Genomic DNA, 57,671 nt, shown 5'->3' with positions numbered 1-57,671 from the left:
CCCGATGATTGAAGATATACCCTTCATGTCGTTTAGGTGCTTGTACAGAGTGCTTAGCTCACCCTTTTCTCTTAGTTCGTTAAACAGATTCATTCCATCTATACGATCAGACTGCGATGTTTGGCTAATGCCGTTGTCGTTGAAGTAGAGTGGGTAAACCTTCTCTAGGATTGCCAAGCCATCAATATCGTGAACGCCACGGATGTAGCCTTCTTTGTAAGATTTTGAGATATACTCAGAAACAAGCTTTGGGAAAGAGGTCGAAATACTCATCGACTTATTCTTTATGTGTAGCTTGATTTCGTCATGCGAGAAACCAGATGTAGAGTTCGAGATTTCCCCTAAAATCTGGAATGCAAGATATTCTGCTCTGTAAGTCGACGAGTTCTCAGAAGGTACGTCATAATCGAAGTACTCAACAAGGTTGTTAAGTTTTGGGTCTTCAATCGGGTGATTAAAGTCTGTTGAAGAAATTGTGGCGTGCGGTTTGCCATCTTTTTCAATGATGTTAAGGGCGAGCTCTTTTTTGTTTACAGAGAATCGGTGTTTACCAAGGACTACTACCTTGCCATTATCCTCAAATAAATCTTGGCTATCTCGGATGTCTCGGGAAGACTCTTCTTTGATAGAGTTTAACTCATTCAGAATGCCAGAACTTATTACCGCATCACCAAGGTTTTCTATTTGAGCTGCATATTCACGCACCTTATTGACCATTGGGTCAGAACTTAGGAGGCTGTGAAGTTCAGTAATTGAGCTTAAGCGAGAGCAACGTTGACGAATGTTGTTCAATGATACAGAAGCAGACTTCTGGATGTTTGAAATACGTCGTTGGATTTCAGAAACTAACTGTGTCTTGCGACCCTCAATGTTCGAGTAAGTGTCGTTCCGCTTTGAAGTAATCTTTTCGATGTAATCATCAAAGTCGGAGAAGCGACCTTCAAGTTTCTCAAATTGTGAAGTTAGTTTTGCTAGTTCGTTGTCACATTCACTAGGGGTGTTAACGCGGCTCATCGCAACTTCGATCATCTGATCTAGCTGTTTTAGTTGCGCGGCGAATTCTTTTTCAGCTTCGCTACGTGCAAAGTCTTCAAGTTTAGAAGAGGCTACCGAACGTAGTGTGTTTAAGCTTGTAAAGCATTGGCTTAGTTGCTCGATGATGAAAGTGATTTTTGTCGTATCTTCAACTGTTATTTCAGATACTTCATCATTAAGAGATGTTAGTCCGCCTGTGAGCTCTTCAATCTTTTCTTTTTGCGGGTTAATTTCAGCAGATTTGTTTGCTGATAGGATAGCCTTCTCAATAGAATTAATTGATGAGTGGAATTGTTCGAAAGATGACTCTTTTTGAAGTAGTGATACTAGTCCGTCTACGACAATTGATTTTTGTTCATCTGTTTTCTGAATAAGCGCATCAATAAGCGTCGCGTCGACGAATCGTGCATCCTTAGATACTGTTAGTTCACCAAGTAATGCTTTAGCTTCCTGAAGTAATGAAATGTAGCGATGCGTGTCTGAACCGCGAAGAACGTTTACGTCATGGACAAGATTTTCGCACTTGCCTCGTAACTCTTCTTGCCTTAAATGTGCCTGTTGAGCTAACTGAGAGGTTTTATTGAACTCCTCAAGTACTGTTTCGCTCGTTTCTTTTATCAGGATTAAGTCGGTTTTTAGAGAGAATAGTTCCTCACTATCAAACCAGAAGTGCGCATCGATTGCGTTAATTGAACTCTTGATGATGCCTTCGTATAGAGATGCACTTATATCATCATCACGAACCAGCTTAAGAATAGACATTACATCAGAAATGCCTCGTACCAAACTTGCATTACCAATGTTTTTGATAGTGCTTTCTTCAGTCGATGAATTCTGAGACTCAGCATAGTAAGTCTGGGTCATGAAAGGGGTAGACCAGATTTGTAGCTTGTGGAGTTTCTCGGCCTGATTGTTCTGACTTGATCGGAACATGAATAACTCACCGTTCTCCTTCAATGCATAACCGCAAGCGTGCATAGGGGAGGCAACAGATTTGTTGATCATGTTGTAGTGGTAAATGGTGTATTGACCATTCGCAATGTCAGAGTAAAAGTAAAGAGTGTCTTCGCCATTTGGCGAGCTCATCATCTTGTGGAATTCGAGGTTGTGCGACTCTGTGTTGAATGTTTTTACTTCCCCTGAGGATAGGGCGTAACCATTAGAGAATATAACACCATGGTTCTCTGGGAGGCTTTGCACACCATTCTTGATACCGTCAGCACGCACCAGTTTTTCTGTGATTGTGTTGAATACGTAAAATCGCTCTTCACTTTCGTCAAGAACTTTTACTTTCAAGAACGTGAGGTTACCTTCACTAAAGAAGTGAACAATAATGTCTTGGGTACGCTGGAACGTGTTTTCTAATGGTTCAGTTAATAGTGTACGACCAGCTTTTGAGTTGTCATCTACTTTGAGTTTAAGTGCACCTTGTTTAACCCCTAAAAAGATTGAGTCTTTGACAGAGTATAAGGGCTGGGTAGATCCAACAATGTTTGAATCTGTTAAGCGAGACCAGTTAACTTCAGAGTGATTCGATTTAGGACGACCACCAAGGTTGCCAAGATACTTGGGACTAGATGGGTTCGTTAAGTTGAAGCGGAAGTGTTGATAATCACTGCCTCTTTCACTTGTAGAAAATACAATAAATAGCTCTTCACCTTTTCGGTACAGTTGTTTTAATTCAACTGACTTATTGTATTTAAGTAGGCGACTTAAGTCGGTAAAGAACTGTTTGTCGTAGACAAAAGTGTTTTTTAAATCAACAAGTTCCGGTTCAGAGTTATCTTCGTGCAGTTGATAAACAGAAAGTAGGTCTTCGACCTCTAAATGAGACTTAATTCCTAACTTAGTAGAAAAGCCAAACAACAACTGGTTACCAACTCGCGCCATGTCGACAGGAATACAGTTGTTCTCAGTCAATAAGTTGATATTGCCAGATAGTTCTAACTCACCACCACCAAACTCTGTACTTCTTAAAGAGTTAACCTTGTCTGTTTTTGTTTGAAGCTCTTCGGCAGCTTTAATTAAACGTCTGCGGATAATATCAAAACTACCGCCGTCTTTGATGGCTTTTGAAATATCGAAGGTCATAGTTCACCTTTTAGTGTTGAAGTAAAAAAGGCTGCCGACAAACTCAGCAGCCTTTTGAGCGTATGGGTTGCTCTATTAAGCTTCAGAGTTAGCGTTAAACTCTTCAGGCTTTGTGCCTTGACTTAACGTGTTACTAAGAGCAACAGCTTCAGACAAGTTTTGTGCGCCGCCTTTCTGGATAAGGCTTAGATTTAGGAGATCACCAAGACTGGTGTTACCTAGAATTTGCTGAATGTCATCAATTGGGTTTGCATCACCAGTTTTGTATTTCTGGATTTGACTGCCAAAGACTGGGTGTTGCTCAGCAACGAGAGCATCAGATTTAGCATTGAAAAATGCTTGAGCGAAGTCATTGTTGTTACCAAGAAGAGTAACGTTCGCACCACTGTAAGCTTTTGCCATTCCTTCAGCAGACGCAACGCCAACTTCAGCTTGCTTGTCGATGCGGTGCAGTTCAATTTCTTTATCAATCTGCATTTGAGCAAGACCAACTTCGTGCTTACGAGTGTCTTCATCCACATTCATAGCTTCACGGATTGCTTTTTGAGAGTTAGCTTCAGCCGCACCCTTAGCTTTGATTACTTCAGCTTCAGCAAGTCCCTGTGCTTTTGAGGATTCAGCTTTTGCACTAAGTACTTTCGCTTCAGCTATGCCTTTTGAAGATTCATTAGCGATGTTTGCTTCTGCTGTGCGTTCAAGAGATTTTGCTTTTTGTTCTTCAACCTCAAAGTCTGCTTGTGCGCAAATACGACGACGCTCTGCATCCTGAGACTCAACTTTTAAAGCCGTTTCACTTCTGATTGTGTCTTTTTTAGCTTCGGCCATTGCAACTGCTTCAGCGTCACCAACAACTTCGGTTTGGTTTCGAGCAACTTTACGCTCAGTTCTAAGGTCTAGAGTTTCCTCTTCTTGAACAGCGGTTTGGCGCTCTACTTCAACACGCTTGGCGCGCACTTCAGAAACGTTTAGGTTAGCAGTCTCTCTTTCCATTTCTGTGGTGGAACTGCGTTGAACAAGTTCGCGTTTTGCATCTTCGCGTGCGAGGTTGCTTTCTTTCTCAGATGCAACCTTTGCAAGTGTAACTTTACGCTCAACATCGACCTTAGCACCTTCGATTGCTGCTTCTTTGTTCTGCTGAGCTTGAGCAATATCCTGCTCCGACTGAATGCTCTTCTGAGCGATGCTGTTAGTCGCTTCAATCTCAGCTTCTTTAGCAAGCTTATGCTCATTCTGGGTAGTAATTGCTTTCTCGCGCTCGATGGCTTCGGCTTTTTGGTGCATATCAAGCTCTAATTGCTTACGAGCGTTTTCACCACTTACTTCATGTTGCTTTGCATCTGTGCGAGCTTGTTGTTCGATCTCTTGAGTTCTTACAAACTTTTCGCTTGTGATCTCTTTGATTTTCTCAATACCCTTTGCGTCGTACACATTATCAGGGTCGTGTGAGTCAATGTGAGAGTGCTGGATTTCGTTGATAGCAACCTTCTCTAGATCAAGACCGTGAAGTTGGTTATTTAGTGCAGCCTTAACGTCGTCACTAAAGGTATTTCGGTCTGTCATAAGCGTTTCGTAATCATGCTTGATCACGACGTTCTTAAGAGTTTCGTTAAGGATAGGAGAAAGGAATTTAGACAACGCCGCATCGTCATTGATTACAGGGCTTGTAAGGCGATTTGTAATTGAGCAAATTGTCTCTTGGTCGTATTTTGGAAATTTAACGTAGAACGTTGCAATAATGTTTACACGTACACCATCTTTACAAGACAAACCTTGTTTATGGTCACCTTCCAGCCAGCCTTTTGCCTGACCTTCACGGCGTACTTCTATAGTACGGTCTGTTACTCGAACGTGCTCAGGGGTGTCGATAAGTGGAATGATGAATGTACCATTTGATGTTGCGCGAGTTTTCTTTGCACCATTAATGACTAACATCCAACCTTGTCCTTTTACCTTTTTATAGCAAGAAGCTAAAAAGGCAAGAATGGCGATTACTGCGCCACCTAAGACAAGAAACCACGTAGGAATACCTAACATAAATTTACTCTCTTTTGATTGAAGAATAATGCCACGTAAAATGGTCATCTCACATAAAGTCATAGACTTGTTTAGTTATAATGCCACAAAAGAAAATAATATGAAGCTGATTTTATGTTAAATGCTACAAAAATTAAAAAAAGCGCCAGTAGACGCTTTTTGTTATTTAGGCAGGTTTTACGAAATACAACTCATCGTTGCTTGAGGAATCTTCGGGATTAACTTTGCTGATAACGACAAAGTTATCGCCAATGTTAAGAGTGTCATTGTCATCTATCGTTCTGGCTGAAAAAGAGATCGCCCCCTCTCTAACTTGAACAATCCCTGTACCTACTGAACTGCTAATGCTCGAAGTGGCGTAACCTTGGCACCCAATTATAGGGCTCGAAGTGGCGGAGTCATTTGCTTTAAAAATCTTGTCAACACCAAGAGCTTTAAAAACCCCACCAGCAATGAACAGGGATGCTAATAGTATAGGTAGGTGCAAAATGTAGATAATGACGTCGGCAAACTGAGTCACGTAAGGCAAAAGCAAGTAATCATAAATGATGCAGACTAGTGAGTATGCGATCGCAAATGATGCCAGTAGACCAATAGTCAGAGGGACTCTAGAAACTCCTGTCGAGAGGAGAATGTGTGAAAACCCTCCTGCGGATAAATCACTTTCTACGTCAAAGTCAAAATCAAGAAAACCTAAAATAAAGCCTGCAAAGATTAGAATTATCAAAAGCAATGTAGGTACACCGAAGAAGGCGTAGGGTAGTTCGAATAGTTGTGCGAGCATAAAATACTTCTCTTTTAGTTTGTTTAATTACGTTAGATTTATTCTGAGCAGCATTCAACACAATGACATGAACCTTGGTGAGTAAGATGATGCCAGAGCATTTTAGATGTAAATTCCTTAGTTGCTTGTTCGTCACCTGATATTTCTGAAAGGTGAAACTCAATCAGATCGTTTGTTGAATGCTTCGTCTTCTTGCCTTTAAGGGATGTGATAGCAGAACTTTTGTTTAGGAAAACAATTCTTCCTTTTGATGTTTCCAAACCTAAAAGGTGTCTTGCAGGTTGTAAGACTGAGCCGCAGCTACATGGTTTGATGTGGTTTGTTCTCATTTCGGAAGTGGCAATGAATTCGATGCTAGAACATTTTTTGCAAAGATACAGAACTCGACCCTCTTCATCATACTTAAGATCTTCTGTGTCAATGTTGTATTTTGCTTGGGCAAGCTCCCTTACTTCTGGAGATGTAATTGCTAGGTTACGCTTTAGCAGGGTTACTGTTTTTTTATGTTTAAAGTCTTCTTGTTCGAAAAGCTCAGATAAAGGAGACTCAAAAAGTTCTTTCTTTACTGAATTAAGGTACTTTAAAAGATGAAGTGCTGGGTTGTTGATTGAAAGAACATCGTTGAGCTTTCTTCGTCCAGCAAGCTTGTCCATTGAGGCTATTTCTTCAAGTGATGCATTTACTTTAGCTTGGGCATCAGAGATTGATTGACCAAGTATTAGTTCTAGTTCGAACGGCAAGAATTTGCTTGTGTTTGATAACACATAGATAAGATCGCCAATGTAAATGTTATCTCGATACTTTCTTGTGCCAAGGCACGTTTTTTTGCACGCAAGTAGGCTTAGCTTACCATTACTAGCCATGGCGGTTGAGATTCGGTTTTCGCGATTCTTAAATTCTTTGGTTGCAACGTAATCCTGAGCTTTCAGATCTTTGGGTGCTGGTTTGTTTGAGCTCATTACAAGTTTAATTTTCTTAGCCATCACAACTCTCAATAAAAAATCTTAGTGTTTTCCTATAATACCACAAATGAGATCTCTGTGAAGATTGCTAGTAGAGGTACATCGAGATTTCATTCAGAAACTTACTTCTCTCGATAAATTTGAGTTTACACTCTGAATTAACAAGACCTGATACTACGCACCAGTAAAGACTTTTATGATCGTGAAGTGTTTTTGATATGTTGAATAGGCAAGTATCTGATGCTCTCTCTACTATGGCTTTTTGAAATGAAAGGTGGCTATCTTGGATCTGACCACAATGGATCAGCCTTAGAGTTGCTTGGATTATTACTTGGTCATTTTCAATCTCCTGAAAGATTGGGTTAATGATTTCGTAGCAATCAACGAAAGTGAAAAGCGTTAAGGCACGCTCAATTTGCTCTCGGCTTTTTGCGTCCTTAACGTTAGATAAATCTCGTTGTTTGGCTAATGCTTTGTAGCTGATAGAGGCGCTTGATATGTATTCTGAGATGATATCAACTAAAGCAGGATCGTCGATTGTTACTGAGCTTAAGTCGCAAAAGATGGATTCTAAAAACCCATCTTTGTAATAGTCTTGAGCTGCATTGTTTATTGTTAGTGATAAATCAAAATCAATTTTGCTTGAAGGTATCATTCTTTACGGCCTTCCAGAACAATCCCTACCGCCAAGGTAGTTACAGTAGTTGATTGAGATTTTCTTGCTATTTGCTCCATTGATACCAGAACAAATCTGCACAAACTTCTGCGGCTTACCTTCAGAGACCTTGTATAGTCCGTCAGGGTGTCCGATGGAGTGAACAGGAGGTTTGGCTAGGTTTGCTACGAAAGAATGGCACATAGCCGCTTTGTGCGGCAATCCCGTTATAAGAGAAAACTCGTTAACATCTGTTCTTGCGCTAATGTCGGATTTCCAGCTTGTGATAAGTTCTTTTCCAAAGAATTGCTTGAGTTGGAGTTCAATAAAGCTGTCTGAAAAGTCATTAAATCCTGCATTAAGTGCGCTATCAACAAATTTCTGATCGTCAGGGTCTTTTGTCGGATCACCAGCTTTACTGCGGTAATTCTCAGCTGGATCGAAAGATTTGATAGTGTCAAAAAACAATACTATTTGATCTGCTTGTGTACGACCCTCAATCACTTCTGTTTTGTGTTGATGACTTTGCATGACAAAAACAGATCCTATGCCAAGTAAGCCAACGGTAAGCATTAACTCAACAAAGGTGAAACCTTGTTTTTTGGAATTTTTTAACCCGAGAAGCATATTTAATATTTATTCAAATATTAAAAGATTGGGAGTGTTAAGACAAACATACGTTTGGAATGGGAAGTGGTGCGTCGAGCGGGACTTGAACCCGCATACCCTAAGGCGAGAGATTTTAAATCTCTTGCGTATACCAATTCCGCCATCGACGCAAAAAAAATTGGATTTTATGAACGTCAAACAAAATACTTTGAATTTGACTGTTTTACTAAGAAGAATATAATTCTGTATACTTATAAATTTGCAGTATACAGAATGGCATCCCCTACAGGATTCGAACCTGTGACCACATGCTTAGAAGGCACGTGCTCTATCCAGCTGAGCTAAGGGGACGCTACATTCAATATTTTTTAAGAAAAGATGATTACACTATTAAATTAGTATAATGCAGAGCTTTCTGCAATCCCGAAGGACAGGTGTATATTATTCAATGTAGCATTATCGGTCAAGCGATTTTTCAAAAAAAATCACAATCAAAGACTCTTAGTTCAGTTTCTGAGCAAATTCCAGCAATCAAGCCATAGCTATCAACGAGCGTTAAAATAATTCGCCCGTCCTTGTCATATATATAATGCCACTTTGAGATTTTTTGTGGGAAAGTTGTTGCCAGTTTCGAGATTGAGGCGGCATCTTTGTCGCTCAGGTTTTCCTTTGCATACGCCTGTAGGGGTATGAACATACATAACGCTAAGATAAAGGCCAGTTTCTTCATTTCATAATCTCCAGAGCCCCTTTAATTGCGTGGTAAACAAAATATAGAAATGCACATACCAATAGGGTTGGAAGTGCCGATTGATACAGATCGGGATTGGTTAGGGCGTTCTTTATGTTTGTTGGCATTCCGTTAAATAGAAACTCTGCGAACTCACCAAAGTACATGTACGCATTCTTTGCTTTGCTGGTCAAAAACTCAAAAATGATCGCCACCGAGATTGCTGAAATAGTTGATGCTTTTGTTCTTGCTAAAGGGTGTCCAACACTGTCCGTGAAAAGAAAATAAAGTGAAACTACTGTTGCTAACGCTAGAGCGGGTAACAGAGTGATTGTTTTCGAAAAGTCACTAGAGTCCGTTGAAAGTTGGAACAGGATTGGTGCCATTGCAAATGAGTTAATGGCGACAAATGATGTATAAAGTAATTTTGCTTTGGACATAATTAGTATTCCCTTGTTTGATAAAAAATTTGATGTCATTTCCTCATGTGGTACTATGACTGCAAATCAAATGTAGTACACAAAAATATCAAAGGAAAATCGATGGTTTATAAAGGCTCAATTTCTTCCCTCGAAACCAAAAGAGGCTTTGGGTTCATTGATCATCAAGGTGAGCGTCTTTTCTTTCATAAAAGCGAACTTACAAACGTTTCATTTGAAGAACTTGCAGAGGGCGTTGTGTTGACATACACCCTAGGCTCGAATGAAAAAGGTTCTCTTGCCGAAAGTATTGAACTTTATGATCCTAAACAAACCTCAGCCAAAGCACACACTTTGTCTAAATTGGTATCTTCATTCAGTCCAAAAGATCTGATCTGCACTATCGACAGCCAAGCTGTTCGCCAAAAATTTGCATCAACTCCAAAGCAACTAAAAGGTTACATTGGAACTGGTCTTGAGGTAACTGGGACTAAAATGGTTCATTTATCTAAGCGCTTTAAGTCAAGCGGCATGGGCAGAACTGAGAGTTAACATTCTTTGAGGTGGAAGTTGTCCACTTTAGTGTAATCTAAAATTTGCTCATACATTAATGCGAGCTTACTTAGGTAATGCTCGCTATTTAGTTGGCTTACACTTCGCTTTGCTAACTCTAAGTTCCATCTGTTTACTTCGAATGTACAAAATAGCGGTGCAACCAAAACCACTTCTTCTGTTGTCACTGATTCTGTAAATCTAATCCAATCTTCTTTACATATTTGCTGATTAGCGCCCACATCAATTATGGCTTTTATATAGGCAATGCATCTCTCACGAAGTCCATTCCCAATAGTTATTTTTTGTATGGCTTGGCCGTTCTCAGAAAACACATTGTATTGACGTTCATTAATCAACTTTTAAGTTCCTCTTAATTTCCTGAACTCTTATTCGGGATGTATTCTTGACTGATATTAAATGATTGCTTCAAAACTGTGCAATCGAGTGTGCATTGTATTTCTGGAAACTATTGACACTTTGCGTGACAAAGAGGCCAAACCGATTGACATACCGACCGAATATGGTACTGTTGCTTAAAATGTTATACCTGTTACTGAGGTTACTGAAGTATGGATCAATTACTTCTTGATACTATAAATAAGTTGCGTGAGACGTTGGATAGTTACGATGGTTCTTACGGTGAAAATGCAAGTGAAGCTGACCGCGCCTTTAACAAGCAGTTGGCAAACCGTTTTCTTACGGTAACCCGACACACTCAGGGTCAACAAATTGTTCCTTGCATCCTTATTCGAATTCCAATGCCTGATGAGAACACAGGTGTTGTAACAAGACCTGTCGTCTCGAAAGAAGACGGAAAGAAGAAGGTTAAGACACCACCAAGCCGTTCTAAAGTTTGTTCCTACCGTGGGAGCCTATCACCTGTGGAGATGCGAGCGTTTGTTCGAAATGCACGTTTAGATCGCGATGAGATGTTTAAGAATGCGTACAAGGTTTCTGAATTCTCATTTGAAAATCTTCGTAGCTTTGGGTTCCGTATTGGTAGCCAAACAGATAAAACTACTGAAGAACAACAAAATACGGAGGCATGATGGATTTAAAGGAATTAGCGTCCCAGTATCACGGCAAATACGACCCTAGCGTAGCTAACTTATACCTGACTTTTCGACGCCCTAAGAGCGACGGCGGTAAAGTACAACACACAGTTACAGCTCGTGTGCCTAAAAAGTCTGAGCCTACTAAGTTTAAGACTCGTACGCAGTCTGCATATAACCTAGAAACTGAGGAAGAATTAAAGCGCTTTCTTGACAGTGTTCGCGAAGGGCGTGATGCCGTATTTGCTTCAGAGCACGAGGTTGGGTTTTCAGTAGAGAGCACAAGTAGCCTTAAGGTTAAGGATTATCCACGAAACAGTACAACAGGTGTTGGTGGGATGGTTGCGTCCCGTAATGACTACCAGTTTAAAGTTAGTTACACCGTAAATGGAGAGACTCAGTATAAGTCATTTCCGTTGGTAAATTATGGCTCTGAAGATGCTGCATACATAGAGGCTGCTAAATTCTCTTCGCGATCGAAAGGCGAGAAGGTGAAAACAAACGAACAGTACCTGTCTCAGAAGCGAGGGGTTATTTTTCCAGACTTTGCATCAGAAGACTGGGAGCTTAAAAATGTCCGACTAAAAGAGATTAAGCAGAATGCTGTTGTTACAAAAAGCGGCATTGAAGTTTCAGCAGAAATGAGATTGCTAGGCTTTTATGCTAACTATTTTACTGAGCTAAAAAGTGGTGGTCGTAAGGGACAGCGCCGGAAGTCTTTTAATGCACTCTTGCTTGGTGAGAAAGAGGCGTTCCTTCGTGCATGTCGAGCAAAAGATGAGATCGATGGTAAAGAAATTCTGACTGATGAAGAGTACTTGAAAATGAAAGAAGGTTTTATCTTTGAAGGTTTAACCCCGCCATAATCACAGCTTTTATTAACAAGCCCGAACACTGAATAGTTCGGGCTTTTTTTTACGTGCAGACAAGCTTCGGTTTTAAAGACTGTGTTGTTCTTTCGCGTGTAGCTCTTTTGCCACCGTGTGTGTGTAGCTCTTTAAGTGTGTAGAAGGTTTCTCCGTTACGGACAAATTTCACCTGAACCTCCATTAGTCGCTCGGTGATGCCCTGTACACATTTAATTGTTCTGTCTGATATACATGAGACCTCAAGACTATCAAAGCTCTCCATGTGTCCATTTTCATTAACTACACACTCCATGGAACCCGATTTTACAATAAACAAGTTGTTGTACTTTCTCAGTGGTTTTATCTCATCGTACTGCGACAACAAACCTTGTATTGGTGAAAAATACTCGTCCAGAAATACACACTTACCTGTGTCTGTTTTAAGAAAATATCGTTTGCAAGTTAGACTGTTATTAAGAGGGTGAATGTTGATATCGTCCTCTTTAATGGTTGTCATGTTTCTCGGTAAGGAATCGTTTTGCAGTCCTTTAAGTAATGCATGAAACCAAAATTTTACCGTCATAAGTAGTAGTGTTTTTGTCAGACAAGACAAAGATGAGAGTCTTCCTTGTAAAGCTTTTAACACATTAACCTCCACGATTTAGGTTGGTGAAAAGTCGGAAAATTCAATTGCTAGTTTTGCTATTGTGCCACACGTTATTGTGCAGGCTTGACATAAAATTCAATATTGTAGGTTAAATAAATTCAACTTTACGTGTCTTCCTTGTTTTTGCTACCTGTACGGAGTAGAAAGAAGATAATTATATTTATTTAAATAAAATCACGTCATGGGATCGCAAAAGAAGACTATTAGAAAAAGACGTACAGAAAGAAAGCACATCAATACAAGGGCTGTATTTTTGTTAGCTCTTATGGGCGTGTGTGTTTCCGGTATTGGCTATCGAGTTTATGATTTGCAATTTACTCAAAAAGCAAAGCAATCTGAGGTAGTTAAGGGGAATGCAATTAAAGAGTTGTACATATCTCCAGAGCGCGGGGATATCGTAGACAGAAACGGTGTGATCATTGCTGATTCAAGACCTTTTTACGACCTTGTCGTTATTCCAGAAAGAATTTCGGGCTATAGAAGTGACCGCAGTGAAGCTATACGCTCATTTATTGATTCACTAGGCCATTTTGTTGATTTTGGAGATAGTAGATCTTCTGTCATTAGGGATTTGTTAAAAGCGGCTCCATATCAAAATGTCATTGTAAAAAGAGATCTTAATGATGATGACCTGAATGTGGTTTTATCTAATATCGGGTTTATAGATGGGATTTCAATCAAGTCTAAAAAGGTGCGCCATTATCCTTTTGGAGACGCATTTCTTTCACCACTTGGTTATGTAAGTAGAGTTGATGCAAATGATTTAAAAAGAGCTAGTGAAGATGGCTACAAATTGCTTGCACATGACTACACGGGGAAGATGGGGCTTGAGCGAATCTATAATAAATCTCTTTATGGCAATACTGGTGTTGAAAGAGTTGCGCTTAACGCAAGAGGAAGGGTTGTAGAAAGGCAGATCGCTTCACAACCGAAAAAAGGAGAGACTCTCCACTTATCCTTGGATGCACACCTGCAATTAAAGGCTCGCGAACTTATGGAAGGTAAGCGAGGTGCTATCTTGATGAGTGACATCAATACAGGTGAATTGTTAGTTTCACTTAGTATGCCATCTGTAGATCCAAATAAGTTTGTTAAAGGCATATCAAGCGTTGAGGCAAAAAGTATCTTTTCAGAGTCCGCAGGTCGACCTCTCTACAACAGAACCATTAGGGGGCAGTATCCACCTGCTAGTACTGCTAAACCCTTTATGGCACTAGCTGGGCTGGAAGGGGGCTTCATAAATCCTGATGACAGAGTATGGAGTGGACCCTATTTCGAGCTCGGAGGGCACCGCTTCAGAGACTGGAAAAGACAAGGTCATGGTTGGGTTAGGCTCAATGATGCAATGGAAGTTTCTAGTGACGTCTATTTCTACAGGCTTGCTGATAAGATGGGGATAAACTATATCCATGACTATCTGTATGAGTTTGGTTTCGGACATAAAACAGGAATTGAGCTTGAACGAGAGGGAGAGGGGTTGTTACCTAACTCAGACTGGAAGCGTAGAGTTAAAAAGCTTCCGTGGTACGGAGGAGAAACAATAACTGTTGGGATTGGGCAAGGTTATTTTATGAGCACCCCAATACAAATGCAATCAGCCTTTGTAACTCTTCTTAATGGTGGTAAAAGACTTAAGCCTCTACTTATAAAATCAGATTCGCCAGTTGTGCAATCCGAGCTATCCATAGATGAAAACCACCGTCGAGCTGTAATGGAATCGATGGAAAAAGTTGTTTATGGAAAGCGTGGTACAGCTCGAAGACAGGGGCGTGATAAAAAAAATGTGATTAAGTTCGCGGGGAAAACTGGTACGGGTCAGGTAATCAGTTCTGGAGGTACTCTTGAGTATGAAAATGAAGATTTGCCTCTCCATCAAAGAGACCATGCTTGGTTCTCAGGCTACGTGCCTATGGATGACCCTAAAGTCGCTATTACTGTGTTTATAGAGCACGGGAAATCAGGGAGCGGCTATGCAGCTCCAATTGCAAAAGAATTACTAAACGAATACGCAAAGAGGTATTTAGGTGCAGGCTAAAATTAAGCGTAATCCATCATTTATAGATTTTAGTGTCAAAGAGGGATGGAAGGTCGATTCATGGCTTCTAACAGCCTGTTTGCTAATTATGGCATTTAGTATTTTTGTAGTGTTTAGTGCCTCAAATGAAAGCAGCACGATGATTTCCTCTCATATTGTGCGTAATGTGATAGCTGTAGGTGTCTTCATTATCGTAAGTAGGATACAGGTTACATACTTTAAGCAGTTATCTATGAAGTTCTATGTCGTGGTACTTATTCTGTTAATGCTAGTACCTCTCGTCGGTGACCTGAGGATGGGAGCTAGGAGGTGGTTAGACTTAGGGTTCGTGAGCTTTCAACCATCTGAATTGGCTAAGTTGGCAGTACCAATGGCGTGTGCAGTTATCGTTTCAAGGTTTGGGCTGTTTAACAATACGAAGAATATACTTATGGGGCTTGTTATTGTCCTTGCTCCGGCTGCACTTATTGTTAGGCAACCAGACTTGGGAACAGCAATAATGGTGGCAGGTTCGGGATTGGCTGTTATGCTTTTTTCGGGCTTATCTTTAAGGCTAATATTTGGTGCTGGTGGATGTTTGATAGCGACTGCGCCATACTTGTGGACTCATTTAAAGCCTTATCAACAGGAGAGGGTGCTTTCAGCGTTCAATCCGGAGAGAGATCCTCTGGGGGCTGGGTATCATGTAATTCAAAGTAAGGCTGCCATTGGTTCAGGTGGATCTGATGGTGTTGGGTGGCTCAATGGTGTTCAAACTCATTTAGGCTTTATTCCTGAGCAACACACGGACTTTATCTTTGCTGTGATTGGTGAAGAACTTGGTTTTTCTGGGTTTATTTTAATGATGAGCTTGTATGCGATTCTATTTGGACGACTAGCATTCTTGATGTTCAAGACGGATGATCTGTACGCAAAAAGCTTTACCGCTAGTGTAATATCAATATTGTTTGCCTATCTTTTTGTAAATATTGGTATGGTGACAGGTTTGTTACCTGTAGTTGGTGTACCATTGCCCCTTATTAGTTATGGCGGAACTTCCACAGTATCAATAATGTGTGGGGTAGGGATTGTTTCAGCATTTTCAGCCCAGAAAATGAAGAAAGTGTCATAACAAAAAAAGGTCGACTTCACAAAGTCGGCCTTTTTCAATCAGCTCGTAATTTTCTCGACATGTTCAATAACAACGCGAAGAAGGTTAGCGGTATCTATTGCATCATTCAGAGCGCGGTGTGCAACTCCATTCCTTTCAATTCCGCAGTTCACTAGCATTTTTTCAAGACTTCGATGCTTCCGACCAACTTTTCCGGATACCGATGATAAATGCTTTATGTTTAGTACCGTGTGGTTTAACTGTGTCTGAATGCCGTGTAGATTGCAGTCTTTCTTGAGTTGGTTGTAATCACCGGAGCCAAACTGAACAAACAAGCATGAGTGTGTATACACACTTAAGAACTTAATAAAGCTAGCAAATGCATCTTTAAAATCAGGAGCGCGTTTAACGTCGGATTGTTTTATACCAGTAATACGAGTACATAAGCTTGATAGCTCACGGTTTATGGTCGGTTTTATAAGAGTTTGGAATTGATTAACTTCATTAAGTTCACGATCAAGGATAACCGCGCCAATTTCTATAATTTCACGCCTAAATTCCTTGCTATCCATAAATGGTACGGTCATCTCAAGGTCAAATACAACGTAGTATTCGTGAGAATTAATAGATTCAAGTTTGCGCTTCAGAAACACACGATCAACTCGCTTGTTGGTTGTTGGTGTGGTTTTTGAGCATTCTATTAGTACTTTTATTGTCGAGGCTAGCTCATTTAGCGAATCGTGACTTATACCTGTGAGAGTTTCTTGGTGTGAAGATTTTAAGTTCTGCAAAAATTTACACACTTTTTGTTTCACAACAGCATCTTCAATTTGGTCGGTGTGGCTCTCAAGTAAGCGCAATAGAGGCTCTACTTGTCTTCGTTTCGCTAATGGCTTTCCATTTAGATTATGGCGCTCGATAGTGTCCAACCAACCTATCATTTTGTTTTTGTTCATAAGCTTCCTAATACGACAAAAGCCAGCATCAAGCTGGCTTTCTAGTTAAGTTATGTTCTTAGAACTCTTCTTCGTTAGTTGTTGGTTCTTCTTTTTCTGAAGACTCTTCAGCTTTAGGCATTGCTAGCTCTAGAATCTTGCTGCGAAGAGTTTGCATTGTCTCAGGGTTTTCAGTCAGGTGTTTACTTGCATTCTTCTTACCTTGACCGATTTTGTTGCCTTCGTAGCTGTACCAAGCGCCTGCTTTTTCAATTAGCTTGTGTTTAACGGCTAGATCGATAATTTCACCAGCTGTATTGAAACCTTCGCCGTACATGATTTGTGTATTAGCTTCTTTAAACGGTGCAGCAATCTTGTTCTTGACAACTTTGATACGGGTTTCGTTACCTACAACCTCATCACCTTCCTTCACCGCACCAGTGCGGCGAATATCCAAACGTACTGAAGCGTAGAATTTTAGGGCGTTTCCGCCTGTTGTCGTCTCGGGATTCCCAAACATCACGCCAATTTTCATGCGAATTTGGTTGATGAAGATACACAAGCAGTTTGACTGCTTAAGGTTACCTGTTAGCTTACGCATTGCTTGGCTAAGCATACGCGCTTGGAGACCCATGTGCGAATCGCCCATCTCGCCTTCAATTTCAGCCTTTGGAGTAAGAGCAGCAACGGAGTCAACCACCATTACGTCAATCGCACCAGAACGCGCTAAAGCGTCACAGATTTCAAGAGCTTGCTCACCAGTATCAGGCTGAGAAACTAGAAGTGCGTCGATATCCACACCAAGTTTTTTAGCATAGACTGGGTCAAGTGCGTGTTCAGCGTCGACAAACGCACATGTTTTACCTTCTTTTTGAGCTGATGCGATCAGTTCAAGTGTAAGTGTTGTTTTGCCCGAAGACTCAGGGCCATAGATTTCCACGATACGACCCATTGGAAGGCCGCCTGCACCTAATGCGATGTCAAGTGACAATGAACCTGTAGAGATCGTGTCTACGTCCATTGCGCGGTTGTCACCTAGACGCATGATAGAGCCTTTACCAAATTGTTTTTCGATTTGACCAAGCGCAGCGGCTAGTGCTTTTTGTTTGTTGTCATCCATAGTAGATTCCTAAAAGTTTTTAATTCTGTTTCTTCAAAAGATGCGCTCATATTACCATGATTGAGTTTCGTGTCAATCATGTTTTTAAAAAATATTGAATTTTAATTCTTGCGCATACCTATAATGCTACAACTATTTTGTTTTTAAGTGTGTAAAAATAAATTCTATACTAAGAAGAAAGTTGAGCAGAACACACTCCATTTCCCCAGAGCACTTGCGGTACTTACGTGATGATTTCGGTCTTCGCGGTTTTCTGCGTGACTATCCGCAAAGTAAGTCCTTATCGTTCCTGCGATGGCTAAACTCTGAGCTTAAGAAGGCAGATAGTCAAAAACTTGATGCAGTTGTAGTTGAGTTCCCTTCTGTTCATCTCGATATTGCAGCGCATGGTTTATCAATCGTTGCTTTTCGAATTGTTACACAGACAATAGGTAGAGATAATGCTGATGATATCAAACAGATCATTGAGCATCTAAAAAACGCGCAATACAGCTTAAACAATGAGTCCGAGAAAGGGGCAGAGCTCGCTGAGTTCTTCAAACAAACCACAGATGAATTTCGGAAGTTACTTTCATCCAATATCCGTGATATTTACAATGAAGTCCTTGAATATGGGAATAATAAGGCGAAATGGCCTATACCCATTCAGCCAATCCGACCATCGATGGATTTTCATTTTCAAAAAGGTAGTGGCGTAAGTTGGGCTAAAGGGGATAAGCAAATAAGATTTAGTCTTGATCCGTTTGTAAGAGGATTTGAGTCGGGAGAATTTTTCTACAGGGAATACAAGAGTTTCTGCAAGGATAGATATATAGGTGAGTTCTCCACAAAGAATTGGAAGCTACCTATATACGCAATTATCTGCCATGAGGTCGCTCATGCGTTTCAGTTTAGATTAGAGAGAGAAGCCATTATTAAAGGTCGTTCAGATGTTGCGGCAGACATGGCTAAGGCTCATGGTCAAGGCTGGAGGGATGTGTACAGGATACTTCGCGATAAGTTCGTTAATGGGGTTTTGTACGAAGGTGAAGAGTCAGAGAAAGATGAAGAGAATGGCTCATTTGGTATGGGCGGTAGAGGTGGTTCTGGCGGCATTTCCCTAAAAGAGAAAAAGCCGCCACAAGTCTCAGGAAACTAGATTTTCTCTTTGGACTTTAGTTCTTCAATAAGCCTAAACAAGTTGTTTGGGCTCTTTATTTCAGCCATGTGAAGCAAGTATTTGCCTCCTAGGTAGATTGATGGGGTACTTTGCAACTCTAAAGCATCTGCCAAAGCGACGGTGTGCTCTGCGTACTCTTTAGACTTCTGCTTCATTTCTTCAGTGATCTCATTTTCACTAACGCCTAACACATTTATTGGATTCATGACCTCGGCTTTCTTTTGCTCCAAGGTTTTTGCATGGTCAAGCATCAGATTGTAAACCGCGATTTTAGCAGCCTTTCTATCGTTGCCAGTATGCAGCGCTTTGATTAAGTAATCTATTTCTGCTAATGGTAAACCTTCGAATCCAAGCTGGAGTTGAGTGATATTCAAGGAGTATTTTTTGTCTATAGCATTAACAAGTGGTTCAAAGCCAAAACAAGCTGGACAGGTGTAGGAGAATATTTCAAAAGATTCACCTTCATTTATACCAAGTTGGTCTAGATACGGCTTGATTTTGTTAGTGTCAATTACCGAATAATGAATTCCTTCTTTAAATTCGGTGATGGTTGTGACTTTGTCAAAAGGGTTGTCCGTGCTGCGGTTTATGACCTCGTTAGCGATGATTGCGATGATTGCGATTGCTACGGCTACAGCACCAATAATTGCTTTTTTTAGCATTGTATGGCTCTTTATTTCCTGAAAATGTACATACAAAAATAATGCCACAGACTATCTAGTTTGTGGCATTGTTGCTTTTAAAGATCGGTAAAGCGGTGTATCACCTGATTGCTACTACCTCTCCACTTTAAGGAGGGATCGTATTTATCTCTTTCGAACTTACCGTCAATTAGAACGTCGACTTTGCTGACAATCTGTCTTCTCTTTTCATCAAGTTCTTCAAGCTTGTAGCCAGTCCACATCCAAATATCTTTATCTGGGCATTCCTCCTTCACCCTAGTTACTAGTCGCGAAATTGCATCGAGATTTCCCTCAAAGAGTGGATCGCCACCTGAAAGGGACAGTCCTCGTCTCTTGATTCTAGTATCTTTGAGATCAGAAATGATTTGTTCAGTCATCTCCTCATCGAACAGGAATCCGGCCTTTGGGTTTAAGGAACTTTTGTTGTAGCAGTGAGTGCAATGATGGCTGCACCCAGCGACAAAGAGAGTACTTCTAGTACCCTCTCCGTTAACAACATCTGTTTGGATGTATTTTAAGTAGTTCATTAGCTATCAAAGTGTTTAACGCGGCGAATTACTTCTTCTTGTTTCCCAGAGTTAAACGGTCTTGCATCTGGTGACCCCAAATACCCGCAAACCCTTCTGGTTACCGATACCTTTTGGGGGTCATGGTTTCCACACTTAGGGCACGTGAACCCTTTCGATGTGCACTCAAACTCACCTGAGTAATTACACTCATAACACTCGTCGATAGGTGTGTTAGTGCCGTAGTATGGCACTCGTTCATAGCTGTAGTCCCAAACATTCTCAAGTGCTTCAATGTTGCGTTGCATATTAGGGAATTCACCGTAACAGATGAAGCCACCACTTGCTAAGAAAGGATAAGGCATTTCGAAGTCAATCTTGTCGTAAGGATTAACTTTTTTCTCAACATCTAAATGAAAGCTATTTGTGTAATACCCTTTGTCTGTAACACCGTCGATTAGCCCAAACTCTTTTGTATCGAGTGAGCAGAAACGAGTACAAAGATTTTCTGAAGGAGTGCTGTAAAGACTGTAAGCCCATCCAGTTTCTTTCTTCCATTCTGCTACGGCATCACTTAAGCGTTTCACAATAGCAATCCCTTTTTCTTGGAGCTCTTTGCTATCGTAAATGTGTTGATCACCATACAGTGCATTGATTGTCTCATGAATACCAATGTACCCCATGGAAATGGATGCGCGGCCATCTTTAAAGATCTCGATTACATCATCATTCGGGTCTAATCGAACCCCAAGGGCACCTTCACAATAAAGAATAGGCGCGACTCTTGCTTTGACACCTCTTAGGCGTTCAATGCGAGTGTCTAGAGCTACACGTACAAGTTTGATTCGTTGGTCAAGAATTTCGAAGAATTTAGCTTCATCACCGTCTGCTTCTAACGCAATGCGAGGTAAGTTTAAGCTTACTACGCCAAGGTTGTTTCGTCCTTCATGCACTTCATTGCCGTTTTCATCTTGGTACTTGTTTAAGAAGCTACGGCATCCCATCGGCGGCTTAAAAGAGCCTGTTACTTCAACGACTTTGTCATAGTTTAGAATGTCAGGGTACATTCTTTTTGAAGCACACTCTAAGCCTAATTGCTTAAGATCGTAGTTCGGGTCGCCCTTCTTGTGGTTAACTCCATCTTTGATAGTAAAAACCAGTTTTGGAAAGATTGCGGTTTTAGCATTTTTCCCCAGTCCTGCTATGCGATTGTTGAAGATAGCTTGTTGAATCAATCGAGCTTCCCATGAAGTTCCTAAACCAAAATTGATTGTCAGGAATGGGGTTTGACCATTGGCGCTGAACATTGTGTTCACTTCATACTCAAGGGACTGGAATGCATCGTGCACTTCTTTTTCTGTGCGTGCGATTGCGAAACCTTCTGCATCAGAAATGCTCCATTCACGAGCAACTTCCAAGTGTTTCTTATAGCTCTCTGTTACGTAAGGAGCAAGAGTTTCGTCAAGTCTCTGTAGCGTAGTTCCTCCATAAGTATGGCTAGCTACTTGCGCAACAATTTGCGCTGTTACAGCAGTTGCTGTTTGAATAGATTTAGGGGTCTCAATTTCAGCATTCCCCATGCGGAAGCCATTCTCTAACATGTTTGTCAGATCAACGATCATGCAATTAAACATTGGGAAGAATGGTGCATAATCAAGGTCATGATAATGAATCTGACCAATTTCATGTGCATTCACAACGTTACGAGGCAACATGTGGTTTTTAGCGTAGTGTTTAGAAACTATGCCAGCTAAGAGATCTCTTTGCGTCGGGATAACCTTGCCGTCTTTATTTGCGTTTTCGTTGAGCAGTTCGGCATTGCTTTGGTCTACTAACCCTGCAATTTCAGTACTTAGGGCGCTTGCTTTTTCACGCTGAACGTCACGATTATGGCGGTACTCAATGTACGCTCGTGCGATATCCGGATGGTGCTTCATTAAGTACGCTTCAACTTCAAACTGAATTTCGTCGATATGAATTTCTTCGGCTTTATTATCTAGTGAAGCGCTAATTGCTTGAGCGGCGTTAGATGCTAGTTCAACGTCCTCTTTTCCTAAGACTTCTTCTGTAGCCTTAGATACAGCAATCACAATTCTTGATTCGTCGTAATGGGATTTACCTCCATCACGTTTGATTACGATTGGGTGCATTTTTTGTTTCCTTTGTTTGTTTTGTAATAATACCACAAATGTCAGGGCTATTAAAAAAGAGAAATAGTAGTAATTCTGTTAAAATAATGTTCTACCCTTTTGTTATCAGTGGCTTATATTTGTTTTTTGTTCCAGTTCGAATTCAATGTTTCTAATTGCTAACATTTAATTGAATATATAAATAAACAATAAATGCTAGAAATTAAGGATCAAGAAGTGTTTGACCTAATTGCTAAAGAGCAAATTAGGCAAGAGAGGCATATCGAGTTGATTGCCTCTGAAAACTATGCATCAAATGCCGTTATGGAAGCTCAAGGCTCTTGCTTAACGAACAAGTATGCAGAGGGGTATTCCGGTAAGCGGTATTACGGGGGCTGTGAACATGTTGATGGTATCGAGATGTTGGCTATTGAAAGGCTTAAGCAACTCTTTGGTGTTGAGTATGCAAACGTACAGCCTCATAGTGGTAGTCAAGCAAATCAAGCGGTGTATCAAGCGCTCTTAGAAACTGGGGATACTATCTTAGGTATGGACTTGAAGGCTGGTGGTCACCTTACACATGGAGCTAAAGTGTCTAGTTCAGGGCAGAATTATAGAGCTGTTTCTTATGGGTTAACAAAGGATGGAGATATCGATTACGAACAAGTTTCTGTCCTTGCTAAAGAATACCGCCCCAAACTAATCATTGCGGGGTTTAGTGCTTTTTCAGGTCTAGTTCGTTGGGATAAATTTAGAGAAATCGCAGACTCTTGCGGTGCAATGTTAATGGTTGACATGGCTCATGTTGCAGGTCTTGTTGCAACTGGCGTATACCCTTCTCCAGTGGGGGTAGCAGACGTTGTTACATCAACAACACATAAAACGCTAGGTGGGCCACGAGGAGGGATTATCCTAACCAATCGCGAGGATATCTCAAAGGCTATTGATAGAGCAGTCTTTCCAGCTTGTCAGGGTGGGCCATTAATGCATGTTATAGCCGCAAAGGCAGTTTGCTTCAAAGAAGCAATGTCAGAAGAATTCAGATTATACCAAGCAGAAGTTGTTAAAAATGCACAGGTGATAGCGGAGGTATTTAGAGAAGAAGGGCTCTGTATGGTTGGAGGGGGAACATCAAACCATCTTATTTTGCTAAACTGTAAGCCATATATGACAGGAAAGAGTTTTGAGGATTTGTTGTCGAGTGTTGGGATTACTCTTAATAAGAATAGTGTTCCAAACGATGATGAATCACCATTTGTTACGAGTGGTGTGAGACTTGGTACTCCTGCCATTACAAGAAGAGGATTTACAGAAAGCGATTGCCGAGAGTTAGCGTTAATAATCGCGAAGTTGCTTAAAGGCGAGGTTTCTATCGAGGATGCGTCTGAAGTGGCTGAACGCTTGTGTGATAAACACCCTGTATATAGACAAAAATAATAATGGAGAAAGTAATGGAAAAAACATTAGGCTTGATAAAGCCATGTGCGGTGTCAAAGGGGCTCGATTCTGAAATTTTTGAGAAAATCAAAGAGTCAGGGCTTAGGGTAGTATCTACAAAACGCCTTAAAATGACAGACGAAATTGCGACGGAGTTTTATGCTGAGCATAGAGAAAAAGGTTTTTTTGGTGTACTTAAAGACTTTATGACATCTGGAGAGATCGTAGCATTTATTATCGAAGGTGAGGATGTAGTTCTTCGTTACCGTAAGTTGATGGGAGCTACCAACCCTGCTGATGCAGAAGATGGCACATTAAGAAAAATGTACGCTGAGTCGCTAGATCATAATGCAGTACACGGATCAGATTCGACGACCTCAGCACAAAGAGAGATATCAATCATCTTTGGGTAAGGTCGCCTTGTTTAAACTGAGGCTAAGCCTCAGTTTACTGTATGGGAAACGCTCTCAAGGTGTGCTTTGTTAGAGTGGAGATAGTGAGCAGCTTCCGTAGTCAGGAAGCAATCTATTACACTTCCTCCGCTAGAAACTGCGTTACCTAAGCCTACATTCTTTTCTAACAATTTAATCACAAAATCCAACTCTTTTGATTCATTTACTTCTAATTCGTCTATTGAATCAGTTACAAATATACCCGAGTCTTCAACAACATTTACTTCCATATTGTTGCTGTCACTAATACTAACTAGCAGCTCTGATAGTCCGTTACCACTGCACGATTTACAATTCAAAATTATAGCTGTCATCGATGTTTTCTAATAGTTAATGGCTGATACTTAATTAGTGCAGGAAACTATACAGATTGATGATTTACATTGAAAGTCAACATAATTGGGAAAATACCCCAACTTCGGATTACAGAAGATCAATGACTTAGCACTCATTTTCGTAGGATATGTCTATTTCTGTTGAAATATTTGTCATAAAACCTTTAGAGCACTATCTATATCTGCCTAAGAATTTGGGAAAATCGCGCCCAAATTATACTCTTATTATAAAAATGAATATTTCAGATGAGCTTTCATCCGCTCTTGCTTTAAGAAATGAAGCGGTGCGTTATTTGGGTCAGGCTGCAAGCCTTGTTGAGAGTCACGATGAACTTTCAGCAGAGATAGCTGTTGTTAACGAAATGGGTTTGATGATTTCGGGATTTAACGACTTTGAGGTGGATGATTTTAATGGGATATCCAGAGATGCGATCGACTTGTTCAACTGCATCATCAATTACGTAAAGTTCCTAAAACATAAAATCCAACAATGAGCGACTTTCTAAACAATCTACAAAACTCAGCAAGAGACAAAACTCTAGCGAACATGAGAGCGGCACTAGAGGCTACTCAAAAAAAGATGAATGAACAGCAAAAAAACAAGTTCAATAATGGACTTTTGAAATCAGTAACGAATGCTGCAAAAGTCGCATTAGCTGGTGGCAGTGTTGCTGCTTTTTCACTTGCAGCTATGCATGGTTTGGATTCTGTTTTGGCTGCCGCAGAGCACACAATGACAACTGGTCAGTATGCCGCCGAGGCTGCTAGTGCAACTAGAGCTGCTTTAAAGTCGGCACTTGGTGGGACTTTAGTGGGTGCGTCATTGGTAGCGGCTGCATACAATCTTCACAACATGTCAAAGAAAAATATGGAGTCATCTAACAACTTGTCCTCTAACGGCCTTTTTGTTCAGTTGCAAAACGCACTTCAAAGCACTGGTGCAGGAAAAGTTCTCGATGCGCCAGAAACTTATAGTCCAGAAACTCTAAATGACGCTGTTCTGTCTTGCATTGAGCACCTTTCTCATAACTCAGATGTCTTAGAGTTTGCGAATGAGTGGGGAAATAGCTTAATAACAAAACAAGAAAATAATAATAAGATGAGGTTCGCGTGAGCATAATTAACAAAATCGATGAAAAGACAAATTTTGTAGGTAAAAACCGTTTTGAAGTCCTGCTGTTCTCCCTTGGTGGTGATCAGCGTTTTGGGATTAACGTGTTTAAAGTAAGAGAGGTGCTTGAGCTTCAAGTTCTTAACGAGATGCCGGGTGCTGTCGCCGTTGTTAAAGGTTTAGCAAACATACGTGGTGAATCATTGCCAGTTATAGATCTGCGCCCTGCAATTGGTTTAAAGCCTGTTGAATACGATAAAGGGTTGTTAATTGTTACGGAATACAACGAGCAATCTCAAGCTTTCTTAGTTAACGACGTAGACCGTATTGTTAACATCAACTGGGAGAATATCAGCGAGCCACCATCACAAGTGGGTGGGACTAGCTACATCACTTCTATTACAAGTATCGAGGATGAAATTATTGGTATTCTCGATGTTGAAAGAGTGATGAGCGAGATAAATCCATCAGAAGAGAAGCACCTTCCTCAAGACATGGTAAATGTGGCGAAGAACAACAATGATGGAAAGAAAATCTTATTCTGCGATGACTCTGCTGTTGCGAGGAAGCAAGTAGAGAAAGCTCTAAAAGAACTTGGTTATGAGTTTGTATCCTTCAAAAATGGTCAAGAGACATATGAGCACATTTTGAGCCTCCAAAATGAGGGCAAGAAAGTTACGGATGTTTATTCTCTACTAATATCCGATATTGAAATGCCTCAAATGGATGGCTATACATTGACGGCTAACTTAAAGAGCACACCAGAGTTTGCTAACCTACCAATCATTCTGCATACATCTATGAGTGGCGTGTTCAATGAAGCGATGGTGAAAAGAGTTGGGGCGGATAGGTTCATGGCTAAGTTTAAGCCAGAGATCTTAGCTTCAGCAATCATTGAACTTTCTATTTAAGATGAATGAGGAAGCAAAGTACTACTCAATCGTAACGGATGTCTTAAGGTCTGCTGTTTTAGATTCAAAGACAGCCTTAGATATACAGTACAAGGCTCATTCCTTATCAGAATCGCTTGTGCTAGTTGATTATAGGGTAAGTGGTAAAGGTGGGGTTGCTGTTCGTGTTTATGTGTTAGATAGTGGGGTTTACGTTCCATTCATCCCTGACTCTGATTACCTAACTCACTATAGGTCTATTCTAGGGCGAGTTGAATCTTGTGTTAATAATGACCCTGACCGCGACAAGAGCTTATCACAGGCGTTTTTGAGGAATAGATTGATTAGGGCTTTGACTTCACTTACTGATAGCAAAACTCACATCAATAAATCAAACCTAGAGTTTGAGTTAAACAGAATTGATGGTAGAGAAAAGATACTTCCGAAGTTCATAAAAGCATCAAGTGTGAGAGATGTTAGCTTTGAGATCACAGAGTTTGCAAGGACAATTAAGTCAAAGATTGCAGATCTGAATATTGAAGAGTTTTTCCCATGTGAAGAACAACGAAAGTCTCTTCGTGAGGTGATTATGAAGTCTAAGGCTGAAGTAATTGAACAAGCGATATATCGTGATGTTGGTTTTAAGGTTAAAGAAGGCGACCCTCGCCTGCCTACCAAGATAGAAGAAATTAAAAAATAGTTAAATAGGGCTGCACATCGCAGCCCTATTCTTTTAAAGGTATGGCTTAAGCCAGACGTGTTCGCATTGTGATAAAGTTTCAACTTTTTCCCTGATAAGAGATAAGTATCTTTTTGCCTGTCCGTGGTTTATATCCCAACCACTGTTATAACTCATAACCATTTGACGCCAATTACGCCCTTGTGCTTTCCAATATTTTAATTCCTTAATCGCGTACTCGCTGCTGAGAACCGGATCTTTGATGATTTCTGTTGCAATGTAGGCGCGGTTAAAATCATTGTCCTTTAGACCTGATCGTTTGATGGCAGACTCGATATTTATATGGTGGATGCCAACTGAGCCCTCTTTTAAAGCTACTAGGTATTTGCCGAGGTGGCTTTCTTGCCACGCAATTGCAGCAAGTGTCATTCCTAGGTCGTATGGTAGGGCGTGATGATAACTTATGTTTAAGAAGTTTTTTTGTTCAGTCGAGAAGGACTTAATCTCAGCGCAGTTTTGAGAAGCATTAGCTTGAAGGGTAACTAAGGAGCAGATTGAGGCGAGTAACAGTTTCGTCTTCATTTTATTTTTAACGAAAATATATGCAAGATTTTAAAAAATATAAAGCCCAGTTCTTTAAGATCTTATTGAAAGTATTTAAGCTAAAAGAAAAATGCCCCTCTTTAAAGGTTTACCTGAAGTTTTAATTCAGGAGCTGCCAAACTCGATTATTGGTAGGCTAAATAAAAATGAGGATCTTGAGGATTCAGACAAGAACGTCGCGAGGATGTATCTAGATTCAACATTTACTCATCCTGAAATGGTGGCTTCCAGTCAAGATGAGTTAGAGTCAGTTGTATCGTTTTACCTCTATGTTGGGGCGAGGATATCAAACTACACTGTAAGAGATTTTCGTAAGAGAAGCGGTGATCTTGAAATTATGGAGCGACTCAATGCATACAGCAACCTGATTGACAGGCCAATTATAACTTTGCTTATGAGTTCGGAAGGTCAGTCTGGTTTTAGATCGTTTAGAATAATGAACGCAGATAAAGGGTTCGTTTCATGGTCATTTTACGCCGAAAATCTCTATAAGCTTGGTAGGCATATGGAAAGGTGGGTTAAGTCCTCAGCGCCACATCTGAATGAGGATTTGTCATATGATGTGTACATAGACAAATTTCATGTCGCAAAGATGGAGAAAGGTGAGTTTATTTCTTTACCAGAACTAGCGGTGGAAGAATACATTACAAGCATCTTTGGAAGGCCATTAAAGCTTGCTATAGACTTTGAGCTAAAAGAAAGCGACTTTGGGGACTTGGATGCTTTCCAGATGAAGGCTGAATTGAGGCAGAGGAGTCACATTCGTTCGAGTAGCATAATTGCGGCACCAAGAGACTATAATCTGGCTGTAGAGTGCGTACAGATGCAAATTGATAAAACAGTCAAGCAGTTTCTAAACAAACACAAGAACGAAACTAAAACAACTTCAGATGTGTCAGTAGATGTTTTTATAGGCAGAAATAAAATTGGCGTGCGAGAGATATGTAGTAATGACGTAGGTTTTAACCAGTCATCAAAAGAGATCATATTAAGAGCATTGGGTAGAGACCCTGCAAATGAGAAAAGAGGGTTTATTAACTGGTTGGTCAATTTAATTCGATAAGAGCCGACTCGTCGGCTCATTTGATCACATTATAATGAATCGGTAAATGTTCGAGAGATAACGTCTCTTTGCTGTTCTGGAGTCAATGAGTTGAAGCGCACTGCATAACCAGATACTCGAATTGTTAACTGAGGGTATTTTTCTGGATGTGCCATGGCTTCTTCAAGAGTCTCGCGGTTAAGAACGTTCACGTTAAGGTGTTGGCCGCCCTCTATCACTGGGCTAGTTTCAATTGCGATGTCTTTCGATTGATAATCGCCTAGCTGAGCAAGATCGATTATCTGACCTTGTTCGTAGCCCTCTTGAGCGGCGATGCATTTAGCTTCATCTTTGTTTTCATCAACAAGCCAGATGCTGTTGAGAAGTTCTGGGTTTGTTGATTTGGTAATTTGTATGCCTTTTATCATAAATTTAAATTTTTATTTAAAATTGTTTTTATAAACTTAAAATATTTTTTAGGCAGAAAAAAGTTTCAATTAATGTAGCATTATGGTTGTAATGTACATGCAAAATTCCTAATCTCGAAGAGACAATAACAACAAGAATTTTATAGCGAGTATAACAATAACTAGAACACTCGTGCTTTACTTTGGGCTGATTAGTATCAGCCCTTTTTCTTTTCTATCGCTTGATGTCCCAATAACCATCATGAAACGCAGCAACCCAAATATTATGTTGGATAGAATTGTAATCATATGGGCAAGAGATAAAAACACCATTCAAGCGTTCACTTTGTCCTGCAACTCTACCTTCGTCTAAAACAATCGGTGCCACTACTTTTCTTACAAATGAGTTTATCGATCTTAAGATTTCATCTTTTGGGTTAGTATCACGGTTGATTTCTAATACATGCTTCGATGCGGAAGCTTGTGATAGGTTAGGGGATCTAGAAAAGTACTGGGCGACTCGTATATGCTCAGTTCGGAACCTCAGAGCTCGTTTAAGATTTCCGTTAAAGTAATCCTCGACCTGCAAAACTTTGATTGAATGACTTTCTCTCATAATCTCATAAGGTCTTTTGTGAATAAAAAAAAGGTCAGCATTAGCTGACCTTTTGTTCTGATCAAATCAGATGACTTAGAACTCGTACTTAACACCAACAGTGTGCATGTACTCGTTGTTTTCGCCTTTAGCATCTTTTTCGATGTGAGCGAAGCCAGCTGTAGCTGTTACGTTGTCAGTGATTGAGTAATCTACTGCGAAACGTGCTAGGTTCTGATCTTCAGCTTTAGCGCCTTCAGCAGTGAACTCTGCATTTGCGTAGCCTGCGATAACAGTGATGTCAGCAGTAACGTCGTAAGCAGCTGTGAAGCCGATAGACTCTACTTTGTCTTTGTTGAACTCAGCGTTCTCGAAAGTTAGACCTGCACTCAGACCATCAACGCCCATAGCTGCGAAGTCGTAACCAGCGCCGATTTTCCATGCTTCTGATTCGTCTGCTTCGTTTAGGTCAGCTTTTTCGTAACCAGCAGAGAATGTAGCTGATTTAATGCTGTATTTAGCCGCAAGAGCGTAAGAATCGCCGAATTTAGCTTCGTTAGATTCTGGCTTAGCGATGTCTAGTGCAACATCAAGACCTGTAACAGGTGTAGCTGCAAAGCTAACTGTTTCGTTTACATCAACTGCGTCGAATACTTCGAAGTCGCTAGTAAAGTGACCATCGAACTTGTCGAAATCGCGTGTAACGTTATCGTATGAGCTTTCAGCTTTACCTACAGTTAGGTTACCGAACTCAGTGCCAAGAGTGATGTTTGCGCGAGATAGGTATGCCTTCTCGTCCGCTTCATCAAATTCTGTGCGAAGATCGTATGCAACTGATACTTTGCCAGTTGTAGCAACTTCACCACGAATACCAAATTCAGTATTACGCAGAGCGTTGATTTCGTCCGTTCGATCTGTGTTTTGTGCATTGTGTGAGTCGTAGCTTACACCAACTGTACCGTATAGTTCAGCTGAAGCGATTTCAGTAGTTGCAGCGTTAGCAGCACCTGAAACGGCAAGAGTACTCACTAGAGTAGCTAAAATAGCCTTTTTCATTTTCATTCCTCCGAAAAAATTTATTGATTATTACATCTTTCATTAGATTATTGAGAAGTAGACCTAAAAATCAAGAGCAATAATGCCACAAATATAAAATTGTTTGTGTTTTTTTAAAAAAAACAGGTCAATTCGCAATGAATTGACCTTAAAAATACCGAGATTTTTAAAAGATTAAGAACACTGTTCAAAATGTGTTCTGTTAATCACTAATTAATTTAGTGTTCCTTTCTTAGGAGGCAACAACTCTGGTGTTTCCTGTGAGAGACTATGATTGAGAGCTGCTTTTTCTTTCAATCTTTGTTGCTTTTGGCAAGTATGTTTCTTTTTACTAGAGAACTTGTCACTTGTCTTATCGTGACGCAACTGCTCTGTTGTCTTTTTGGCATTTTTGCAGTTGGTAGTATCGCGTAAAGTATTACTCATGTGCGCTCCTTTTATTTAAAACGTACAATATTTTGAAATTAGTACCCAAGCGTTCAAAGTCTCAAAATTAGTTTTAATGCAACTAAAGTATCTTTGAGTTCCTCATGATGTCCAAGATACGCTCATCATCTCGTTTATCGTAAATCTGGGTTGTAGCTACATTGCTATGCCCCATCAATTTTTGAACATCCGATAACTCGACACCTTTTTTAAGCAACTCAGTTGCAAATGTTCGACGAAGGTCGTGCGGGCTAAACTTTTCCACTTTGGCTTCAATACGTCGCTCTTCCAACATATTATGAATTGCCATATCACTTAACTTCCTTGGTAAGAGAGCTCCAGACTTGTGGAAAGGGTTGAATAACTCTTCAGGTATCTTTCTTTTCCACTTGTACGCCTCCCTGAAGTCTACCCACCTTTTGATGATTGGTAAGATTTCTTTAGGAATTGACTGTTTCCGCTCTTTATTACCTTTACCCCTAATTATGATAAGCCCTGTGTTAATGTTTAAACGGTCGAGAGTTAGAAGAGTTATCTCTTGTCTTCGAAGTCCACAAGCTCTTGTAAGTGCAATGATAGCAGCATCTCTGATGTTGATGCTTTTACTAAAATCCTTGCAAGTAGATAGGAGCGCTTTAATTTCATCTGACTTTAAGGATCTACCTTTTGAAACGCGAACACCTCGTTCACCATTCATATTCGCAATGCGCTGGTAGGTATCATGATCCATGTGATGGTCAAGCCAAGCATTCTTACAAACTTGCTTAATTGCGGTAAGGTAGGTGTTAAGCGTTGAAGGTGCCAGATTATCCTTACGTAACTGATTTAGGATATACCTTACAGCATCAATATTTAGATCTTCCCAAGGGCATTTTCGGTAGTCGTCGTAGTTTAATACGTGTGCAATTCTTTTTAGTGCATAATGCATCGTTTTTTGGCTAGTTTCTGACCTCAGAGATGTGATGTATCGAAGTGCAGGTGACACGTATGGTTTTTCTGAGTTTCCATCTGAATTAGTGAGATGCGAAAATGCCTTTTTGCGTTGCTCTGGTACGCCAGCAGGTATTATTTCTAGGCTCGTAGCATTATCGCAAATAATCAATTCATTTGATTTTTGCTTTTGCTCAATCTCTTCTTGTTCGATAACGAAATCTTCAAATACGTCACCGAGGTCTAAAACATCGTCATGCATTGTTACAATTGTCTTTTTTATGATTTAGATATCAAACACTCTTTATGTTGATGAGGTATTTGAGTGTGTAAAATTCATTTCCTGCAAATATCTCTTGCGTTCAATTGCTTATAAACTATCATGAATTTGCTAAGTTAAATCTGGATATAAAAGGGAAGGGTTGTGGATTTTATATATAAAGAAAACACTATTACTTGCGATCCAAAAGATATCGATGAGGTAGCGAAGCAAGTAGATTTAGATTGGAAGATAGTCCAATGCCCTGCATTGTATCGTCACCCAATTACAAATGAATTGGTAAAGACGGATGATTGTTATGCGTTAATGGTTAAAGGTGAGACGGTTACGAAGCTTTCGGTTACAGGGAAATCTCATGTGCCCGTAGAGCCCAAAACTCTACTAAAGATTATAGCTAGGGTTGCAGAAAGAATGGATTTAACAATCGAGGCTGCTGGACACACGCGAGAAGGTAAGTACATCTTTGCTTTGTGTTCAATGAGATCGATGACTACCGTTGGTGAAACTCAGTTTAATCAGTACCTTATGATAAGCACAAGTAATGAGGGGAATCAGAAAACTCGAATTACACCTCTGTGTCTGAATTCCAAGCTCAAGGTTCAATTACCAGTACTACTTTCGCAGAGACCAACTGAATCATCAGTAAATATTAGTCATCACTATACTCTTGATGCTGATGAGGTCGTTATTGAGTTAATGGAAAAGCTGAGAGCAACACATTTGGATTACGAAGGTACTTTGCAAAAGCTGTGTGAGATGTCGGCAAGTACTGAAGATGTAAAACAATTCCATCACATGATTTATAGGCGTTTCACTGTCGGTAAATCTATAAAGAAAGAATATGATGCTGCGATGCTTGAACTAATGGAATGCTATAAAGCAGTAAACAATAGTATTGATACCACAATAAAGGGGACATACCTTTCTATTTGGTTATCTTTGAATCATTATTTAGATAACATAAAGAAGAGAAGGGGTGGTAGCACAGGCAAAATACACTCCCTGAATTTTGGTGCCGATGAAAAAACAAAGAGAGAAGCTTTTTCAGATATTATTTCTTTATTAATAAAGGAAGGTTAAAACTAAAAAAGGTCGACATTGTCGACCTTTACTTATGATAACTAGTGGACTTTTAGACCACTCTTACAAGACAAATCTTATGCTTTTTTTGCAGCTTTCATTGCTTCAAGCATTGCGTTGTTTTGAGAATCACCACAACCAAGAGCTGCTTTTAAAGCCTGAGTTTCTTGTTTGCGTAGATTTACTTGAACGCGGTCACCGTCCATGCCAAGTACTGTACCTTTAACATTATCACCAATGCTGTAGTACTCGTCTGCACGCATACTTACAGATTTAGTCGGCAGTGCGTGACGTGAACTAACAAAGCCTTTGATTACTTTGTCGCCTTGTTTGATATCAATAAAGACCATGTTGCCTTTTTTATTGAAACCAGTCACTTCACCTTTTACAGTGCTTCCTTTACGAAGACCCGCAAATGGGTTTTCTTGTGTTGCACGGATTGAAGCAACAACGCGGTGCTCGTCTGGCTCAACTTGTAAGATTACAACGTCGATCTCGTCGCCTGCGTGGATATCGCGAATTGCTTGTTGGCAGTCGCCCCAAGATAGTTCACGGAAAGGTACAAGTGCTGAAATCTCATCTGTAATTGAGACAATGATGTGGCCTTCGTTTACAGATTTCACTTCTGATGTAACCAGCTTACCTTCAGCAATAGTGTCTTTAGCTTCTTCCCAAGGGTTTACCTTAGTTTGCTTAATAGATAGCATGACACACTCTTCGCCGTGAGTTTCGTTGAAACCAGTAACGATTGCTTCAAACTTGGTGCCCGAAGCATAAGTTTGGAACAGGTCGTAGCCTTTAATGTGAGTCCAGCTAACTTGGTTCTTAGCAACAACAGCTGGTACGCCATTTACTACTGTGATGATACTGTAGTCATCTTCGATCTTAACCACTTCAGCACTAACTTTCTGGCCGATTGTTAGGGCTGCTTTTGCGTCTTCCCAAGGCTTCATATCAGCATGACGCAGAGACATGTGGAATTGTCCTTTCGCGTTTACTTTATTGATAAGACCTTTAACACGCTGACCAATTTCTAGATCTTGTGCTGGGTTTGCTTTTGTTACGTCCCAACCCATATCAGAAACGTGGATCATGCAGTCCTTTCCGCCTAGGTCAACGAATGCACCGTAACGAACGATGTTTTTGATGACGCCTTCGCGAACATCACCGACTGCAAGCTCGCCTTCCATCGCTTCGATTCTGCCACCGCGTTCAGTGATTAGAGCTTCTTTACGTGAAACAACTACGTTTCGATTTTTTTCATCGATGCTTAGCGGCACAACAGAGATCATTTGACCAATAAGTGTTTCTTTATCGATACGAACGGTGTCGATTAGGGTGTTTGGAATAAAGCCGTCTAAAGCACCAACGCGAACAAGTAGTCCAGCGCGAGTTGATTTTACAACTTTTGCCTGAATAACTGATTTGTTTACGATAGCGTCTTCAACAAGCTCGCTGCTTTCAATTTGAAGGGCACGATGGTGCGAAATTGCTGGTTGACCTGTGCCATCGTCGAATGCAAAAACGATGACGCTAACTTCGTCGTTAACTCTTGGTAGTTCGAAGAACTCGCCTGATGGAATATTTGCTTCCATAGGTAGTCCAGCGTCAACAGTAACGTAGTGGCGGTCTGAACCAAGTACTGTAGCTTTTACAATTTCGTTTGTTTTAAAAGTGAACGCTGCTGCTGACTCTTCAAGCAGTTGCGCGAAAGATTCTGTGTTTTTCATTTGTTTGTAATTCTCTCCAAAGCTTAGATGAACTGAAGATAGAAATTAAAAAAACACTAAGTCAAATTTATTTTTAAGAATTTTATTGACATAACCTTGAATCTCTGAGTGTGCACTTCAATACTTAAGATAAACACATATGAAATACGCTCTTTTGCTGCCTAGCTTTTTGCTATCTTTTGCTGCTTTTGCAGACACCAATCTTAATGAAGAAAATTTTTCAAAAAAAATTTCAAACACGACAGAGGTATACGGTAACGGCCTTACATCTGCTTTACTACTTGCTAAGTTTTCTAAGTATCAACCAATTATCAAAAATGATGACCAAAGACTATCAGAACTAGAATCTCTCTATATGAAAGCAACATTTGATATGGAGAAAGCTGATATTGCTCATAAGTCTGAAATTAACGAAATCGAAGGTGTTGTTAAAAGGACTGAGGAGGTAAATGAGAGATATAAGGCAGAATTAGAGACTCTGAGAGAAGGTCTTGCTAAGCAGTTGTCACTTGGGGAGTTAGAGCAAAGTTATTACTATGAAACGGCGGAGTGGGAGCTAACAGATGAGCAATATAAGGTTCTATCAATGGTCTTTGACGCTGTATCTGAGATGCCCGAGGTAAAGATCAAGGTAACGGGAAGAGCTGATCCGCGTGGGAACAAAGCTTATAACCAAACGCTGTCAGAGAAGCGAGCTATGTACATTCGTGATATGGCCGTTGCAAAAGGAATATTAGCAAGTCAAATTGAAGCTGTTGGTATCGGTGAGGTAGGGGAAGTGTCTAAAAATCGTGAGAAGCTGTTTTTTAATCGCTATACAAGCGTTGTAATTTCCAAATAGATACAAAAAAGCCGCCATAAAAGGCGGCTTTTTCATGAATTGGTGTCGTTTTTGGTTGTACGTACAAAAATACTGTTTCTTTTAGCCTGTTGGGGAAACGACAAAACCCATGACGATATCGATTTTCCTTGAGAGAGAGGAATCAAAACCGCCTAACTTGCAACTGTGTACGACTCTCATATGTACGTGTTGCACTCAACTGTCTACTTTGGGTGGAAGAAACTGGATAGACATCCTGAAAGACCCCCGTTGGTTCGCTCTAACCTTACCGCTCGATAAAGCCTGCACACACAGCCAACTTGTGCATTTATTTAAGTGTCCCGCGAATTGGACACAGCGCCATAATGGCAAACCTTCCATTATCTGTCAACGGTTTAAGGTCGTCACATCCCAAAAAAAATTACATTGAGTAAAGTTGTTGACAAAGGAGTTATAAATGAGAATTTACAGCAGCTTTAATCCATGCCTTGCCACGTGGCTCGATGAATTTTGGGCGTGGGTGCCTTCCTAACAATCTGTCTAGTTGTACACCATTCTTACTAATCCTAATTTGAGCACGTACGTTTAAGCCGCGCTTCCTTCTGAGATTCATGACCTGTATTTCGTGCTTACTTCTAATGCTTTTATGAGCATCTTGCCAAGCTTGATGTAATTCGACGATAGATTTATTAGACATAGTGCTTCATTCTCATTTTTTACTGATCTGGAACATCCACCAGCATCAATCAAAATCTTCCAGCTTTTTAGAAGTTTCTGAGGCTAATATATTGGTTAGATTTTCAGCATCAGCATTTGTAAAGCCAACTGAAGGAGTAGTTCTAACTTGCTTTACGCGTTGCCAATCAATTGATGACTCTCTGTCATCAACTATCGCATAGGAGAAAACAGATTCCATACTAGAGTAAATATCCTCCCATACACTTGAGAACATAGCACGGTATCTACATTTAATCTCTTTGTGGAAGTGTTCCTTTCTGAATCCGTTGTTCAATAATATCTCCTCAAATTGCTCTGAGGATATACCTCTTCGACGCCAGCGAGTGTGAACTTTGAGGATCGCTCCAGTTTCATCAAGAACCGATATAAGATTTTCACACGAAGCTTTGTCAAATTTAACCTTTGTGATTTCACCTTTTTCAAACAACTCAAGCGCGTAAGAACTTGCTTGCTCAGTCTCAGGGAGTAAGACACCGTCAAAGTCTAAAAAGACTGTTACTTGCTCATTGAACAAAATGTTCTGATTATGGAATCCATACTGGTCAATGTAAGACTCTCCAACTGCTTCACATTTGTAGTCTTTAATGTATCTATTTACCTGTCTTTGCAAGTCGGTCTTACAGAGTTTTGTAAGTGTAACAATAGTGGTGATTATCATGAGTTAACTTCTTTGGATAAAGGTCAATTGAATTAAGAGAGGGGGGTAGACTATAATGCCATGTTTGAGCCCAATGTTAATGCTTGTGGGTTTAAAACACTTGCATTATGTGGCATTATGGCAACAAATAGAAGTTTGGATTATCGAATGATTAAGTTTAAAAAGCAGGTCGCTATAGCCTCTACAATTTCCTTGGCACTCCTAGGGTGTGGCACTACAGCTAAACCAACGTTTAGTGAGCCTGTGTATACCTCTTATGAGATCAATGGGAAAACAAGCTGTCATAAAAATGTCATTGAATTTCACAACGAGACAGACTTTACAACTCATGTGACTGCTATCCCTTGTGTAGACGGTGAGGTGTATAAGGATGTGGAATTTGGGCACGTAAAAGACATTATTGTACTTGATGGTAAGATTTTTGTGGGATTGTTTGAGCATGACAAGAATTCAGAGGTTCTTACTCATGACGATTATGATGATGCGGATATCCCTGAGTTAGAAGGCAAGCAACCGTACTTTCGAGTAGAAGGTCTATTCTTTCATAAAAAGCTCAAAAGATGTTTTGAGCTTGTGGTTGATGGAGACAAAGCATTTGTTAAGGACGCAGATTGTTAGCTTAACTTCACTCTGTGTGCGGTATTGATGTCCACTGGAGTCCGATAAGTTTCTCAGGAGTTTCCCATCTAAGCTCAGGATGTTCAAAGAGAGGTGTTTCATTGTCGTACGAAAGTAATGCGTCTAGAAAACTATCTAAGAATGCCTTTCTTCTCTCTGGTTGTTTCCATTGTCTGGTATTATACGAAAGTACATTATCAATGCATTCGTTTCTAAACGGCGTTGAAATCGGAACGCCTAGCGCCATGAATAGAGTGGCAACTCCGAAAAGAATCTCTGGCTCATAAATGCAATTTTCGTCAAATACCTTGTCATGATGTTGCTTCATTGCTTCGCAGACTAGCGAATACTGTGAAGAATGAGGCAGTTCGTTTGGGCAAGAAAATGATACTTCGTCTTCTTCGGTTAATTTAAAAGTGCGCATTTCCCCATTAGGCATCTTCACTTCTTTAACGCTGTTGTTTAATCTTCTTTCGATAGTATCAAGGAAATCAATTACTTCATCTGATCCAATGATGCGACATGAGAATGTACCCATTTAATGCTCCTCCGGTGAAAATGTAGTGTCATTTATAGAATTGATGCTGGTGGATGTTAACTACAATTTTTGTAGCATTGATAGATCACTCGCTCCTTACAGATAAAGGGCTCAATGTGTACTACTACGTCAACTACATCAATTATGCGTTTTGCGATTTCATTTTCAAATTGCAAAGCGATCTCATGGCCTTCATAAACAGTTAGCGATTGATCTACCAAAACATGCAAGTCCATTATTATATCACCGCCAAGCCTCCTTGAACGTACATTATGCACTTCTTTTATCCTGTCAGACTCTAGAGCGAGCATTTGGATTTTTCTTACGATGTCGCCGTCTGTTTTCTTTTCTGTGATTTCTTGGAAAATGGGTAGTGCAATCTCGTATGCAGAAGAGGCGATCATAAGAGAGACTAACACTGTAGCGGTGGTGTCAATGTATCCTATAGTTGGGTCAACGAACTGCGCAATAATGACAAATGCGACAGGTAATGAGCTCAGGCTGTCAGAACGGTGGTGGTGAGCGTTAGCAATCAACGCTTTTGAATCTAGTTTTAGTCCATTCTTCATTGTCCATCTGTATAGAATCTCTTTGGTAATAATGCCTACAACGACAACACACAGCGCCAAAATAGATACGTCGGGAGGCACAACTTTAAGCCCGTCTTTGAAGAGATTGAGGATTAGTCCTACAGATACACAGAGAAGTGAGAATGAAAGGAAAGCGTTAACTAGGGTTTCAAAACGCCCGTGTCCGTATGGGTGATCTTCATCAGCGGGTTGGCTCCAGTAAGAGGCTCCGAAAAAAATTACAACGTCACTTATTAGGTCAGTAAGAGAATGTATGCCATCTGCAATGAGAGCATTACTTCCAGTCATTTTGCCTGCTGCAATTTTGAAAATTGCAAGTAGCAAATTTGCGACACCGCCAATTAAGGTGATCTTTTTAACTTCAGAAATTTTCTTATCCCGCATAAAGTTTGTTAACTCCAAAAATGAGGAATTGATTTTATAAAAGATATTATATCGTGTGTTTGTGCTACAAACCGCATAGTTTTGACGTCTAATTATTCAAATTTGAGTTTTTGCATAAAATTTTAGAATCTTTAGAGCAAATACAAATATTAAAATGAGAAAATTTGCAAAATGCGTTTGCATAACAGGAATAATCTTATCATCTGGTGCGAACGCTTTCGAAAATAATCAAAAAATCTATTACAACCAAGCTTCAATTGGAGAATCATACAAAAAGCAGTTAAGTAGCTTTGAGTTATTGAAAAGACAATTAATTAGTGCTGAAACTAATATTTTAAGTAGTAATGCTGTTGAGTATGAAGATATGCATGCGATCCAGATATATAAAACAAAATTGTCGGATGTAGAAGAGACTTATAACCAATTGAAAAGTTCGTCTAACTTCAAGATTGGTGAAGAAATTGTTAAAGAAATAATTCAATCAAGCGAATGTAAAAAAGTTGAGCATAAATTACCTTTGCCAACTCACATACAATATGAGTGCGGCAATAGAAATCCTACGCTTGAGTCGTTCTTTGCATCAATAAACGATAAAGGTATTCAGGTAAATTCATACAAATCAGGCCATCTAGAAGGGTTAAGAGTGTCAGTAGAAAGGCTTTTTCACCATTTAAGAAAGTACGATAGACGGGCTATAGGCGTCGGTAGGAAGTCGTACAGAATATAGCCAAAAAATATGAAGGCATATGTAGTACAATTAACCAAATGACTATTCATGATGACTGAACTTTCTGAAATTATAGCTAATTTAAACCCCAAGCAGAGCAAAGCTGTAGCTTCTGATAGCAAAAGGTTGCTCGTTCTTGCAGGTGCAGGTTCTGGCAAAACAATGGTGCTTGTACACAGGATTGCAAGGCACGTTATCAAAGATAAACTACAGCCTCAGGAAATCTTAGCTTTAACTTTTACAAATAAAGCTGCAAAAGAAATGGCCTCTAGGACTGCAAAAATAATCGGTGATGCTCCAGCGTCACAACTCTTCAAAGGTACATTTCACTCTTTTTGCGCGAGAATTTTGTTTAAAAACCATGGCTTAGCTGGGTTAAACAAAAAAATTGAGATCTACGATACTAAAGACCAACGCTCTTTGATGAACCAGATCCTTCTGGGATGGGAGGAGGATGAAGTAGCTGATGCAAAGCTCTTCGCAAAGAGTAAAGGTATGTCTAAGGACGACTTGGACACTGAAATAGATGAAATTAAAGAGCGGTATTCTGGTCAACGAAAGCTGGTGGTTCCAATACTAGGCGTGATTGATGATCTCAAAAACTCACTCCTTGGAATGGATCAAGCATATCAAGCTTTTGTTGATTCCTCTAAGTTAGGGGCTTCAGTGGCAGACTTCGCTATGAGCTTGTATTTGGCTTATGAAGACTTTAAAGAAGACCACTCTATCTTAGATTTCAACGATTTGATTATCCGTGTAATAAAAATGCTCAAAGAGCATTCGGACTTCAGAGAGTCTGTGAGCGAACGTTTCAAGGCGATTCTTGTTGATGAGTATCAAGATACCAATGTTGCCCAAGAAACGCTTCTGAGGCTCATATGTGGTCGAGAAACGATGCTTAGTGTAGTTGGGGATGACGACCAACTTATCTACTCGTGGAGAGGGGCTCAAATCGCGAATATTCTCACATTTGATGATAGATATCGTGCTGAAACAGTAATCCTTGATCAAAACTACCGCTCGACATCAAACATACTTGACGCAGCTAACGCCGTTATTAGAAAGAACATTCATAGAAAGGGCAAGGATCTATGGACTCAGAGCAGTAAGGGTGAGGACATAGATGTGTTTCAATTCTGGAATGCCTTTGAAGAGGCCAAGTTTGTCTCTGAAAGGGTTCATGAGATGATTGATGTAGGGATTGCTCCAAGTGATATCGCGATCTTGTACCGTAACAACTCAATATCATCTCTTCTTGAGAAAGCATTCACACAAGCGAACACAAAGTACATTCTGTACGGAGGTGTAAGCTTTTGGGGAAGGGTGGAGACAAAACACATCTTGTCATATCTCAAGTGGATTTCTCACGAAGATTCACAGCTAGCAATCAAGCACGTCTTGTCAAAGGCAAGAGTTGGGTATGGTGATAAGACACACGTAAAACTAACGAAATATGCGTCTCAAAATAACCTTTCACTGGAGAGAGCTGTATATGAATTTGCTTCAAAGGGAAAAAGGACGGACAACAAAGATCGCTTGACCCGAGTAATAGAATTCATAAGAGATGCGAGAATGGAGTTTGCAGATTACGGGCTCTTGGCTACGGTACAAATGCTTGTGGATAAATCGGGCATCAAGGACTACTACAGGTCTCTAGAAAAAGATCATGAAGTATACCTCGAACGATACGAAAACATTGTAAGCGTTATTGATTTGGCAAGAACTTTTGTAAATGATTCTCTTGAAGATGGGGAGTTGCAACTAAATGATTTAGAAGCATTTATAACTAGTGCAGACTTACAGGTTCAATCAAGTGCTGAGAGGGATTTGGAAAAGTCCATTTCTCTTATGACGTTGCACGCAAGCAAAGGTTTAGAGTTTCCAATTGTATTTATAGTTGGGGCTGATGAGGGCATCTTTCCATCTATCATAAACATTCAGAATGACGACTTAGAAGAAGAGCGCCGTTTAATGTATGTTGGTTTAACTAGGGGGATGGTCAAAGTGTATATAACTCATAGTAAAACAAGACTTCAACAGACGACTATGGGGCTTTCTAGATTTGTCTACGATATTCCAAGTCACATTAAGTCTGTTCACAAACCTAAAACAAGAATGAGGTTTTAGATTTATTGTGCCACATCAAGTTTGCATAGTGTATATATATACAGTTGTTGTGGTACAATCCCAAATCTTACCTCCAAAGTGTTAATAAACTACTGTTTTAAAGGTGTAAAAAATTTATCAATAATATTGCTTTAAATTGACACTTCTCAGAGAGCATGAAATTTATAAATCGACAAGACAAATTTCTTGAATGGATGTCACATTATTCCTTAGAAAAAGTGCCACTTGGGGTAGAAAGTCAGATCTTTTTGTTGCATCAAAGCTATTAGAGATTAAAATACTCACTAACTTAATAATAATATCGATTAAAGGTCTCAATATATGGCAAAGGCAACGGAAACAAATTCTAACGATAGAAAGACTAGCGTTCCAATTCCGTTTAGATTCAAAAAGCCGGATGGTACGGATGGAACAACCAAATTTACTATCTCTATAGATATCTTTAACTACTTAGTCTCAGCGTTCGAAGATAATAAAAAAGAAGCGAAAAAATGGCTTGTAAGTAAAGCTAAGGTATATAAGCAAAAGGGTGTAGATAACATTTCTTCATATCTACGTGAAGAATCCCTTTGTATGATTATTCGTGAGGGTCTTTTGGATGGTTATGAGATAGACCCTACATATAAAGTGGTAAGTTCCTCGTATTACGATGATGAAGGTAGTATCGCTTACATTCCAATCAATATGCCTAAGGCTATGATCTACGCTCTTGAGAAGATGGGTGAAGATTTCCAAAGTGTTATTGATACGAAACATCGTTACTATCGCAATATGAAACTAGAAAACCCAGAGTGGATTCAAAACAACCTCTCAGAGACAGTTCGACAAGACATCCTTGCAGACATGGTTGATGAAGATTTGATTTCTGTAGACTAGTTTATAAAACACCAAAAGTTTAAGAAACCCGCCTCTATGGCGGGTTTTTTTGTATCCACTTCAAAGCTCACGGTGAATGTACTACTTTTATTTCAAATATGAGTTTGAAATTATGAAGGATATTGTGAACTACGAGTTTCATGAGATGAAGGCAGGTAAGTTCTACTGCCAAGAAATCAAAGTGTTCAAGATCGCACCAGAACAACTTGCGGCTTACCTAGATAAACAAATGCAGCAATTTCCGAAAGTTGTATGCAATCTTAACGTCGCGCTGAATTTTAAAGATGTGCAGTTCGAAAACGACAGCCACGCAGAAGAGGTAGTGCTTTCATACATTGAGGTTATAACTTCAAGAGGTCATAAAGCTGTAGGTGCCATTGGGTTTAAGCCTTCTTTTGCAAAACGTGTTGGCCTACAACCTTTGAAGGAATTTACAGAAAAAACGCCAGACCTATTGAGCGGCAACGTTAGTAGTACCGAGCCAGAGGTTGACTTAGAAAAGTTTAAACCTCAAAAAGAAACCCCTACCGTCGCCTCTTCAATGAATTCAAATGAAGAGGGAAAAAATACAGTTGTTCAGAATGCAGCTGAGACAAAAGCAGAAGATTCAGTGCTGACAATTCAAGAGATTAACGGTTCGGAATTAGAAAGCATCAAGGTTCACAAGGGGACTGTTCGTGGCGGTCAGACATTGATGGCCGAAGGAGACTTACTCGTTATCGGTAACGTGGCGAACGGTGCAGTCGTTAGGGCTAAAGGATCTGTTATAGTGTGGGGGCGCTTGGAGGGTCGAGTTCTTGCAGGAACTAGTGATGTAGAGTCAATTGACTCGAACGCCCATGTGGTTGCTACGCACTTTTGTCCAGAGCTCATTTCCGTAAATGGCATCTATGAGACTAATGCTGGTATTGAAGAAGGCGTGAACAAAGACTACCTATATAAGACGACGCTTGTTAAGACTGACAAAGACAATAGTAAGCTAGAATTTTTTAAAGGATAGAATATGGTTAGTAACAGATTGGATATTTTAGCCAACACTCTTAAGTCTGGAGATCCAGATAAACACGTTTTTGAGATTGCCAATTCCATGACTGCCGAGGAGTGGGCTGAAGTCATTCTAAATCAAAAAGGGCACAAGGATCTGCTTCCTTATATCATTCACACTTTCTCTAAAGAGAAAATAGATGCTCTTGAGTGCATCATCGGAAACAATCTTGGACAGTATCTTGCTGAAGCGTGGTTTTTGGTTCTGAATGGTTCTTCGAAAGATTTAGATGAACAACCTAGTATCGAAACTTTAGGGTTGGCTCCATGTTTGGTTCCTGTCTTAAATGGCGGATTGCTAAAAAAACTTGAAAATACAGGCTATTCAGTTGAGTTTGAGAACTTTATCCAACAAAGACATTCTCAAATTATCAGTGAGCTTGTTGTTTTTGCGAGTAATGCAACAGAAAAACAACTTCAAAGAACTGTGTACGGCACGTTAGACAAAAGTGGTATTTTCCCTCCACTTACTGACTACAACACACAAGAACTAGAAGACTTAATGGGGTACGCCTATTTGGTCAATTCGATTGAGTATATCTCGTCTCTTCTTGGTTTGGATGAAGTTAAAAGCGTAATTTCCGTAGAAGAGCTGGAGTCTGCTCTCAATGATAGAAAGTTCGAATCTTTGATGGATCTTGCCTCTTTTAGCGAAACGAAGAAACGTCGTAACACTAGAGAGCTCAAAACAGTTGAAGGTTTTATTGTTGGCGCAACACCTAAATACATAGACCGTTTTAGTTCTCTTACGCTGGGTGAGAATGAAAAGATGTATCTTGCATCCTTATTTCACAACAAGATGATTGACCTTCCTCAGGAGGAAGTTGTTGAGGTTGAGGTTGAGGGTGAGTCTGTATCGGAATCAAATGTCGTTACGCCTGCAAGTCAGGATGACATACCTTCTATTGACATCGGTGAACCATCCGCTGATTACGAAGTACAACCTCAGAGCGAAGCTGGACATGATGCAAAAGAGGTTGATGTGACGATTCCCCCTAAGAAAGGTTTGTTTGAGAAGCTTACAGATGGCTTGGCTACCTTTAATAAGTCATCTGCTGATGAGGATGAAGATGATTCGATAGAGGAAATGCTAGTTAAGAACGGGTCAAGGAAGAAAAATGTATTCCTTAATCCGGTTGTTATTCTTTTGCTGGTTCTTGGTTTCCTTGGTTGGTTTTTTGCAGTAAATGGTGGGAACAATGATACGAACTCGATCATTGAACAGAAGGCTCAAGCGGAGCAGGAACAAGCGTTCCTCCCTGCTGTTAAAGTGCATACGAAATAAGTACACAATCATATGGGTGATGTTACTTGGTTGTGGTTTTGTTTGGGCTTACAACGCTAGTGAAGGTTATTCTTGTGAGGATTGTGGAGTTAGAAAGGCAATTCAACTCGATGTCCCAAATCGTGCCCCTGAAGACGCTAAACCTTTAGATGGTGAAGTTGAACTAACCGTTGCTGTTGATGATTTCGAATTTGTGCTAGATGACCAAGAAGACGAGAACCGAAGGTTGTTGCTTCAAAGGGATTTGCGTTTAAAAACATCTTTAATCAGATCAAAGCATTTGGTTAAAGGTAAGATGTTCACTTGCGTAGTAACTTTCACTAAGAGTAAACCAGTTAAAATCGACGATTGTGGCGAAGATTACATTGCAAAACGCATTGTAGAAAAGGAACTCACTAAATTAGAGAAGGGAATGTTCGAACGACAAGGGTTCGAAAACGTCGACTCCGTATCAGTAACTTTGGGAAACAATTACTAGTAGGCAGGTATATGTTTAAAAAAATACTAACATTAGTCGTAGCAACTACGTGTGGCATTAATGCTACAGCTTCTGGCATTTCTATAGAGTCGTCTTCGGGCGGCTCTAATCGTATCCCAGTAGTTTTTGAGCTCAAAGGTGAGGCTGTAAATACGGCTGCACGTTCGCTGGAGAGTACTAAAATCTTTACTACGACTATTGGTTCCTGTGAAAAACACTCACATAAAATCGGACAAGACGTAATCTGTGTCTCGTCGGATGGGGGTTCTGCTGTGGAAATTGATGTACCTAATCGTAGTAAGTTGCGAATTGGGTACATAGACTCCTATCAAGATCTTGCTTCTAAGATTTATATTGCTGCATTGAATTCAAAAGCATCTCCGTTTGAGACAAAGCTAGCTCTGGTTACAAAGAATAAGACTACAGGTAAATACGTGTTGTCTGTAACAGACTATAAAGGTACTGACGGGAAAGTACTCCTACACTCCCCAATGCCAATCTTAAGCCCTTCTTGGTCACCAAATGGAAAATATCTTACTTATGTTTCCTTTGAGACATATAGGACATCTATCTTCGTGCAGAATGTAGAGTCTGGAGTAAGGCTAAAAGTCTTTGAAGTTAGGGGGCTCAATGCTTTTCCAAAATTCAAGGACAATAGAACTCTTGTCTTCTCACTTAGTGGAGAAAAACGGAACTCAAACATTGTTGAATTTGATCTACTGACAAAGAAGGTCAAGCCTCTAATTTCAAGTCCAAAGCACTCAGACGTGTATCCCGTACCTGTTGCTAATGGGACAGTTTTTGTAAGAATGTTTAAGGATATCCCTTATCTTTACGGGAAAACTAGGAAGGGGCAAATCTATCAGTTGAGCAAATCACCAAACAACCTCCCTACAGCTAACGAAAATGGCAGCGTTCTTGCGTCATCGATTGGGGGTTATATTTACATTTGGGATATGCTAAATAAAAAAGTAACTGAAAAAATAAACACGAAAGACAGGGTTGAGTCTCTGTCAATATCAGCGAAAGCTCAGTCTTACTACTACGTGACCGAGAGAAAGGATGGGTACGCATTAGTGTCGTATACAGCTTATGGCTCGAAAATGTTTGAGTTAAAGACTAGTGATGCAGATGTAATTCAAGTATCAGCCAAATAAGAGGAAGGCTATGAATAAGAAATGGTTAGTGCTACTTCTGCCAGTTGTAATGACTGGTTGTTCAAGTACTGGTTCTAGCAATAGTGCTACATCCGGAAGCTACTATGAAGAAGCTGGTGAGCAAGTTGTTTTTGAATCTCTAGATGAGGTATTTGAGGCAGAGCAATCGTCGGTTATGCCAAGTGAAAATCAAGTAACTGAATCTCGAACTAAAATTCTATCAGAAGGTGGATACACCCAGCTTGATATTGATGAGTTGGAGAGTAAGGGAGTTGATTTGTCTATTTTGGAGCACTCTATTGTAGGGTTCGGTTTTGATTCTTACAAAGTTGATGCGACTTCAAGCGAACTAATCTCCAAGCACGCTCAGCTACTCAAGGAACTTCCTAATCTAAAGGTGATTCTAGAAGGGCACACTGATAAACGCGGCGATCGCGCTTACAACCTCAAGCTTGGCGAAAATCGCGCAATTGCTGTTAAGGATCTCTTAACAGGAAAGTACGAGATAAACCCTGACCGAATTGAGATTATCTCATTTGGAAAAGAGAAACTAGTAGATTCTGGTGATACAGAAGCTGCACACAAAGCCAATCGTAGGGCTGAGTTTAGATATAACTAGAATTCAGATTGGCGTAGTTCATACTGCGCCAATTTAACAAAATAAAAAAATAAAATTTAAAAATAATACTTAATGAGTAAAGTTGTTGTGGTGACCTCTGGTAAAGGTGGTGTTGGTAAAACTACTACTTCTGCGAGTCTTGCTTTTGGGCTTGCAGCGAAAGGGGAGAAGACCGTTGTTATCGACTTTGACATTGGCTTACGTAATCTAGATGTGGTTATGGGGGTTGAGCGTCGAGTTGTTTACGATCTGACGAACGTTGTTCTTGGCGAAGCGACGTTAAATCAAGCTTTGATTAAAGATAAGAGAAATGAAAACTTGTACATTCTTCCGGCGTCTCAAACCCGTGATAAGGATGTGCTAACAGAAGAAGGCGTTGAGCGCGTTATTAACGAGCTTAAAACCAAGTTCAACTATATCATTTGTGATAGTCCTGCGGGAATTGAGCGTGGTGCAATGCTGGCACTGTATTTTGCTGATGAAGCAATCGTAACGACCAATCCAGAGATTAGTTCTGTTCGTGATAGCGATCGAATTCTTGGCATTTTAGACTCAAGTTCTAAGAGAGCAAAAGAAGGGGATGATCCAATTAAGCAGCACTTGCTGATTACTCGATACAACGAGGAACGAGCTCAAGATGGCACTCAGCTGACAATCTCGGATATCCGCGATGTTCTTGGCTACGAGCTTAACCTTATTGGTGTTATTCCGGTTTCTCCGGCTGTTATCGATGCATCAAATAAAGGTGAGCCAGTTATCTGTGGTAACTCACTGGCAGCAGAAACTTATCGCGATGCAGTAGAGCGACTACTAGGAACTGAAGTTCCATATCGCGATCTAGAGGAAAAACGAGGTCTTCTCAAAAAACTTAAAAGTCTTTGGTAATTTATGTCTATCTTAGCTACTTTACTTGGTAAGAAAGACAGCAATAGTGCCTCAATGGCTAAAAAGCGTCTTTCGTTGATTCTACATAACAGCGGTAACTCTGAGTTATCTCGAAAGCTAGAAGAAAGAATTAAGAAAACAGTGATCGACTTCTATGCAGAAGAAGGTCTAGCTGACAAAATTAATGTTGAAGATCTAGAGCATCACCTGAAAGAGGAGTGGATGGAGTTTTCTATCCCTTTGCTTGAAACATCTCCACGTTAATTAAACAAGCTTGCAAATAAAAAGCCCAGCAAAGTTGCTGGGCTTTTTGGTGGCTGTTATTTTGTCTCAATCATTGATGCAATTTGTTTTAGAGACTTGATAATGGTTTTTTCACGTTCCTGTAAGTTAGATATAGCATCATTAGTAAATCTAGACAGTTCTTGATGCGACTGGTGAAGAGCTATGTTGTCACTTGATATCTGCTTTAGTAGATCTTGTATCTCGTTATGAGCTTTAACAAGACGTGCATTATCATCTTCCAAGTTTTGGGCTAGAGTCACTACTTTTGCAATGTCATTAGTTAAAGCGAGGTTTTCAGTTTTCTGTAGATCTACTTGCTTGAAGAGTTTAGCAATAGCATCTGCTTGCTCGTTACGTGTCTTGGATGTTAGAGCGCTCTCTTTGCTCATTTCATTTCTGATTTGGTTCATGAGAGAAGATACGTCTTCCTTTACCTCTACCTTGAGTTTAGATCCGTGCTGAGTTAGCTTCAGCTCAAGCTCTTGTTGGTATTTCTCAAGATTTGAGCGTATCTCAACGAGTTCATTGTTGCTAAGCTCTTGGTTGGCAGCGAGCTCATCTTTATTGACTTGATACTTAGCAGAAAATGCCCTGTTTTCCATTTTACGGTTAACGGTACTTTCGACGATTCTCTCAATACTTCTCGGGCTTATGCCTTTTATACTTCGGCTTAGATCCGCAACCACGCCATTAATGTGAGTTGTGTAGTCTTTATAAGATGTAGCAGCCTCATCCCTTCTATTAATGATGATATCAGCATTTGCTTTAAGATCAGTAATGTCATCAATAAAGCTTTCAAGTGTTTGCTTATTAGTTTTTGCAATCTCCATACTGTTAGTCGACGTTAAAGAGGCAGCAGCTGCAACAGAGGTTACTTCTTGGATCTTTGCGTTTTGAGACTCTACCTTTGTTTTCGATTTGTTCGCGACTTCTGTTGCGGTATTGACCGACGCCGATGTTTCTGTAAGCCTCGTGTTGAGGGACTCAAAGTCAGAAAGTGAAGTAGTAGCAACTTCGTCAATTCGGGTAGAAAGCAGTTCACCAACCTTAGCTTGCTCATTAAGTTTATCAGTAACAACTGAGTAATCTTTATTGAGGTCGCTGAACATGTCTTGAACATTAGCTAAACGGCCTTCAAGCCTTGCGTCCTTTCCAAATAAAACTTCATACCCACAAAACGAACTAACTCCTACACTGTATGCTACAAGTAACTTGGTAAAGAGGTTTAGCTTATGCTTTCTTGGTTGAGGGTTCGTTGGAAGCCTGCTTTTAGACTGATTGTCAGAAAAGTTTTTATTACTTTCGCTGGAAGCTGCTTTGTCATGCATGAGTGATATTGAGTCAGCTTCCAATGAATCTTTGTCGTTAAAATTTTGGGCTGGTGTTTGTTCTAAATCGTTCTCGCCTAAATCATCTTTTTCACAAAGTTCATGCTCCGATGAATTGTCGGGCAAAATATTGTATTTAACACCTCTCTTATACTCATTTTCTTCTTCATCCGTTAGAAAGTGGGATAGCTTTATCGGTGTGTTGCGTTCATTATGAAGTTGCCAATCTTGTACATGCTTATCGTGTTTCTCAGTTGATGTTCGATTGGTTTTTTTGCCTACATGCAATCTCATTTTTACTTAGATATTTGCATTTTTAAAGGTATTTATCAAAGTTAAGTACTTTAATTGAATAGAAATTTTCACGATAGTTATAAGTCGCCCCTAGTTTGTTAGTGAATTTTGCTCGTTCGGTAATGATGTAGAAAAAATGTGTGTTTTATTCAAAACTTTAATAATTATCTATTATGACAGGCTATGCTTATTCAATTTAGTTCACTACAAGCTTCTTCTTTTAAAGGAGTGCTGAGACAAATCATCAATTCTTAAAATTTATGAGTGTGGTAATGCGCTATGCTGCACCATTTGTAAATGCAATAAGTTTCTTTTAAATATTTATACTTAACGGAAAATACAGCCTAAAAATAATCTCACTACTGATGCTGAATAATAATTGCAATTCGGTTGGGTGAAATCCTAAACTGTTATTAAAATGCAAATTTTATCCAGCTCAGCACTTCATGATTTAGAAGTTCCAGTGGTTAATATCCAAAACTCTGGCTTCGACCTCGTTCTAAAAACATCTGATGGTCAAGAAATTCTCGTAGAGGATGGCTTAACCGAAATGATCGTTAGCAAAGTTTCCATCCCACTCGTCAACGGAACATCCTTAGATTACAAAACCATCGTAAAGGATATGGTTAGTGATCTTGATAGTTTAAAGCTTCTTGATAGTCACTTTATTGGTGATGTTTACGAGCGTTCGAAAGGCGAACATGATGGCACAGGTGTCAAAGAATCAATGCTTGCAAAGCTTCCGTCTCAAGAAGAGGGTGCAGAAGATGACAAGTCAGCAACTGAAGAGGAAAAGTTAGCAGCTCTTGAAGAGATGCTTAAGGCGATGAAAAAGGCTCTTGCGGAAGCGGAGAAAAAAGCTGAGCTGGTGGAAGAAGAAAAGGAAAAGGAACTCACAGAGCACGAGGCTGAGCTCAAGGAGCAAATCGAGGAATTATCGCAAGCATTAGAGGCCGTTGCCGAGAAAGGCAAGAACGCCGTTGAAGAAATGAAGCAGGAACTGAAGGTGGAAGAGGTCGAAGTTAACAATAATACTTCTACTTTGACTGGTGAGTTCAGTGTTGCTCCTTCAACCAATAGCTCTAATAAAAAAGGCATTAGTAACATTACCGAAGAGGGCGAGCCTAAACCTGAGGATAGTTTTACTGTAAACCTCGATAGTTCTTCTGACTCTGGTGCCAAAGGCGACTTTATTACCAATGTCTCAGACCCTGTTTTCAAAGGGACTGGAACTCCGGGTACTTTGGTTACATTTAAGATCAATGGTGGTTCATACACTGCCATTGTAGATGCTAACGGTGAATGGAAGTTGCCGCCAATCCCAAGCCTACCTGAAGGGCGTTTTAATTACGAAGGGGTCGATACTCTAGGGAGAAAGGTTTCAGGCTCCATTGAAATAGATACGACTAATGAACTCACGCAAGAGCTGGAGACTGATACGGGTGTTGATGCTACAGATGGCATCACTAATCAGGCTCAGCTTGTGTTTTTGGGAACGACTGACGCTGGTTCGACAGTCACAATCAAAATTGGTGGCAAAGAATACAAAACAGTTGCTGATGGTGAGGGAAACTGGAAGTTAGACTTAGGTTCGCAATTAAATGATGGTGAATATGATTACACCGTCGTGTCAGCTGATGTTGCTGGAAATAAAGTTGAAGCTACTGGCAGAGTTACAGTTGATACTGTTATTGATGCTACTGTTCGTCTTGATGATCAAAACGATACTGGGATTTCTTCTTCTGACGGCATAACAAAAGACAATTCTAGTCTTACGTTTGTAGGCCAAATTGAAGAGTTTGAAGAAGCATTCTTCGAGTTTAATGGTGTTAAGTACCCTGTCCAACGTCAAGATGATGGTTCTTGGCAGGTAACTGTTCAGGGGCCGCTTCCTGATAACGACTACAACTTTAAGCTTTATGTAAAAGATAAGGCTGGCAATGAAAGAACAATAGAGGACAGCATCACTGTAGATACTGTCATACAAAACTTCGATGCAAAGTTATCAGAGGAGTCTGATACGGGTAATAGTAGCTCAGACTCTATCACAAAAGATACGTTGCCAAAATTTGATGGGACAGGTGAGGCTGGCTCTAAGATTACACTAGAAATTAACGGGAAAGAGTACACGACGTCAGTTGGAAGAGATGGAACATGGTCTCTTCAAGTGAAAGATGAACTTCCTGAAGGTGATTTTGATTGGAAGATTACGATAGAAGATCTTGCAGGTAACACTGACTCCAAATCTGGTGAAATAACGATAGCTACTTCTGTTGATATTTCAGTTCGATTGGCAACAGACACAGGGGATAGCGATAAGGATGGGTTAACTAAAGAAACCAACAACAGGTTTGAGGGTAAGACTAAAGTTGGCTCCACTGTTGAGGTTACGATTAAGGATGAGAACGGGCGAGTTGTTCTCGAAACTAAAGTTGAAGTTGATGAAAACGGCAACTTCATACTAGAAACTGGCGACCTAGACCAAGGCGTATTCAATTATACCTTCACAGTAAAAGACGTTGCAGGTAACACAAGCAAAACTTCGGGTTCCTTTGAAATAGATACACACAATGAGGTATCAGGAAGTCTTGATAAACAATCAGACCATGGTCATTTTGATGATGATGAGATTACTAATGATCAAAATCCGGTTATAAGCGGGAAAGGTGAAGCAGGGTCAAAAATAACTGTAACTATCAACGGTAAGTCATACCAAACCACAGTAGATAAGGCAGGTAATTGGTCACTAAAAGTAAAGGACAAATTACCTGAAGGTGAGATTGATTATGTAATCAATTCTACAGATAAAGCTGGTAATGATGCCGAACCTGTGACAGGTAAAATTGTCGTTGATACAACAGATCCAACTGGTTTAACAATTGGATTAAAAGGCTCATCTGATACTGGCGATAAAGGTGACTGGAAAACAAGATCAGAAGAAGTTGAGTTCACTGGCGCAGTCGAAAAAGGAAGTCAGTTAACGATTTTTATTGATGGTAAAAAGTACGAGGGCATTTCTGTTGATAAAGACGGGAATTGGTCTTTTAAAGTGCCTGTTGATCTACCAGAAAATTTAAATGGCTACGAGATTAAAGTTGTCGCGGAAGATGTAGCTGGTAACACCTCAGAGTTAACCAAAACATTGGTTATCGACCGTACGACGGAGATATCTGGAGGTTTAGATAAGTTATCGGACACAGGTCATTCGGATTCTGATGGTGTTACCAAAAGTGCTAACCCTGTGTTCTCTGGAACGGGAGAGCCTAACTCAAAAGTTGTATTGGTAATTGATGGTAAGTCATACGAGGGGGCGACCGATTCTCGTGGTAATTGGAAAATTACAGTTACAGACAACCTTTCTGATGGAGATTATGAATATAGCGCATCTATTACAGACTCTGTTGGTAATACTGCTGATATTTCAGGCGTTATCACGATCGATAGTGTAGCTCCTGACTTTATTGATTACGTCTTGCAAAATGATGCAGGCGAATCAAAGGGTGACTTCATTACAAATAAAAACACCCCGCATCTTACTGGTAAGGTTGAAGATGGAGCGAGCCTGAAGATTATCATTACGAATGACGAAGGGTTCAAAAAGGAGTACTTCTCGCCAAGAGATATTTCTATTAATGCAAAAGGTGAATTTGAATTCGTTTCTCCTATTTCCCTTGATGATGGGAAGTTCAATATTGAGTTTGTTGTAACCGATATTGCTGGTAACGAATTCTCGAAAAATCAGCCTCTAGAAATTGACACAAAGATCAGTCTTACCGCTCAGTTAGACCCATCGTCAGATTCAGGTGAATCAGACCAAGATTCAGTTACGAATGTTAAAAAACCAACGTTTATCGGTACAGGTGATACAGGTGATAAGATCACCCTCACTATTAACAACAAGACCTATCAGACGACCGTGAAGGAAGATGGGACTTGGTCAATTACTGTGGGCGATGAGCTGAAAGATAATGTCTATGAATGGACTGTTGTAGCAAGTGACGTTTCCGGAAACGACAAGCGCATTTCCGGAAAGGTAGAAATTGATACTCACACTTTTGTAGAGGGTGGGCTTGATAAAGAATCTGACTCTAATCTTATCGATAACATCACTAACGAGACTCAACCATGGTTTAGTGGCACGGGTGAGGTTGGAGCAAAAGTAACCCTTTTAATAAACGGCAATGAGTACTCTGCTATTGTTGATGCTACTGGAAGTTGGTCAATACAAGTTACAGATAAACTTCCAGATGATGAGTATACATTCACAATCAAAATTTTAGACGACGCGGGGAATGAGAAGTCTTCGGTTGGCAGAATTGAAATTGATACTGTGAATAGTGTAGACAGTGATCTCGATATTACAACGGACTCCGGCGTCCAAGGCGACTCTAAAACAAAAGATACTAACCCTGTTATATCGGGTTCAGGAGAAGCTGGAGCTTTAATTACAGTTATCATTAACAATCGCGAATACAAAGATACTGTCGATAGTAGTGGTAAGTGGAGCATTCAGGTAGATGAGTCTCTATCTGATGGCAAGTATAACTACACAGTTAAATCTGTAGATGTGTCTGGCAATGAAGCAACCGACACAGGTCAAATAGAGATTGATACAAAGACTTCTGTTACCGCAAGACTGGATGATGGTATTGATACTGGCGAGAGCAAGAATGATGGCATCACCAAGAACGATACCTTGGCGTTTGTTGGGACAGGAGAAGCTGGATCAGAGATCACCCTAAAAGTTGGTAACGACGAATACACTACTAAGGTTAATGATGATGGTAATTGGTCGATCTCCGGCTTAAAGCCGTTATCTGATGGTTCCTACAAGTGGTCTGTTACCTCAGTTGATGAAGCTGGCAATAAAGCACATACAGGTGGTGAAGTTGTAATTGACACACAAGACCCAGACTTTGAAGGAGTTCGACTAGATAACGACTCGGGTCAGGATGACAATGATTTTGTAACGAATAACCCAGATTTAATCCTTTCAGGCAAAACGGAAAATAGCTCTATCGCTATAACCATAAAGATTGCAGGAAAAGTATATTTCTCAGGGGATGACTTTACGATCAGTCAAGACGGAACGTGGTCATTCGCACTCCCTGACACATTGTCAGATGGCAAATATAAGCTAGAAGTTTTCTACAAAGATCCCGCAGGAAATGAAACCTCAGAGTCACACACTGTTGTAGTCGACCAAGTAAACACGATTACTGCTGAATTAAGTCCTGATTCCGACTCAGGAGATAAAGGGGACAATTTAACCAATTTAGATAAGCCAACCTTTAGAGGTTCAACTGACGCTCATTCAAGTGTAAAGCTCACGATTAATGGTGAAGAATACACAACAGTAGCGGATAAAAACGGTGATTTCACGATAACTATCGATACAGCACTTCCAGATGGTGAATGGGATTGGGTTGTTGAGTCGGTAGACCCTGCTGGCAACAAAGTTTCTGATAGCGGTTCCATTGAAATTGATACCCAGCCACCGTCACTTGACAACATTGTTTTGGTCAATGACTCAAACATATCTGATGACTGGATTACAAATAATGAACAGATTTCACTAACTGGTCGATTAGAGGCTGGAGCAAAGCTTGAGATTGTAATCTACAAGGGTAGCACTCGTTATACTTATTCGAGCCCAAGAGACTTTGATATTAATGAGTCGGGAGAATGGAATTTTACTATTCCAAATTCATTAGAAGACGGAGAGTGGACTCTTAGCTTTAATGCCACAGATAAGGCAGGAAACCCTAATAGCAAGGTTCTTAAGGTAGTTGTGGATAATGAGGTTGAGGTTGAGGGATATTTAGATAAAGAATCAGACTCAGGGCTTAGTGACTCAGACGGCATCACCAGTGAAAAGAACCCTACCTTTAAGGGGACAGGTGAGGTAGGAGCGACAATCACTCTTAAAATTGGTGACAAGGAATTTGAAACTACTGTTGATGATAATGGTAATTGGGAATACACCGTTGCTTCAGCACTTCCTGATGGTACTTACAAAGTGTCAGTAGTAACCAAGGATATTGCAGGAAACACCAAAACTGAGCATCTATCAGACCTTGTTGTTGATACAAAGGCACCTAATTCTTCTGACGTGGTTTTGGCGTCAGATACAGGTGAGATTGGAGACTGGTTGACTTATGAAAAGAGTCCAACCTTCAAAGGCCAAATTGAAATTGGAGCCTTTATACAATTTACGATCAATGGCAACACTTATGATAACGATGATATGAATATTGATTCTTCGGGCAACTGGTCTTTGACTGTAAAAGATGAGCTACCTGAAGGCGAGCATTCATGGTCATTGGTCGTAACTGACAAGGCAGGGAACGAGACAAAAGACTCTGGAAAGGTCAAGATCGATACGACTATTACACTTGAGGGTGGCCTTGATGATGGCTCGAATTCAGGGGATAAATCCGACAATTTAACTAACATTAATTCACCTGTATTTAGCGGACAATCGGACGCGAATGCCAAGATTGTTTTAATTGTAAATGGTAAAGAGTACAGAACCACGACAGACAATCATGGTAATTGGAGTGTTCAGGTTACTGAGCAACTACCTGATGGAAATCATAACTGGGTTGCAAAGTCTGAGGACTCAGCAGGTAATACAGAAGAAATTAATGGCGTCGTTAAGATCGATACAACTAAACCTGACGGCACAATTAAACTTGTGAATGATACTGGCGCTGACAAATCTGATGGCATCACCAATGAGAGCAAGCCAATCTTCAGTGGAAAAATTGAAGCTGGGGCAACTTTGAAAGTCACTATTGATGGGGTGACGTATGCAGAGCCAGTTGTAAATGTAGATGGCGATGGAAATTGGTCTCTTGTTCTTCCAAGCTCTCTCTCTGATGGTAAATACGATGTAACTATGTTGGTTACAGATAAGGCCAATAATACTACGACAAAAACAATAGAGATTGAGGTTGATACCTCAACTAGCTTGCAGGGGCGACTTGACTCAAGTTCTGACTCAGGAGTTGAGTCAGACGATGGAATCACTAACCAAACAAAACCTGTCTTCAGTGGAACTGGTGAA

General features: G+C 40.2%; 54 protein-coding genes, 2 tRNA genes and 1 pseudogene (1 of these 57 running past the window's edge). 27 read left to right on the top strand and 30 right to left on the bottom strand.

The annotated features are described in order from the left end of the window. From KJB35_RS18035 to KJB35_RS17990, 11 genes and pseudogenes are all read right to left on the bottom strand, one after another. On the bottom strand, positions 1 to 3,126 hold the 5' portion of the coding sequence (locus KJB35_RS18035) for a DNA repair ATPase (RefSeq protein WP_285469502.1). 1,692 nt of this gene lie to the left of the window's left edge; only the first 3,126 of its 4,818 coding nucleotides appear in the window; its start codon is at positions 3,124 to 3,126; the stop codon falls past the left edge of the window. A gap of 75 nt (positions 3,127 to 3,201) precedes the next feature. Then, positions 3,202 to 5,160, bottom strand: a complete 1,959-nt coding sequence (locus KJB35_RS18030; protein WP_285469501.1) for an SPFH domain-containing protein — start codon at positions 5,158 to 5,160, stop codon at positions 3,202 to 3,204. Between the two features lie 166 nt (positions 5,161 to 5,326). Beyond that, on the bottom strand, positions 5,327 to 5,944 hold the full coding sequence (locus KJB35_RS18025) for a hypothetical protein (protein ID WP_285469500.1): 618 nt from the start codon (positions 5,942 to 5,944) through the stop codon (positions 5,327 to 5,329). A 38-nt stretch (positions 5,945 to 5,982) separates the two neighbouring features. Beyond that, entirely contained in the window at positions 5,983 to 6,927 is a 945-nt protein-coding gene (locus KJB35_RS18020; RefSeq protein WP_285469499.1) for a hypothetical protein, read from the bottom strand. 67 nt (positions 6,928 to 6,994) lie between these two features. Then, positions 6,995 to 7,561 (bottom strand): hypothetical protein, encoded by a 567-nt coding sequence (locus KJB35_RS18015; RefSeq protein ID WP_285469498.1) that lies wholly within the window; start codon positions 7,559 to 7,561, stop codon positions 6,995 to 6,997. A 3-nt stretch (positions 7,562 to 7,564) separates the two neighbouring features. Next, positions 7,565 to 8,092, bottom strand: coding sequence for a hypothetical protein (locus KJB35_RS18010; protein WP_285469497.1), 528 nt, complete (start codon positions 8,090 to 8,092; stop codon positions 7,565 to 7,567). 6 nt (positions 8,093 to 8,098) lie between these two features. Continuing rightward, positions 8,099 to 8,188 (bottom strand): annotated as a pseudogene (locus KJB35_RS28440) (prepilin-type N-terminal cleavage/methylation domain-containing protein); the annotation flags it as partial. Between the two features lie 67 nt (positions 8,189 to 8,255). Further along, positions 8,256 to 8,340 (bottom strand) — tRNA-Leu (locus KJB35_RS18005). A gap of 104 nt (positions 8,341 to 8,444) precedes the next feature. Continuing rightward, a tRNA-Arg gene (locus KJB35_RS18000) sits at positions 8,445 to 8,521 on the bottom strand. 124 nt (positions 8,522 to 8,645) lie between these two features. Beyond that, the gene (locus KJB35_RS17995) at positions 8,646 to 8,900 is read right to left on the bottom strand and encodes a hypothetical protein (RefSeq protein ID WP_285469496.1); all 255 of its coding nucleotides are present in this window, start codon (positions 8,898 to 8,900) and stop codon (positions 8,646 to 8,648) included. Beyond that, positions 8,897 to 9,340 (bottom strand): hypothetical protein, encoded by a 444-nt coding sequence (locus tag KJB35_RS17990; protein ID WP_285469493.1) that lies wholly within the window; start codon positions 9,338 to 9,340, stop codon positions 8,897 to 8,899. Before KJB35_RS17990 ends, KJB35_RS17995 begins: the two co-directional genes overlap by 4 nt. A gap of 102 nt (positions 9,341 to 9,442) precedes the next feature. Between KJB35_RS17990 and KJB35_RS17985 the strand changes: the two genes are divergently transcribed. After that, complete coding sequence (locus tag KJB35_RS17985) at positions 9,443 to 9,871, top strand: cold-shock protein (RefSeq protein ID WP_285469492.1); 429 nt, start codon at positions 9,443 to 9,445, stop codon at positions 9,869 to 9,871. Here the strand turns inward: KJB35_RS17985 and KJB35_RS17980 are convergent. Continuing rightward, a complete protein-coding gene (locus KJB35_RS17980; RefSeq protein WP_285469491.1) occupies positions 9,868 to 10,230 on the bottom strand; it encodes a hypothetical protein in 363 nt (120 codons plus the stop codon). The genes KJB35_RS17985 and KJB35_RS17980 overlap by 4 nt on opposite strands. Positions 10,231 to 10,443: 213 nt before the next feature. Between KJB35_RS17980 and KJB35_RS17975 the strand changes: the two genes are divergently transcribed. Both KJB35_RS17975 and KJB35_RS17970 read left to right on the top strand, forming a co-directional pair. Beyond that, positions 10,444 to 10,923, top strand: coding sequence for a hypothetical protein (locus tag KJB35_RS17975; RefSeq protein ID WP_285469490.1), 480 nt, complete (start codon positions 10,444 to 10,446; stop codon positions 10,921 to 10,923). Continuing rightward, positions 10,920 to 11,792 carry a hypothetical protein gene (locus tag KJB35_RS17970; RefSeq protein WP_285469489.1) on the top strand — a complete coding sequence of 291 codons (873 nt, stop codon included), beginning with the start codon at positions 10,920 to 10,922 and terminating at the stop codon, positions 11,790 to 11,792. Before KJB35_RS17975 ends, KJB35_RS17970 begins: the two co-directional genes overlap by 4 nt. Before the next feature lie 49 nt (positions 11,793 to 11,841). On the opposite strand, the gene KJB35_RS17965 is transcribed toward KJB35_RS17970, so the two are convergent. After that, positions 11,842 to 12,420, bottom strand: a complete 579-nt coding sequence (locus tag KJB35_RS17965; protein ID WP_285469488.1) for a hypothetical protein — start codon at positions 12,418 to 12,420, stop codon at positions 11,842 to 11,844. A 202-nt stretch (positions 12,421 to 12,622) separates the two neighbouring features. On the opposite strand from KJB35_RS17965, the gene mrdA reads away from it, so the two are divergent. Both mrdA and rodA read left to right on the top strand, forming a co-directional pair. Then, positions 12,623 to 14,476, top strand: a complete 1,854-nt coding sequence (gene mrdA / locus KJB35_RS17960) for a penicillin-binding protein 2 (RefSeq protein WP_285469487.1) — start codon at positions 12,623 to 12,625, stop codon at positions 14,474 to 14,476. Further along, entirely contained in the window at positions 14,466 to 15,587 is a 1,122-nt protein-coding gene (gene rodA / locus KJB35_RS17955) for a rod shape-determining protein RodA (RefSeq protein ID WP_285469486.1), read from the top strand. The genes mrdA and rodA overlap by 11 nt, the downstream gene beginning before the upstream one ends. Positions 15,588 to 15,625: 38 nt before the next feature. On the opposite strand, the gene KJB35_RS17950 is transcribed toward rodA, so the two are convergent. Both KJB35_RS17950 and recA read right to left on the bottom strand, forming a co-directional pair. After that, positions 15,626 to 16,522, bottom strand: coding sequence for a 3'-5' exonuclease (locus tag KJB35_RS17950; RefSeq protein ID WP_285469485.1), 897 nt, complete (start codon positions 16,520 to 16,522; stop codon positions 15,626 to 15,628). Positions 16,523 to 16,580: 58 nt separating this feature from the next. After that, the gene (recA, locus tag KJB35_RS17945; protein WP_285469484.1) at positions 16,581 to 17,621 is read right to left on the bottom strand and encodes a recombinase RecA; all 1,041 of its coding nucleotides are present in this window, start codon (positions 17,619 to 17,621) and stop codon (positions 16,581 to 16,583) included. Between the two features lie 181 nt (positions 17,622 to 17,802). Between recA and KJB35_RS17940 the strand changes: the two genes are divergently transcribed. After that, positions 17,803 to 18,759: a hypothetical protein gene (locus KJB35_RS17940; RefSeq protein WP_285469483.1), complete on the top strand. Its 957-nt coding sequence runs from the start codon at positions 17,803 to 17,805 to the stop codon at positions 18,757 to 18,759. On the opposite strand, the gene KJB35_RS17935 is transcribed toward KJB35_RS17940, so the two are convergent. From KJB35_RS17935 to nrdD, 3 genes are all read right to left on the bottom strand, one after another. Then, positions 18,756 to 19,442, bottom strand: coding sequence for a thioredoxin domain-containing protein (locus KJB35_RS17935; protein ID WP_285469482.1), 687 nt, complete (start codon positions 19,440 to 19,442; stop codon positions 18,756 to 18,758). The two genes, KJB35_RS17940 and KJB35_RS17935, sit on opposite strands and share 4 nt — an antisense overlap. Positions 19,443 to 19,519: 77 nt before the next feature. Further along, positions 19,520 to 19,990 (bottom strand): anaerobic ribonucleoside-triphosphate reductase-activating protein, encoded by a 471-nt coding sequence (gene nrdG, locus KJB35_RS17930; protein ID WP_285469481.1) that lies wholly within the window; start codon positions 19,988 to 19,990, stop codon positions 19,520 to 19,522. Continuing rightward, positions 19,990 to 22,119, bottom strand: coding sequence for an anaerobic ribonucleoside-triphosphate reductase (nrdD, locus tag KJB35_RS17925; protein WP_285469480.1), 2,130 nt, complete (start codon positions 22,117 to 22,119; stop codon positions 19,990 to 19,992). The genes nrdG and nrdD overlap by 1 nt, the downstream gene beginning before the upstream one ends. A gap of 192 nt (positions 22,120 to 22,311) precedes the next feature. Between nrdD and glyA the strand changes: the two genes are divergently transcribed. Both glyA and ndk read left to right on the top strand, forming a co-directional pair. Beyond that, a complete protein-coding gene (gene glyA, locus KJB35_RS17920) occupies positions 22,312 to 23,535 on the top strand; it encodes a serine hydroxymethyltransferase (protein WP_285469479.1) in 1,224 nt (407 codons plus the stop codon). 14 nt (positions 23,536 to 23,549) lie between these two features. Then, a complete protein-coding gene (gene ndk, locus KJB35_RS17915) occupies positions 23,550 to 23,948 on the top strand; it encodes a nucleoside-diphosphate kinase (RefSeq protein WP_285469478.1) in 399 nt (132 codons plus the stop codon). Positions 23,949 to 23,977: 29 nt separating this feature from the next. Here ndk and KJB35_RS17910 read toward each other — a convergent pair whose 3' ends face one another. Continuing rightward, entirely contained in the window at positions 23,978 to 24,301 is a 324-nt protein-coding gene (locus tag KJB35_RS17910) for a hypothetical protein (protein ID WP_285469477.1), read from the bottom strand. Positions 24,302 to 24,450: 149 nt separating this feature from the next. Between KJB35_RS17910 and KJB35_RS17905 the strand changes: the two genes are divergently transcribed. The 4 genes from KJB35_RS17905 to KJB35_RS17890 are packed head-to-tail and all read left to right on the top strand — an operon-like array spanning position 24,451 to position 27,023. Continuing rightward, positions 24,451 to 24,816, top strand: coding sequence for a hypothetical protein (locus tag KJB35_RS17905; protein ID WP_285469476.1), 366 nt, complete (start codon positions 24,451 to 24,453; stop codon positions 24,814 to 24,816). Continuing rightward, positions 24,813 to 25,436 carry a hypothetical protein gene (locus KJB35_RS17900; protein WP_285469475.1) on the top strand — a complete coding sequence of 208 codons (624 nt, stop codon included), beginning with the start codon at positions 24,813 to 24,815 and terminating at the stop codon, positions 25,434 to 25,436. Before KJB35_RS17905 ends, KJB35_RS17900 begins: the two co-directional genes overlap by 4 nt. Continuing rightward, positions 25,433 to 26,344, top strand: a complete 912-nt coding sequence (locus tag KJB35_RS17895) for a chemotaxis protein CheV (protein ID WP_285469474.1) — start codon at positions 25,433 to 25,435, stop codon at positions 26,342 to 26,344. Before KJB35_RS17900 ends, KJB35_RS17895 begins: the two co-directional genes overlap by 4 nt. A gap of 1 nt (position 26,345) precedes the next feature. Beyond that, the gene (locus KJB35_RS17890; protein WP_285469473.1) at positions 26,346 to 27,023 is read left to right on the top strand and encodes a hypothetical protein; all 678 of its coding nucleotides are present in this window, start codon (positions 26,346 to 26,348) and stop codon (positions 27,021 to 27,023) included. A gap of 33 nt (positions 27,024 to 27,056) precedes the next feature. Here KJB35_RS17890 and KJB35_RS17885 read toward each other — a convergent pair whose 3' ends face one another. Further along, positions 27,057 to 27,431: a transglycosylase SLT domain-containing protein gene (locus tag KJB35_RS17885; protein WP_285469472.1), complete on the bottom strand. Its 375-nt coding sequence runs from the start codon at positions 27,429 to 27,431 to the stop codon at positions 27,057 to 27,059. 244 nt (positions 27,432 to 27,675) lie between these two features. Here KJB35_RS17885 and KJB35_RS17880 point away from each other — a divergent pair, with 244 nt between their 5' ends. Continuing rightward, a complete protein-coding gene (locus KJB35_RS17880; protein WP_285469471.1) occupies positions 27,676 to 28,668 on the top strand; it encodes a hypothetical protein in 993 nt (330 codons plus the stop codon). Positions 28,669 to 28,697: 29 nt separating this feature from the next. Here the strand turns inward: KJB35_RS17880 and grcA are convergent, their stop codons facing one another. The 5 genes from grcA to xerC form a co-directional block, all read right to left on the bottom strand. Beyond that, entirely contained in the window at positions 28,698 to 29,075 is a 378-nt protein-coding gene (gene grcA / locus KJB35_RS17875; protein ID WP_285469470.1) for an autonomous glycyl radical cofactor GrcA, read from the bottom strand. A 214-nt stretch (positions 29,076 to 29,289) separates the two neighbouring features. Further along, positions 29,290 to 29,442 (bottom strand): hypothetical protein, encoded by a 153-nt coding sequence (locus KJB35_RS17870; RefSeq protein ID WP_285469469.1) that lies wholly within the window; start codon positions 29,440 to 29,442, stop codon positions 29,290 to 29,292. A 303-nt stretch (positions 29,443 to 29,745) separates the two neighbouring features. Continuing rightward, complete coding sequence (locus KJB35_RS17865; RefSeq protein ID WP_285469468.1) at positions 29,746 to 30,705, bottom strand: porin; 960 nt, start codon at positions 30,703 to 30,705, stop codon at positions 29,746 to 29,748. A gap of 213 nt (positions 30,706 to 30,918) precedes the next feature. Then, entirely contained in the window at positions 30,919 to 31,131 is a 213-nt protein-coding gene (locus KJB35_RS17860; protein WP_285469467.1) for a hypothetical protein, read from the bottom strand. Positions 31,132 to 31,213: 82 nt separating this feature from the next. Continuing rightward, positions 31,214 to 32,323 (bottom strand): tyrosine recombinase XerC, encoded by a 1,110-nt coding sequence (xerC, locus tag KJB35_RS17855; protein WP_285469466.1) that lies wholly within the window; start codon positions 32,321 to 32,323, stop codon positions 31,214 to 31,216. 162 nt (positions 32,324 to 32,485) lie between these two features. Between xerC and KJB35_RS17850 the strand changes: the two genes are divergently transcribed. After that, positions 32,486 to 33,421 carry a DUF932 domain-containing protein gene (locus KJB35_RS17850; RefSeq protein WP_285469465.1) on the top strand — a complete coding sequence of 312 codons (936 nt, stop codon included), beginning with the start codon at positions 32,486 to 32,488 and terminating at the stop codon, positions 33,419 to 33,421. 77 nt (positions 33,422 to 33,498) lie between these two features. On the opposite strand, the gene KJB35_RS17845 is transcribed toward KJB35_RS17850, so the two are convergent. Then, entirely contained in the window at positions 33,499 to 35,151 is a 1,653-nt protein-coding gene (locus KJB35_RS17845; RefSeq protein WP_285469464.1) for a S1 RNA-binding domain-containing protein, read from the bottom strand. Positions 35,152 to 35,290: 139 nt separating this feature from the next. On the opposite strand from KJB35_RS17845, the gene KJB35_RS17840 reads away from it, so the two are divergent. Further along, positions 35,291 to 35,992, top strand: a complete 702-nt coding sequence (locus KJB35_RS17840; protein WP_285469463.1) for an OmpA family protein — start codon at positions 35,291 to 35,293, stop codon at positions 35,990 to 35,992. Positions 35,993 to 36,713: 721 nt separating this feature from the next. Here the strand turns inward: KJB35_RS17840 and KJB35_RS17835 are convergent. After that, on the bottom strand, positions 36,714 to 37,367 hold the full coding sequence (locus KJB35_RS17835) for an HAD domain-containing protein (RefSeq protein ID WP_285469462.1): 654 nt from the start codon (positions 37,365 to 37,367) through the stop codon (positions 36,714 to 36,716). Positions 37,368 to 37,514: 147 nt separating this feature from the next. Between KJB35_RS17835 and KJB35_RS17830 the strand changes: the two genes are divergently transcribed. Next, positions 37,515 to 37,985 carry a hypothetical protein gene (locus KJB35_RS17830; RefSeq protein ID WP_285469460.1) on the top strand — a complete coding sequence of 157 codons (471 nt, stop codon included), beginning with the start codon at positions 37,515 to 37,517 and terminating at the stop codon, positions 37,983 to 37,985. Positions 37,986 to 37,992: 7 nt separating this feature from the next. Here KJB35_RS17830 and KJB35_RS17825 read toward each other — a convergent pair whose 3' ends face one another. Further along, positions 37,993 to 38,523, bottom strand: a complete 531-nt coding sequence (locus KJB35_RS17825) for a hypothetical protein (RefSeq protein WP_285469459.1) — start codon at positions 38,521 to 38,523, stop codon at positions 37,993 to 37,995. Positions 38,524 to 38,579: 56 nt separating this feature from the next. Continuing rightward, positions 38,580 to 39,497, bottom strand: a complete 918-nt coding sequence (locus KJB35_RS17820) for a cation diffusion facilitator family transporter (protein ID WP_285469458.1) — start codon at positions 39,495 to 39,497, stop codon at positions 38,580 to 38,582. A gap of 154 nt (positions 39,498 to 39,651) precedes the next feature. Between KJB35_RS17820 and KJB35_RS17815 the strand changes: the two genes are divergently transcribed. From KJB35_RS17815 to KJB35_RS17770, 10 genes are all read left to right on the top strand, one after another. Continuing rightward, positions 39,652 to 40,224: a hypothetical protein gene (locus tag KJB35_RS17815; RefSeq protein WP_285469457.1), complete on the top strand. Its 573-nt coding sequence runs from the start codon at positions 39,652 to 39,654 to the stop codon at positions 40,222 to 40,224. Positions 40,225 to 40,272: 48 nt separating this feature from the next. After that, positions 40,273 to 42,351: an ATP-dependent helicase gene (locus KJB35_RS17810; protein WP_285469456.1), complete on the top strand. Its 2,079-nt coding sequence runs from the start codon at positions 40,273 to 40,275 to the stop codon at positions 42,349 to 42,351. 321 nt (positions 42,352 to 42,672) lie between these two features. Continuing rightward, a complete protein-coding gene (locus KJB35_RS17805; RefSeq protein ID WP_285469455.1) occupies positions 42,673 to 43,227 on the top strand; it encodes a hypothetical protein in 555 nt (184 codons plus the stop codon). A gap of 112 nt (positions 43,228 to 43,339) precedes the next feature. Continuing rightward, positions 43,340 to 44,227 (top strand): septum site-determining protein MinC, encoded by an 888-nt coding sequence (locus KJB35_RS17800; RefSeq protein WP_285469454.1) that lies wholly within the window; start codon positions 43,340 to 43,342, stop codon positions 44,225 to 44,227. Between the two features lie 3 nt (positions 44,228 to 44,230). Beyond that, positions 44,231 to 45,556: a hypothetical protein gene (locus KJB35_RS17795; RefSeq protein ID WP_285469453.1), complete on the top strand. Its 1,326-nt coding sequence runs from the start codon at positions 44,231 to 44,233 to the stop codon at positions 45,554 to 45,556. A 16-nt stretch (positions 45,557 to 45,572) separates the two neighbouring features. Beyond that, entirely contained in the window at positions 45,573 to 46,034 is a 462-nt protein-coding gene (locus KJB35_RS17790) for a hypothetical protein (protein WP_285469452.1), read from the top strand. Positions 46,035 to 46,045: 11 nt separating this feature from the next. Continuing rightward, the gene (locus KJB35_RS17785; RefSeq protein ID WP_285469451.1) at positions 46,046 to 47,191 is read left to right on the top strand and encodes a hypothetical protein; all 1,146 of its coding nucleotides are present in this window, start codon (positions 46,046 to 46,048) and stop codon (positions 47,189 to 47,191) included. A 10-nt stretch (positions 47,192 to 47,201) separates the two neighbouring features. Beyond that, positions 47,202 to 47,810 (top strand): OmpA family protein, encoded by a 609-nt coding sequence (locus tag KJB35_RS17780; protein WP_285469450.1) that lies wholly within the window; start codon positions 47,202 to 47,204, stop codon positions 47,808 to 47,810. A gap of 72 nt (positions 47,811 to 47,882) precedes the next feature. Beyond that, a complete protein-coding gene (minD, locus tag KJB35_RS17775) occupies positions 47,883 to 48,695 on the top strand; it encodes a septum site-determining protein MinD (protein ID WP_285469449.1) in 813 nt (270 codons plus the stop codon). Positions 48,696 to 48,698: 3 nt separating this feature from the next. Further along, positions 48,699 to 48,959: a hypothetical protein gene (locus KJB35_RS17770; protein ID WP_285469448.1), complete on the top strand. Its 261-nt coding sequence runs from the start codon at positions 48,699 to 48,701 to the stop codon at positions 48,957 to 48,959. 56 nt (positions 48,960 to 49,015) lie between these two features. Here KJB35_RS17770 and KJB35_RS17765 read toward each other — a convergent pair whose 3' ends face one another. Beyond that, on the bottom strand, positions 49,016 to 50,602 hold the full coding sequence (locus tag KJB35_RS17765) for a hypothetical protein (protein ID WP_285469447.1): 1,587 nt from the start codon (positions 50,600 to 50,602) through the stop codon (positions 49,016 to 49,018). Positions 50,603 to 51,020: 418 nt separating this feature from the next. Between KJB35_RS17765 and KJB35_RS17760 the strand changes: the two genes are divergently transcribed. Beyond that, positions 51,021 to 57,671 (top strand): Ig-like domain-containing protein (locus KJB35_RS17760; RefSeq protein WP_285469446.1); only part of this gene is annotated, 6,651 nt, incomplete at its 3' end.

This window comes from Vibrio sp. D431a, from assembly GCF_030248655.1.
Classification (GTDB): domain Bacteria; phylum Pseudomonadota; class Gammaproteobacteria; order Enterobacterales; family Vibrionaceae; genus Vibrio; species Vibrio alginolyticus.
Note: the sequence above shows the minus strand (reverse complement) of the source record. Positions and strands in the feature narration are given on the sequence as shown.

What these genes read in the sequence shown, in the direction of transcription:
- KJB35_RS18030 (WP_285469501.1), bottom strand. Translation starts at nt 5,160, where the DNA reads ATGTTAGGTATTCCTACGTGGTTTCTTGTCTTAGGTGGCGCAGTAATC.
- KJB35_RS18025 (WP_285469500.1), bottom strand. Translation starts at nt 5,944, where the DNA reads ATGCTCGCACAACTATTCGAACTACCCTACGCCTTCTTCGGTGTACCT.
- KJB35_RS18020 (WP_285469499.1), bottom strand. Translation starts at nt 6,927, where the DNA reads ATGGCTAAGAAAATTAAACTTGTAATGAGCTCAAACAAACCAGCACCC.
- KJB35_RS18015 (WP_285469498.1), bottom strand. Translation starts at nt 7,561, where the DNA reads ATGATACCTTCAAGCAAAATTGATTTTGATTTATCACTAACAATAAAC.
- KJB35_RS18010 (WP_285469497.1), bottom strand. Translation starts at nt 8,092, where the DNA reads ATGCAAAGTCATCAACACAAAACAGAAGTGATTGAGGGTCGTACACAA.
- KJB35_RS17995 (WP_285469496.1), bottom strand. Translation starts at nt 8,900, where the DNA reads ATGAAGAAACTGGCCTTTATCTTAGCGTTATGTATGTTCATACCCCTA.
- KJB35_RS17990 (WP_285469493.1), bottom strand. Translation starts at nt 9,340, where the DNA reads ATGTCCAAAGCAAAATTACTTTATACATCATTTGTCGCCATTAACTCA.
- KJB35_RS17985 (WP_285469492.1), top strand. Translation starts at nt 9,443, where the DNA reads ATGGTTTATAAAGGCTCAATTTCTTCCCTCGAAACCAAAAGAGGCTTT.
- KJB35_RS17975 (WP_285469490.1), top strand. Translation starts at nt 10,444, where the DNA reads ATGGATCAATTACTTCTTGATACTATAAATAAGTTGCGTGAGACGTTG.
- KJB35_RS17970 (WP_285469489.1), top strand. Translation starts at nt 10,920, where the DNA reads ATGATGGATTTAAAGGAATTAGCGTCCCAGTATCACGGCAAATACGAC.
- mrdA (WP_285469487.1), top strand. Translation starts at nt 12,623, where the DNA reads ATGGGATCGCAAAAGAAGACTATTAGAAAAAGACGTACAGAAAGAAAG.
- KJB35_RS17950 (WP_285469485.1), bottom strand. Translation starts at nt 16,522, where the DNA reads ATGAACAAAAACAAAATGATAGGTTGGTTGGACACTATCGAGCGCCAT.
- recA (WP_285469484.1), bottom strand. Translation starts at nt 17,621, where the DNA reads ATGGATGACAACAAACAAAAAGCACTAGCCGCTGCGCTTGGTCAAATC.
- KJB35_RS17935 (WP_285469482.1), bottom strand. Translation starts at nt 19,442, where the DNA reads ATGCTAAAAAAAGCAATTATTGGTGCTGTAGCCGTAGCAATCGCAATC.
- nrdG (WP_285469481.1), bottom strand. Translation starts at nt 19,990, where the DNA reads ATGAACTACTTAAAATACATCCAAACAGATGTTGTTAACGGAGAGGGT.
- nrdD (WP_285469480.1), bottom strand. Translation starts at nt 22,119, where the DNA reads ATGCACCCAATCGTAATCAAACGTGATGGAGGTAAATCCCATTACGAC.
- glyA (WP_285469479.1), top strand. Translation starts at nt 22,312, where the DNA reads ATGCTAGAAATTAAGGATCAAGAAGTGTTTGACCTAATTGCTAAAGAG.
- ndk (WP_285469478.1), top strand. Translation starts at nt 23,550, where the DNA reads ATGGAAAAAACATTAGGCTTGATAAAGCCATGTGCGGTGTCAAAGGGG.
- KJB35_RS17910 (WP_285469477.1), bottom strand. Translation starts at nt 24,301, where the DNA reads ATGACAGCTATAATTTTGAATTGTAAATCGTGCAGTGGTAACGGACTA.
- KJB35_RS17905 (WP_285469476.1), top strand. Translation starts at nt 24,451, where the DNA reads ATGTCTATTTCTGTTGAAATATTTGTCATAAAACCTTTAGAGCACTAT.
- KJB35_RS17900 (WP_285469475.1), top strand. Translation starts at nt 24,813, where the DNA reads ATGAGCGACTTTCTAAACAATCTACAAAACTCAGCAAGAGACAAAACT.
- KJB35_RS17890 (WP_285469473.1), top strand. Translation starts at nt 26,346, where the DNA reads ATGAATGAGGAAGCAAAGTACTACTCAATCGTAACGGATGTCTTAAGG.
- KJB35_RS17885 (WP_285469472.1), bottom strand. Translation starts at nt 27,431, where the DNA reads ATGACACTTGCTGCAATTGCGTGGCAAGAAAGCCACCTCGGCAAATAC.
- KJB35_RS17880 (WP_285469471.1), top strand. Translation starts at nt 27,676, where the DNA reads ATGCCCCTCTTTAAAGGTTTACCTGAAGTTTTAATTCAGGAGCTGCCA.
- grcA (WP_285469470.1), bottom strand. Translation starts at nt 29,075, where the DNA reads ATGATAAAAGGCATACAAATTACCAAATCAACAAACCCAGAACTTCTC.
- KJB35_RS17865 (WP_285469468.1), bottom strand. Translation starts at nt 30,705, where the DNA reads ATGAAAAAGGCTATTTTAGCTACTCTAGTGAGTACTCTTGCCGTTTCA.
- KJB35_RS17860 (WP_285469467.1), bottom strand. Translation starts at nt 31,131, where the DNA reads ATGAGTAATACTTTACGCGATACTACCAACTGCAAAAATGCCAAAAAG.
- xerC (WP_285469466.1), bottom strand. Translation starts at nt 32,323, where the DNA reads ATGCATGACGATGTTTTAGACCTCGGTGACGTATTTGAAGATTTCGTT.
- KJB35_RS17845 (WP_285469464.1), bottom strand. Translation starts at nt 35,151, where the DNA reads ATGAAAAACACAGAATCTTTCGCGCAACTGCTTGAAGAGTCAGCAGCA.
- KJB35_RS17840 (WP_285469463.1), top strand. Translation starts at nt 35,291, where the DNA reads ATGAAATACGCTCTTTTGCTGCCTAGCTTTTTGCTATCTTTTGCTGCT.
- KJB35_RS17835 (WP_285469462.1), bottom strand. Translation starts at nt 37,367, where the DNA reads ATGATAATCACCACTATTGTTACACTTACAAAACTCTGTAAGACCGAC.
- KJB35_RS17830 (WP_285469460.1), top strand. Translation starts at nt 37,515, where the DNA reads ATGATTAAGTTTAAAAAGCAGGTCGCTATAGCCTCTACAATTTCCTTG.
- KJB35_RS17825 (WP_285469459.1), bottom strand. Translation starts at nt 38,523, where the DNA reads ATGGGTACATTCTCATGTCGCATCATTGGATCAGATGAAGTAATTGAT.
- KJB35_RS17820 (WP_285469458.1), bottom strand. Translation starts at nt 39,497, where the DNA reads ATGCGGGATAAGAAAATTTCTGAAGTTAAAAAGATCACCTTAATTGGC.
- KJB35_RS17815 (WP_285469457.1), top strand. Translation starts at nt 39,652, where the DNA reads ATGAGAAAATTTGCAAAATGCGTTTGCATAACAGGAATAATCTTATCA.
- KJB35_RS17810 (WP_285469456.1), top strand. Translation starts at nt 40,273, where the DNA reads ATGATGACTGAACTTTCTGAAATTATAGCTAATTTAAACCCCAAGCAG.
- KJB35_RS17805 (WP_285469455.1), top strand. Translation starts at nt 42,673, where the DNA reads ATGGCAAAGGCAACGGAAACAAATTCTAACGATAGAAAGACTAGCGTT.
- KJB35_RS17800 (WP_285469454.1), top strand. Translation starts at nt 43,340, where the DNA reads ATGAAGGATATTGTGAACTACGAGTTTCATGAGATGAAGGCAGGTAAG.
- KJB35_RS17795 (WP_285469453.1), top strand. Translation starts at nt 44,231, where the DNA reads ATGGTTAGTAACAGATTGGATATTTTAGCCAACACTCTTAAGTCTGGA.
- KJB35_RS17785 (WP_285469451.1), top strand. Translation starts at nt 46,046, where the DNA reads ATGTTTAAAAAAATACTAACATTAGTCGTAGCAACTACGTGTGGCATT.
- KJB35_RS17780 (WP_285469450.1), top strand. Translation starts at nt 47,202, where the DNA reads ATGAATAAGAAATGGTTAGTGCTACTTCTGCCAGTTGTAATGACTGGT.
- minD (WP_285469449.1), top strand. Translation starts at nt 47,883, where the DNA reads ATGAGTAAAGTTGTTGTGGTGACCTCTGGTAAAGGTGGTGTTGGTAAA.
- KJB35_RS17770 (WP_285469448.1), top strand. Translation starts at nt 48,699, where the DNA reads ATGTCTATCTTAGCTACTTTACTTGGTAAGAAAGACAGCAATAGTGCC.
- KJB35_RS17765 (WP_285469447.1), bottom strand. Translation starts at nt 50,602, where the DNA reads ATGAGATTGCATGTAGGCAAAAAAACCAATCGAACATCAACTGAGAAA.